This is a genomic window from Streptomyces cirratus (genome assembly GCF_014650775.1).
In the GTDB taxonomy this organism is placed as follows: Bacteria; Actinomycetota; Actinomycetes; order Streptomycetales; family Streptomycetaceae; genus Streptomyces; species Streptomyces cirratus.
The window spans coordinates 283,665-333,406 of record NZ_BMVP01000006.1 but is presented as its reverse complement, the minus strand read 5'-3'; the positions used below and the strand labels follow the sequence as shown (position 1 = coordinate 333,406).

The window sequence follows — 49,742 nt, the reverse complement described above, 5'->3', positions numbered from 1 at the left end:
CTGGTACTAATAGGCCGAGGGCTTGTCCTCAGTTGCTCGCGTCCACTGTGTTAGTTCTGAAGCAACGAACAGTTGCTGGTTTCTTGAGCTGGAACACAACTACAAAGTGTGCTTGTTCGCTCGAAACCGATAGGGTTTCGGTGGTCATAGCGTTAGGGAAACGCCCGGTTACATTCCGAACCCGGAAGCTAAGCCTTTCAGCGCCGATGGTACTGCAGGGGGGACCCTGTGGGAGAGTAGGACACCGCCGAACAATCTTTCAAAGGACCCTTGGTCCAGCGTTCAACGCTGGACCAAGGGTCCTTTTGTTTTTTCTACCTCTTTACGCCGAAGCGCGGCCATGGGTTGGTTGCGCGAGAATGACTAGCGGTACCCCGAAGACAGGAGTCACACCCATGTCCAACTCTCCCGACGATCGTCCGGAGCGCGAGCCTCGTCGCAACGACGGCGGTGACAGGGGCGGCTACCGCGGGGGCCGTGACGACCGTGGCGGTGACCGTGGTGGTTTCCGTCGCGACGACCGCGGTGGCCGTCCGACCGGTGGTGGCGGCGGTTTCCGCCGTGACGACCGTGGTGGGCGTCCCGCCGGCGGCGGTGACCGTCCCACTGGTGGTGGTTTCCAGCGTCGCGACGACCGTGGTGGCGACCGTCCGAGCTACCCCCGTCGTGACGACCGGGGCGACCGTCCCACTGGTGGTGGTTTCCAGCGTCGCGACGACCGTGGCGGTGACCGTCCGAGCTACCCCCGTCGTGACGACCGGGGCGACCGCCCCACTGGCGGTGGCTACCCGCGCCGCGATGACCGGGGTGGGGACCGTCCCTCGTTCCGTCGTGACGACCGTGGGGGCGACCGTCCCAGCTACCCCCGTCGTGACGACCGCGGTGACCGTCCCACTGGTGGTGGTTTCCAGCGTCGTGACGACCGCGGTGACCGTCCCGCCGGTGGTGGTTTCCAGCGTCGCGACGACCGTGGCGGTGACCGTCCGAGCTACCCCCGTCGCGATGACCGGGGCGACCGTCCCAGCTACCCGCGCCGTGACGATGACCGCGGTGGCTTCCGCGGCGGTCGTGATGACCGTGGCGGTGACCGTCCCAGCTACCCGCGCCGTGATGACCGTGGCGGTGACCGTCCGAGCTACCCGCGTCGCGATGACCGGGGCGACCGTCCGAGCTACCCGCGTCGTGACGACCGTGGTGACCGTCCCGCCGGTGGTGGTTTCCAGCGTCGCGACGACCGCGGCGGTGACCGTCCGAGCTACCCCCGTCGCGATGACCGGGGCGACCGTCCCAGCTACCCGCGCCGTGACGATGACCGCGGTGGCTTCCGCGGCGGTCGTGATGACCGTGGCGGTGACCGCCCGAGCTACCCGCGTCGCGATGACCGGGGCGACCGTCCCAGCTACCCGCGTCGCGACGACCGCGGTGACCGTCCCAGTTACCCGCGTCGTGACGACCGCGGTGACCGTCCCGCCGGTGGTGGTTTCCAGCGTCGCGACGACCGCGGCGGTGACCGTCCGAGCTACCCGCGTCGCGACGACCGTGGCGGTGACCGTCCGAGCTACCCGCGTCGTGACGACCGCGGTGACCGCCCCGCCGGTGGTGGTTTCCAGCGTCGCGACGACCGCGGAGGCGACCGCCCCAGCTACCCCCGTCGCGACGACCGCGGCGGTGACCGCGGCGGCGACCGTGGTGGGTTCCGTGGTGGCCGCGATGACCGCGGTGGCTACCGTGGCCGTGATGACCGTGGCGGGGACCGCGACTTCCGTGCCGACCGCGACCGCGACCCGGTCAAGCGGCTTCCGATCGACGAGGACATCACCGGTCACGAGATCGACGCCGACGTGCGTCAGGAGCTCCTGAGCCTGCCCAAGGGCCTGGCCGAGGAGGTCTCGCGCAACCTGGTCATGGTGGCCCGGCTGATCGACGAGGACCCCGAGCAGGCGTACGCGTACGCCCGTATCGCCCTGCGGCTGGCCTCGCGCGTCGCCGCCGTCCGTGAGGCCGCCGGCTTCGCCGCGTACGCCACGCAGAAGTACAGCGAGGCGCTCGCGGAGTTCCGCGCCGCCAAGCGCATGACCGGTTCCGTCGAGCTGTGGCCCGTCATGGCCGACTGCGAGCGCGGCCTCGGCCGTCCGGAGCGGGCGCTTGCCATGGCCGGTGAGCCCGAGGTGCAGAAGCTGGACAAGGCCGGTCAGGTCGAGATGCGGCTCGTGGCCGCCGGTGCCCGACGGGACATGGGCGAGCTGGACGCCGCCATCGTGACCCTGCAGAGCCCGGAGCTGGCGTCGAACTCCGTGCAGCCGTGGACGGCGCGTCTGCGGTACGCCTACGCCGACGCCCTGCTGGCGGCCGGTCGTGAGGACGAGGCCCGCGAGTGGTTCGCCAAGACGGCCGAGGCCGACAAGGACCAGGCGACGGACGCCTCCGACCGGCTCGCCGAGCTGGACGGGGTCGAGTTCGTGGACGCTTCCCTGCCGGACGACGAGGATGACGTCGAGGGCCTCGAAGCCGCCGACGACCTCGACCTCGACGAGGACGAGGACGAGGACGACGTCCAGGACGACGCCGAGGTGGCGGCCGCCGAGCGTGCCGCCGACCAGGCCGAGTACTACGACGAGGACGACGAGGAGTACGAACCCCTCGACACGGCCTCCGGCGACGAGGACCGGACCGAGGGCCGCGACAAGGCCTGACGGCTGAACTGAAAGGGCGGTACCCCCTTCCCGGGGGTACCGCCCTTTCGCATGTCCGCGGCCGCTCGGTGCCGGTCAGTCCAGGCTGCGCAGTACGAGGCCCGTCGCCGGCTTGGGGCCGAAGGACGTCGACTTGCGGGGCATGGTGACGCCCTGGCGGGCCAGGTCCCGGACCACGTCCTCCCGTACGGGGTGCAGCAGCACCGCCGTGCCGCCGTGGCGTTCGGCCATCTCCACGGTGGCGGCGGCGTCGTGGATGTAGGAGATGTGCTCCGGCTCGTCGGGGATCTGCCACAGGGTGTCGAGGAGGGCGGCGTGCAGGACCGTCGCGTCCAGTCGGCGCCAGGCCTCGGGGCGGTCGTGGCGGACGGTGCGCTCGACGAGGGCCGGGTCCGGATCGGTGACGAGGTGGAAGGTGCCGTCGCCGGTGAGCAGGAAGGCGTTGCCGCGTTCCGACGCGTCGGCGAGGACCTCGAGGGCGAGCGGGAGCGGGCCCTCGACCGGGCGGACCCGGAAGGATCCGCCGAGCGAGGCGAGCGCCTGCGACGTCGGCAGCCGGCGCAGCATCCGGTGGATGGCGCGGACCTGGAGCGGGTAGCGGACGGTGTCCACGAGCAGGACGAGGCCGAAGTCCCAGGGAGTGGGCGAGGGGTGTTCCTGCTGGAGGCGCAGGTACGTCGCCCAGCGGTGGTGTCCGTCGGCGATGAGGGCCTGGCGGTGGCCGAGGTCGGCGGTGACGGCGGCCAGGTCGGCGGGGTCGGTGATGGCCCACAGGCTGTGCCGGAACCCGTCCTCGGTGACGGTGGAGAGCAGCGGTTCCCGTCGGGCGGTCCGTTCGATGACGGCGGCCGCGCCCGTGGCGGGGTCGTCGCCGCGGTAGGTGAGGAGGAGGGGTTCGAGGTTGGCCGAGGTGGCGCGCATCAGGCCGGCGCGGTCGGTGACCACGTGCGGCATGACGTCCTCGTGGGGCAGGACGATCCCGTCCTCGGCGGTGGTCAGGGCCAGGGCGCCGATGACGCCGCGCTGGAGGACTCCGGGCTTGCGCTGCTCGTAGACGTACAGGGCGGGCTCGGGGTCGGCGCTGAGGACGCCTTCGGCGAGCCAGTGGCGCATGGTGCGCGCGGCCTGTTCGTTGCGGGCGGCGGGGGTGTCGGCCTGGGGGAGGATCAGGCGGACGATGTTGTGCGGATCGGCGGATTCGAGGTAGTCGACTCCGTCGGGACGTACGACCACGTCGTAGGGCGGTGAGGTGACGGCGGCCAGGCTGCCGACGCGCTCGGGGTCATAACGCAGTCCGTGGAAGGGGATCAGGCGCAGCCCTCGGTCCGCGATACCAGGTGTGGTCATTGGTGCATGGTAAGACGCGTCTCACGGTGCGGGATGATCGGGGGAGCGACTGAGCAGGGCAGAGCAGGGCACGTACGGACAGAAGCGATCGACGACCGAGTGGACCAGGGAGCGGACACGATGACCCGGCAGAGCAGGACCAGTCCCGCGGGCAGTGAGCGGAGTCTGCACCAGGCGTACGACACGGCCCTGCTGGACCTGGACGGGGTGGTGTACGCCGGCGGCCGGGCCATCGCGCACGCGGTGGAGTCGCTGGGGGCCGCCCGGGCGCATGGCATGCACCTGGCGTACGTCACCAACAACGCGTTGCGGACCCCGGACGCCGTCGCGGAGCACCTGTGCGAGCTGGGCATTCCGACGGAGGCGGGCGAGGTGATCACCTCGGCGCAGGCGGTGGCGCGGCTGATCGCCGATCAGGTGGCGCCGGGGTCGAAGGTGCTGGTGATCGGCGGGGAGGGGCTGCGGGTCGCGCTGCGGGAGCGCGGGCTGGTGCCGGTGGAGTCGGCCGACGAGGAGGACCTGGCGGCGGTCGTGCAGGGGTACGGGGGCCCGGACCTGGCGTGGGGGCGGTTCGCGGAGGCCTCGTACGCGGTCAGCCGCGGGGTGCCCTGGTACGCCTCGAACACGGACCTGACGATCCCGGGCGCGCGCGGGATCGCGCCGGGCAACGGGGCCGCCGTGGAGGTGGTACGGATCGCCACGGGTGCGGAGCCGCAGGTGGCGGGCAAGCCGCTGCCGCCGATGCACCGGGAGACGGTCCTTCGGACGGGGGCGCAGCGGCCGCTGGTGGTGGGGGACCGGCTGGACACCGACATCGAGGGGGCGTTCAACGGGGAGGTGGATTCGCTGCTGGTGCTGACCGGGGTGACGGACGCGGCGCAGCTGCTGCGGGCCGAGCCGAAGCACCGGCCGACGTACGTGGACCGGGATCTGCGGGGGCTGTTGACCGGGCAGCCGGAGGTGGTGGCGGCCGGGGACGGGTTCCGCTGCGGTGCGTGGACGGCAGTGGCGATGGACGGCGCACTCGCTGTGCGCGGGGAGGACGGTGACCCCTTGGACGGGCTTCGGGCGCTGTGTGCGGCGGCCTGGACGGCGGCGGGGGAGGGTTCTTCGGCGCTGGACGCGGGGAAGGCGCTGGCGCGGCTGGGGTTGTAGGCCGTACCCGGGCCCTGACCGGCGGCTTCCCAGTCGTGCAGGATAGGCTAACCTAACTTGCGTGTTGGTCGAGAGTCCCCCCGAAGTGAGCGCCGCGCCCGTCGTCGCCTCCCGTGCCCGCCAGGGCGCCCGTGCCGTCGGCCTGTTGGCCGCGCTCGCGGTGCTGGCCGCGGTCGCGGTGGCGAGCATCGCCGTGGGCGCCAGGCAGATGCCCCTCGACCAGGTCTGGCACGGCCTGTTCCACTACGCGGGCACCCCGGGCGACGTGGTGGTGCGCGACCTGCGGGTCCCGCGGACCCTGCTCGGCGTGCTGGTGGGTCTCGGCCTCGGACTGTCGGGCGCGGTGATGCAGGCGCTGACCCGCAACCCGCTCGCCGAACCCGGCATCCTCGGCGTCAACGCGGGCGCCGCGGCCGCCGTCGTCTCGGCGATCAGCTTCCTCGGCGCCTCCACGCTCGGCGAGTTCGTGTGGTGGGCCTTCCTCGGAGCGGGCGTCGTCTCGGTCGTCGTGTACGTGCTCGGCGGCAGCCGCAGCGCGACGCCGGTGCGCCTCGCGCTCGCCGGTACGGCGGCCAGTGCCGCCCTGGTCGGCTACATCAACTCCGTGCAGCTGATGGACAGCAAGGCCCTGGACAAGCTCCGCTTCTGGACGGTCGGTTCGCTGGCGTCGGCCAACATGGACACCGTCCGGCAAGTCGCCCCGTTCCTGCTGGTCGGTGCGGTGATGGCGTTTTCGCTCGGCCGGCCGCTCAACGCCATGGCGATGGGTGACGACACCGCTCGGGCGCTCGGCGCGAACCTGACGTGGACCCGGATCGGCGCGATGGCCGCCATCACCCTGCTGTGCGGGGCGGCGACCGCCGCCTGCGGGCCGATCACCTTCATCGGGCTGATGGTCCCGCACCTGGTGCGGCTGATCACCGGCCCGGACATGCGCTGGGTCCTGGCCTATTCCGCAGTGCTGTCCCCCGTACTGCTGCTGGGCGCCGACGTCATCGGACGGGTCGTCACCCGCCCGGCCGAGCTACAGGTCGGCATCGTCACCGCGCTCGTCGGCGGCCCGGTCTTCATCTACCTCGTCCGGCGCAAGAGGATGGCCCAGCTGTGACGCAGACGACGAACGCGAAGCCGGACGGGTCGACGGCGAGCCGGTCGCGGGTGCTGCGCGGGCCCGGCGGGACCGCGCTGCGGCTCGAGCCGCGCGCCCTGGTCGCCGGGCTGCTGCTGGCGGCCGTGGCGCTGGTCATGGCGATCGTGCTGATCGGCACCGGCGACTTCGAGATCGCGCCCTGGGACGTGGTGCGGACCCTGCTGGGCGAGGGCAGCCCCGCCGACGACTTCATCGTCAACGACCTGCGGCTGCCCAGGGTGCTGGTCGCCGTGCTCGTCGGGGCGGCGCTCGGGATGGCCGGCGCCGTCTTCCAGTCCGTGTCCCGCAACCCGCTGGGCTCCCCCGACCTGCTGGGGTTCAGCTACGGGTCGGCGGTCGGCGCGCTCGCCGTCATCACCCTCTTCCAGGGCGGCTCCGCCGCGGTTGCGGCGGGGGCGGTGGCCGGCGGCCTGCTGACGGGCGCCGCCGTGTACCTCGTCGCGTACAGGCAGGGCATCCACGGCTACCGGCTCGTGCTCGTCGGCATCGGGGCCAGCGCGATGCTCCTCGCCCTCATCCAGTACCTGCTGACCAAGGCGAAACTCGTCGACGCGACCCGGGCGATGGTCTGGCTGACCGGCTCGCTGGCCGGCCGGGACTGGTCGCAGGTGTGGCCGCTGCTGGCGACGTGCGCGGTGGTGTTCCCGCTCGTCCTCGGGCAGGGCAGGGCGCTGCGGATGATGGAGATGGGCGACGACGCCGCGTACGCCCTGGGCGTCGGCGTGGAGCGGACCCGGATGCTGCTGATGGCGGCGGCGATCGTACTGACCACGGCGGCCTCCGCCGCGGCCGGCCCGATCAGCTTCGTCGCGCTGGCCGCGCCCCAGCTGGCCCGGCGCCTGACCCGCTCCAGCGGGCCGAACCTGCTCGCCGGCGCGCTGATGGGCTCCGTGCTGCTGCTGGTGTCGGACTGGGCCTCGCAGCGGGCCTTCGGGGCGGACCAGCTGCCGGTGGGCGTGGTGACCGGGCTGGTCGGCGGGGTCTACCTGCTCTGGCTGCTCGTCAGCGAACGCAAGGCGGGACGTATATGAGCGACTCAAGGAGTGGGCAAGTGCAGCAGCGGCTGACCGCGCGGAACGTGACCCTCGGCTACGACCAGCGGGTCATCGCCGAGGACCTCTCGGTGGAGATCCCCGACAACTCCTTCACGGTGATCGTCGGCCCCAATGCCTGCGGCAAGTCCACGCTGCTGCGCGCCCTGTCGCGGATGCTGAAACCGTCGGCCGGGCAGGTCCTGCTGGACGGCCAGGCCATCGCCTCGATGCCGGCGAAGAAGGTGGCCAAGACCCTCGGGCTGCTCCCGCAGTCCTCGATCGCGCCCGACGGCATCACCGTCGCCGACCTCGTCTCGCGCGGCCGCTACCCGCACCAGGGGCTGCTGCGGCAGTGGTCGCAGCACGACGAGCAGGTCGTCGCCGAGTCGATGGCCGCGACCGGTGTCGCGGAGCTGTCCGGCCGGGCGGTGGACGAGCTGTCGGGCGGGCAGCGCCAGCGCGTGTGGATCGCGATGGCGCTGGCACAGCAGACCCCGCTGCTGCTGCTGGACGAGCCGACCACCTACCTGGACATCCAGCACCAGCTCGACGTCCTGGACCTGTGCGCCGAGCTGCACGAGAACCAGGGCCGGACGCTGGTCGCGGTGCTCCACGACCTCAACCACGCCGCCCGCTACGCCACGCACCTCATCGCGCTGCGCGGCGGGGTCGTCGTGGCCGAGGGTCCGCCCGCCGAGGTGGTCACCGCCGAGCTGGTGGAGGAGGTGTTCGGGCTGCGCTGCCAGATCATCCAAGACCCGGAGACCGGTACGCCCCTGGTGATCCCGGCCGCCCGCAAGGCCCGTACGGGGCTGGCCGCCTGAGCCGGGTGCCGGGGCTCAGAGCAGGCTTTTCAGGCGGAGCAGGTCACGGAAACCGGCCTCCAGCCTGACCCGGCCAGAGGCCCAGGCCCGGGCGAACCGCAGCTCGCCCGCGACCAGCGCGAGCAGGTCGTCGCCCGTCATCGCGAGCCGGATCTCCGCCTTGGCGGCGGGCGGCCCGGGGGTGAGGGCGTCGACCCGGATCCGGCCCCCGTCGAGGCGGCCGGTGAACGTCTGGTCCAGGTCGGTGATGTGGCAGCTGAGGGACCGGTCGAGCGCGACCGCGCCGCGGACGTCGCCCTCGGCGCCGGCCAGGTTGTCTGAGAGTCGGTCGAGCGCCTCGCGGCACTCCTCGGTGGTAGCCATCGTGATCCCGACCGTACCGCAGAGCCATGCGTGGTCGCGGCGCGCTTCGCGGTAGCGTCGGGGCATGACCGACCGAGCACCGCAAGCCGCCGCGGACGTACCCGGGGCCCCCGCCGAGCCCGCCGGGCCCGCGCCGCTGGGCGTCGTACGCACCCCCACCGGCCACGCCGGGGTGGACGGTCTCCTGGAGCGGCTGGCGGCCGTCGACCACCTCACGGCGGACGGACACGCCGAGGTGTACGAGGATGTGCACAGGGGGTTGCGCGACGCGCTGACCGCGCTGGACGCACCGCCCGTCCCCGGACCGTACGAAAACAGGAGCTGAACCGAACGTGGCAGGAGTGGCACGCCGCCGCCTGGACGCCGAACTGGTACGCCGCAGCATGGCCCGCTCGCGGGAGCACGCGGCCCAGCTGATCGCCGCGGGCCGGGTGACCGTGGGGGGCACCACCGCCACCAAGGCGGCCACCCAGGTCGAGACCAGCGCCGCCCTCGTCGTCCTCAAGGACGACAGCGACCCCGACTACGTCTCCCGGGGCGGCCACAAACTGGCCGGTGCCCTCGCGGCCTTCCGGCCGCAGGGCCTGGTGGTCGAGGGCCGCCGGGCGCTGGACGCCGGCGCCTCCACCGGCGGCTTCACGGACGTGCTGCTGCGCGCCGGGGTCGACCACGTCATGGCCGTGGACGTGGGCTACGGGCAGCTCGCCTGGTCCCTGCAGAGCGACGACCGGGTCACCGTCAAGGACCGCACCAACGTCCGGGAGCTGACCGTCGAGCTGCTCGACGGGGTTCCCGTGGACCTGGTCGTCGGTGACCTGTCCTTCATCTCCATCGGCCTGGTGCTGCCCGCGCTCGTACGGTGCTGCGCGCCCGGCGCGGACCTGGTGCTGATGGTCAAGCCGCAGTTCGAGGTCGGCAAGGACCGCCTCGGCAGCGGCGGAGTGGTGCGCAGCCCCGAGCTGCGCGCCGAAGCCGTACGGGACGTCGCGGCGCAGGCCTGGAAGCTGGGGCTGGGGGTGCTCGGGGTGACCGCGAGCCCGCTGCCCGGGCCGTCGGGCAACGTCGAGTACTTTCTGTGGCTGCGGGCGGGCGCACCGGCACTCGACCCGGGGGATGTCGATCGTGCAGTGGCGGAGGGGCCGCAGTGACCGATGCAGCGGGAACGTCAGAAGCGGGAACGTCAGGAACGGGGACGGCGGAAGCGGGGGCGCCGGGAGCGGGCACGACGGATTCGACCGCGGGGCGGACCGTCTTCCTCGTCGCGCACACGGGACGGCCGGCGGCCATCCGCAGCGCCGAACTCGTCGTGCAGGGGCTGCTCAAGTCGGGGCTGGGCGTACGGGTCCTCGCCGACGAGGCGGTGGACCTGCCGCTGGCGCCCGGAGTGGAGCTGGTCGCCGAGGCCACGCCCGAGGCCCTGGAGGGCTGCGAGCTGCTCATCGTGCTGGGCGGCGACGGAACCTTGCTGCGCGGTGCGGAGTTCGCGCGCGGCTCGGGGGTGCCGATGCTGGGCGTCAACCTGGGCCGGGTGGGGTTCCTCGCCGAGGCGGAGCGGGACGACCTGGACAAGGTCGTGGACCGGGTGGTGACGCGCGCGTACGAGGTCGAGGAGCGGATGACCCTCGACGTGCTGGTGCGGACCAACGGTGACGTGCTCCACCGGGACTGGGCGCTGAACGAGGCCGCCGTCCAGAAGGTGTCCCCGGAGCGGATGCTGGAGGTGGTCCTGGAGATCGACGGGCGCCCGGTGTCGGGTTTCGGCTGCGACGGGATCGTCTGCGCGACGCCGACGGGCTCGACGGCGTACGCGTTCTCGGCGGGCGGGCCGGTGGTGTGGCCGGAGGTGGAGGCGCTGCTGATGGTGCCGATCAGCGCGCACGCGCTGTTCGCGAAGCCACTGGTGACCTCGCCGAACTCGGTGCTGGCGGTGGAGGTGCAGCCCGGGACTCCGCACGGGGTGCTGTGGTGTGACGGACGGCGCACGCTGGAGCTGCCGTCCGGGGCGCGGGTGGAGGTGCGGCGCGGGACGGTGCCCGTGCGGCTCGCCCGGCTGCACCACGCGTCCTTCACCGACCGGCTGGTGGCGAAGTTCGCCCTGCCCGTCTCGGGGTGGCGCGGGGCGCCGCACTAGGACCCGCCGTGTCAGGACCTGCCGCGTCAGGACTTGCCGCGTCAGGACCTGCCCGGCGGCGTTATTAGCACGTCCGTTCGGGAAACTCCCGGAGGGTGACGTCGCATGGCACCGCTGAAACCTCGGTATCGTCGTCCCGTGCTTGAGGAGATGCGGATACGGTCGCTCGGGGTCATCGACGACGCGGTGGTCGAGCTGTCGCCCGGTTTCACCGCGGTGACCGGCGAGACCGGCGCGGGCAAGACGATGGTCGTCACCAGCCTCGGGCTGCTGCTCGGCGGTCGCGCCGACCCGGCCCTGGTACGGATCGGGTCCAAGGCGGCCGTGGTCGAGGGCCGCGTCGTGCTGCCGGCCGGCGCCTCCGCCGCCCTGCGGGCCGAGGAGGCGGGGGCGGAGCTCGACGACGGCGCCCTGCTGATCAGCCGGACCATCTCCGCCGAGGGACGCTCGCGCGCCCACGTCGGCGGCCGCTCCGTACCCGTCGGACTGCTCGCCGAACTCGCCGACGATCTCGTCGCCGTCCACGGACAGACCGACCAGCAGGGACTGCTGCGCCCGGCCCGCCAGCGCCAGGCGCTCGACCGGTACGCCGGGGACGCGGTCGCCGTCCCGCTGGAGAAGTACACCGGCGCCTACCGGCGGCTGCGCGCGGTCGCCGCCGAACTGGAGGAGATCACCACCCGGGCCCGGGAACGCGCCCAGGAGGCGGACCTGCTGCGGTTCGGACTGGACGAGATCGCGGCCGTCGAACCCCTGCCCGGCGAGGACGCCGAACTGGCGGCCGAGGCCGAGCGGCTGGGCCACGCCGAATCCCTCGCCTCGGCGGCGCAGGCCGCCCACGCCGCCCTCGCGGGCAATCCGGAGGACCCGGAGGGCATCGACGCCAACACGCTCGTCGCGGGCGCGCACCGGGCGCTGGAGTCCGTACGGGCCCACGACCCGGCGCTGGGCGCGCTCGCGGAGCGCATCGGGGAGCTGGGCATCCTGCTGGCCGACGTGGCCGGGGAACTCGCCGGGTACGCCGACGACCTCGACGCCGACCCGCTGAGGCTGGCCGCGGTGGAGGAACGCCGGGCGGCCCTCACCCAGCTCACCCGCAAGTACGGGGACTCCATCGACGCCGTCCTCCAGTGGGCCCAGCAGGGCTCCGCGCGGCTGCTGGAACTGGACGGCGACGACGGGCGGATCGCGGAGCTGACCGTGGAGCGGGACGGGCTGCGGTCCGAACTCTCGCAGCTGGCACAGGCGTTGACGGATGCCCGAGTGGAGGCGGCCTCGCGGTTCGCGTCCGACGTCACGGCCGAGCTGGCCTCGCTGGCGATGCCGCACGCCCGGGTCACCTTCGACATCCGCCAGAGCGAGGTCGCCGCCGACGGGGACGCGGTGGAGGTCGACGGCCGGCCCGTCGCGTACGGTCCCGCGGGCGCCGACGAGGTGGAGCTGCTGCTGGCCCCCCACCCGGGCGCGCAGCCCAGGCCGATCGCCAAGGGGGCCTCGGGCGGTGAGCTGTCGCGGGTCATGCTGGCGGTGGAGGTCGTCTTCGCCGGGTCGGACCCGGTGCCGACGTACCTCTTCGACGAGGTCGACGCGGGCGTCGGCGGCAAGGCGGCCGTGGAGGTCGGGCGCCGGCTCGCGAAGCTGGCCCGCTCGGCGCAGGTCGTCGTCGTCACCCACCTGCCCCAGGTGGCGGCCTTCGCTGACCGGCAACTGCTGGTGGAGAAGACCGTCGACGGATCGGTGACGCGCAGCGGGGTCACGGTGCTGGAGGGCGAGGACCGGGTCCGCGAACTGTCGCGGATGCTGGCCGGCCAGGAGGACTCCGAGACCGCGCGCGCACACGCCGAGGAGCTGCTGGCGGCGGCCCGCGCGGACGGTTAGACGTCCCGGGGGCGGCCCGGCTGTCGCCCGTGTGGGTGAGGCCGGGGGGTGCCCGGCGCCATCTCCCGCGGGATCCGCGCCCGTATGGGCACGGAACGCGCGTGCGGACTGGCATCCTGGGCGACGTCTCTGACTCCCTCACCCTGGAGCTTCGGCCCGTGAGCAGCTCCCCGGTTTCGTCACCCGTGCCCGCGCAGCCGTACGGGCGTGAACCGCTGCGTACCGTCCAAGTCCTGGGTGGTGCCGGGGCGGGGAGCTGTGCGCACGTGCGCTCCCTCGCGACGGGGCTCGCCGCGCGGGGCGTACGGGTCACGGTGTGCGCCCCCGCCGAGGCGGAAGGCGCGTACGACTTCACCGGCGCCGGGGCCGAGTTCACGCCCGACGCGGCGGCCGCTCTGCGGGCCGCCTGTGCGGGGGCCGACCTGGTGCACGCGCACGGGGTGCGGGCGGGGATGCGGGCCGCGCTGGCGCTGCGCGGATACCGGCCCGGACGGCGGGCACCGCTGGTGGTGACCTGGCACGGCGGCGCCCCCGAAGCGGCCGGCCCGCTCGGACAGATGAGCCGGCTGATGGAACGGCACGTGGCGCGGGCGGCGTCCGTGGTGCTGGGCGCCTCTTCCGACCAGGTCGACCTGGCACGGCTGCGCGGGGCGCGGGACGCCCGGCTGGCAGCGGTGGCCGTACCGGTGGCGGCGGGGCCGGAGCCGGCCGTGGAGCCGGAGAAGGTGCGGGCGGAACTGGGGGTGGTGGAGCGGCCGTTGGTGATCGCGGTCGGCAGCCTGGTGGCGCGGCGGGGGTACGGGCTGCTGCTGGAGGCGGCGCGGGAGTGGCGGGCGCTGGACCCCGTACCGCTGCTGGTGATCGCGGGGGAGGGGCCGCTGCGGGCGGAGCTGACCCGGCGCATCGAGGCGGAGGGCCTGCCGGTGCGGCTGCTGGGGCGGCGCCGGGACGCGGACCGGCTGCTGGCGGCGGCGGACGTGGCGGTGCTGCCGAGCCGCTGGGAGGGCAGGTCGCTGCTGGCGCAGGAGGCCCTGCGGGCGGGGGTGGCGCTGGTGGCCACGCGGGTGGGGGGCGTGCCGGAACTGGTCGGGGAGGCGGCGGTGCTGGTGCCGTACGGGGACGCGGGGGCGCTGGCGTCCGCGGTGACGGCCCTGCTCGCGGACCCCGCCCGCCGGGTGGCTCTCGCCGCGGCGGGGCGTGCGCAGGCGGCGACGTGGCCCTCGGAGGACGACACGGTGGCCCAGGTCCTGTCGGTCTACGACGAACTGACGGCCCGCCGCCGAGCCTGACCCGCCCTGCGGTGCCGGTGGTCAGGGCCCTGCGGGGCTGTCCCCTCCCCGCCCTTCCCCCGTTCCCTGGGCCTCCGCCCCAGCCCCCGCGCCTCAATCGCCGGCGGGGCTGGTGTCGCGGGCACGGCCCGGTCCCCGCGCTTCGAACGCCGGCGGGGCTGCTTGTGCCGGCCTCCGCCTCAATCGCCGGCGGGGCTGGTATTGCGGGCTCGGTCCGGTCCTGCGCCTCGAACGCGGGTGGGGCTGTTCATGCCGGCCTGCGCCTCAATCGCCGGTGGGGCTGGTATTGCGGGCTTGGCCCGGCCCCTGCGCCTCGAGCGCCGGTGGGGCTGTTCATGCCGGCCCGCGCCTCAATCGCCGGCGGGGCTGGTATCGCGTGCTCGGCCCGGTCCTGCGGCTCAAGCGCCGGTGGGGCTGGTATTGCGGGCTCGGCCCGGTCCCCGCGCTTCGAACGCCGGCGGGGCTGCTTGTGCCGGCCTGCGCCTCAATCGCCGGCGGGGCTGGTGTTGCGGGCTCGGTCCGGTCCTGCGCCTCGAACGCGGGTGGGGCTGTTCATGCCGGCCTGCGCCTCAATCGCCGGTGGGGCTGGTATTGCGGGCTCGGCCCGGCCCCCGCGCCTCGAACGCTCGTGGGGCTGGTGTTGTGGGCTCGGTCCGGTTCCCGCGCTTCGAACGCCGGCGGGGCTGCTTGTGCCGGCCTGCGCCTCAAGCGCCGGTGGGCTGGTGGTGGCGGGCGCCGGCAAATCCAGCCTCGCCGGCGTTTGAGGCGCGGGGTCTGGGGCGGAGCCCCAGGACGACGGCCGGTTCGTCCGCTGCGGGCCGCGGCCACCGGCGGCCGTGGCCCGCAACCCCGCCCCGGCTCCGCCGGACGGAGTCCGGCGCAGCGGCGCGAAGCCGGTAAGGCGCCCTCGCGCCGAGCCGTGCGAGCGGCGCGTCAAAAGGGGTGGCGCCCTCGCGCCGAGCCGTGCGGGCGGCGCGTCAAAAGGGGTGGCGCCCTCGCGCCGAGCCGTGCGAGCGGCGCGTCAGAAAGGGGCGGCGCCGAGCCGTGCGGCGGCGCGTCAGAAAGGGGCGGCGTGGCGGCGGGCGCGGAGGGCGAGGCTGAGGGAGAGGACCGTCTCGGGGTCGTCCAGGTCCGTGCCCAGGAGCTCCGAGATGCGGGCCAGGCGGTTGTACAGGGTCTGGCGGTTCAGGTGGAGCTCGCGGGCCGTCTCCGCCTTGCGGCCGGCGTGGGCCAGGTACGTCTCCAGCGTCGGCAGCAGAGGCGGCCGCGACGCGGCGTCGTGCACCCGTAGCGCGCCGATCGCGCGGTCCACGAACGCCGCCAGGTCGGGGTGCTCCCGCAGCCGCCACAGCAGCAGGTCGATGTCCAGGCGGCGCGCGTCATACCAGGGCCGGGCCGGCAGGCCATGGGCGGCCGTCGCCGTCTCCGCCGCGTGCCGCAGGCCCGCGGAGGCCGCCGCCCAGCTGCCGGAGACGCCGACCACCACCGCCGGCGGCGCCCCCGCCCGGTCCAGGCCGGCGCGCTCCACCCCCGCCCGCAGCGCGGCCGCCACCCGGTCCGCCACCGTCGTGCGCTCCGACTCCGAGCGCAGAGAGACCAGCAGGGGGACCCTTCCCTCCACCGGGCGGACCCCCAGGAGGACCGGGACGCCCACCGAGCTCAGCTCCTCCAGGACCGCCCGGGCCAGCACCGCCCAGTTCCCCGACGGGCCCAGGGCCGAGGACAGCCGCATCACCACCGGCAGCAGCGGCCCCGCCCCGGGCTTGAAGCCGAGCACGCGCGCCTGCGCCGGGGCGTCCTCCGCCGAGATGCGCCCCTCGGCCAGGTCCGTGAGGAAGTCGCCCCGGCCGCGCGCGGCCAGCTCGTCCTCCTGGCGGGCCTGCATCAGCACCACCGCCAGCACCCCCGCCGTCCGCTCCGCCGCCATCCGGTGCACCGGCAGCAGCGGCGACGAGACGCCCAGCAGCACGACCCGCGCGCGGACCGAGCCCGTGCCGTGGCCGCCGCCCGGGACGTCGATGACCACCGTGTTGGCGGACGGCTCGGCCTCCCGCTGGCCCCGCAGCCCCTCCCACACCTGGAGCGGGTCCGCCGCGGCGTCGCCGCCCGCGGGACCGGCCGCGTACAGCAGCTGCCCGTCGGGGGTCTCCAGGAAGACCGGGTTCGCCGTGAAGTCGGCCACGATGCGCAGCACCTGCGGGATCCCGCCACCGCCCAACAGGGCCTCCGTACACCGCCGGTGGACTTCCTCGGCGCGCTGGAGCAGCGCGTAGTGGCCGTTGACGATCTCGGTGTGGACCTCCTCCGTCACCGTGACGAAGGGGACTTCCCGGTGCAGCTGGACGAGCGGCAGGCCGGCCGCGCGGGCGGTCTCGACGATGGTCGCGGGCAGCCGGGTGAAGCGGGGTCCGAGCTCGACGACGAGCGCGGCGATGCCCCGGTCGGCGAGGCGCCGTACGAAGGCCCGCTGCTCGGCGGGCCGGGTGCCCAGCCCCAGCCCGGTGGTCAGCAGCAGCTCGCCGCCCTTGAGCAGCGACGCGATGTTGGGGACCTCGCCCGCGTGCACCCAGCGCACCGTGCGCCCCAGGCGGTCGGCGCAGGCCACCACCTCCGGCAGTCCGCTGCGCAGCCCCGGCAGTTCCAGCGCCCGCTGAACGGTGATGCCGCCCTGATTGTCCATATCGCGGGACGGTACCGCCCGTCGTGTTCCGCGCACATCACCGGGCGGTTGCGGAGCCCGATCTGTCCCCTTCCGGCCCGACAACTCGTATGACACGCAAGGAGATTATCGGACTGCCTGCCGATTGTGGTGTGCGTCACGCGACGACAGAGTGACGCCCCTCCCGCAGTGACTCCCTTCCCGACAGGAACGAGGACGGCATGAGCGCAGATGCCACCGGCACCCCGCCCGCGGCGGCCGCACCACCTCAGGTCCACCGGCTCAAAGCCAACTCCGTCGGCCTGGTCGGGGTGGTCTTCATGGCCGTCGCCACCGCCGCCCCGATCACCGCGATGACCGGCAACCTCCCCATCGCGGTCGGCTTCGGCAACGGCGTCGGAGCCCCTGCCGGATACCTCTTCGCGACCGCCGTGCTCACCGTCTTCGCCGTCGGGTACGTCGCCATGGCCAAGCGCATCACCGCCGCCGGCGCGTTCTACGGGTACATCTCCCACGGCCTCGGCCGGATCGCCGGCATGGCCTCCGGCATGCTCGCCGTGCTCGCCTACATCGTCTTCGAGGCCTCGATCGTCGGCGTGTTCTCCTACTTCGCGAAGACCACCGTCCACGACCAGCTCGGCGTCGAACTGCCCTGGGTGCTCTACGCCGCGGCGATGCTCGCCGTCACCGCCGTCGCCGCCCACTTCGACATCAACCTCACCGCCAAGGCCCTCGGGGTGATGCTGGTCGCAGAGATCGCCGTGCTCTTCGCCGTCGCCACCGCCGTCCTGATCGCGGGCGGCGGCCCCGACGGCATCCCCGTCGAGCCGGTCAACCCGAAGAACGCCTTCACGGGCACCTCCGCCGGGCTCGGCCTCTTCTTCGCCTTCTGGTCCTGGGTGGGCTTCGAATCCACCGCGATGTACGGGGAGGAATCCCGCGACCCGAAGCGCGTCATCCCCAAGGCGACCTTGATCTCGGTCGTCGGCGTCGGCCTCTTCTACATCTACGTCTCCTGGATGACCATCGCCGGCAACGGCCTGGCCGAGTCGGTGGAACTCTCGGCCTCCGCGAGCCCGCTCGACCTGTTCTTCGCCCCCACCGAGACCTTCATCGGCGGCTGGGCCGTGAACGCCTTCCAGTGGCTGCTGCTGACCGGCTCGTTCGCCTGCGGCATGGCCTTCCACCAGTGCGCCGCCCGCTATCTGTACGCCATCGGCCGCGAGGGCTTCCTGCACCCCGCTCTCGGCCGCACGCACGCCGAGCACGGTTCCCCGTACGTCTCCTCGGTCGTGCAGACCGCCATCGCCACTGCCCTGGTCGCGCTGTTCTGGGTCACCGGCCAGGACCCGTACATCCACCTCTACACCCTGCTCGCCATCCTCGGCACGATGGCGATCCTCATCGTCCAGACCCTGTGCTCCTTCGCCGTGATCGGCTACTTCCGGCGCAACCACCCCGAGGACCGGCACTGGTTCAAGACGTTCACGGCCCCCCTGGCCGGCGGGATCGCGATGGCCGCCGTGGTCGTCCTGCTGGTGGTCAACATGGAGACCGCCGCCGGGCTGGCCGCCGACTCCTTCTTCTTCACCCTCATCCCGTGGATCGTCGGCGTCGTCTTCTTCGGCGGCCTGGGACTGGGCCTGTGGCTCAAGCTCAAGGCCCCCGAGCGCTACGAGATCATCGGCCGCGTCGTGCTGGAGGACGCCGCCGAACGCGCCGAGGACCCCGCCCCGTCCGTCGCCGCGACCATCCTCCGCTGACCGGCAGAGCCGTCCACCCACAAGGAGCCCCCGCCATGGCCCGTACGCCGCAGATGCACGCGCTCCGCCGGCTCGCCGCCGAACACGCCGCGGCCCGCCGCCTCGGCCTGCCCGTCGACGACGTCAGCGGACTCGGCCGGCGTGAACTGCTCGGCCGTGCCGCCGCCCTCGGTCTCGGGACCGTCCTCGCCTCCTCGGCCGGCGCGTCCGCCGCCGAGTCCGCGCCCGCCCCCAAGGCGCCCGTCGCACCCCGCCCGCGTCGCCGTCGTCGGAGCGGGGATATCGGGACTGACCGCCGCGCTCACCCTCAAGGACGCGGGCGTCGGCTGCACGCTCTACGAGGCCAACCCCAGCAGGGTCGGCGGCCGCATGTACAGCCAGCGCACGCACTGGGCGTACGGCCAGACCTCCGAGATCGGCGCCGAACTGATCGACACCACCCCCGCGGGCACCGCCCTCGACGACATGACCCTGTACGAGTGGATCGAGACCCGCGTTCCCGGCGGCCACGGCTCGCGGCTCGGCAGCTTCATCGACGTCGCCTACAACGTCGAGTACGGGGCCGACACCGACCAGCAGTCCGCCCTCGCCCTGGTCCTGCTGATGGGCTACCAGACCAACCCGGGGCACTTCAACGTCTGGGGTCTGTCGAACGAGCGCTACGACATCACCGGCGGCAACGACCGGCTCCCGAACGCCATCGCCCAGGCCCTGCCCGCCGGTTCGCTGGTGATGGGCCGCGAGCTGACCGCCGTACGGGTCTCGGCCGACGGCACCCAGAGCCTGACCTTCGACGACGCGGGATCGGTGCGCACCGTCGTCGCCGACCACACGGTCCTGTGCCTGCCCCTGCCGTTGTTCCAGCGGATCGACCTGTCCGGGGCCGGCCTCGACCCGCTGATGAAGAACCTGCTGCGCGACGCCCGCATGGGGTACTGCACGAAGCTGAACATGCAGTTCACCGCCCGGCCCTGGCGCGGCACCGGCCCCTGGCCCGGGGTCTCGGCCGGCGAATGCTTCACCGACTCGCCCGTCCAGCAAGTCTGGGACACCACCAAGGTCCAGCCGGGCACGGGCGGCATCCTGCTCCAGTACGGCGGCGGCAGCCTCGCCGGGGCGCTCACCCCCGGCTCGCCCTTCGCCACCGAGTCCGACCGCTACGTACGCGACCTCGCGGGACGGGTACTGGCCGGCGTCGACGCCTTCTTCCCCGGCACCAAGGCCGCGTGGAACGGGCGGGCCCAGCTCTCGGCCTGGCACGAGAACCCGCACTCGCTGGGCGCGTACTCGTACTGGCCCACGGGCTACCTGCACCGGTACGCCAAGTACGAGGGCACCGCCCAGGGCCGGATCCACATCGGCGGCGAGCACTGCAGCTACGACTTCCAGGGATTCATGGAAGGCGGCGCCACCGAGGGCGAGCGGGCGGCACGGGAGGTGATCGCCGCCCTGACGTGACCCCTACAGCGGCTTGATGTTGTGGTTGAAGCGGAACACGTTGTCCGGGTCGTACCGCCGCTTCACCGCACCCAGCCGGGCCAGGTTCTCGGCGCCGAGCCCGGCGGCCACCCGCTCCGCGCCCTCGTCGCCGGTGAAGTTGAGGTACACCGCGCCGGTGCTCCACGGCCGGGCGTCGGCGCGGACGTCCTTGACCCACTGGCGGCACCGCTCGTCGTCGGCCGGGTCCTGCCAGATGCCGAAGGGGTGCACGGCCCAGGGCGCGTCGCGGTAGGGCACCGGCCACTCCTTGGGGCCGGAGGCGATCGCGCCGCCCTGCGGCATCACCAGGTGCTGGGTGCCCGTGGGTACCGGCATGGCCTCGCCCCGGGCGCAGAAGACGTCCACGAACTCGTCCGGCAGCCCGGTCAGGTACTCGGCCGACCAGTAGTTCCGCATGTCGGGCGGGTCGTCGAGCATGCATTGGAGATCGGCGTAGGGGATGCCCGTCACCATCTCCACCTCGTGCGGGATCGCCAGGAGCGGCTCGGCGAGCTTGCGGACCTCGTCCTCGGGGCCCGTGTACGTCACGAGCGCACCCGTCATCAGCTTCCCCACCAGGTGCGGCGGGACGAACTCCTCGGGCGGCCCGGTCAGGTAGAGGGCGGCGCCGCTCACCTCGGGGGGTCCGGCCGCGACGACCTCCCGGAACGCGCGGATGACGTCGGGGCCGTGCTCGGGCCGGTAGAGCAGGAACGCGATGGACATGGCCGGCAGGTCGTGCAGGCGCAGGGTCAGCGAGGTGGCGACGCCGAAGTTCCCGCCGCCGCCGTGCAGGGCCCAGAACAGTTCCGGGTTCTCTTCGGCGGTGGCCTCCACCACGTTTCCGTCCGCCGTGACCAGTTCCGCGCCCAGCAGGTTGTCCACGGCCAGCCCGAACGTGCGGTCCAGCCAGCCCGTTCCGCCGCCCAGGACGAAGCCGCCCACGCCGGTCGTGGAAGCCCGGCCGCCGGTGGTCGCCAGGTCGTACGGCTGGCAGGCCCGGTCCAGGTGACTCATCGTGGCCCCGCCCTCGACCCGTACGGCCTTCGCCGCCGGGTGGACGGTCACCTCGTGCATCCGGCGCAGGTCGATGACGACACCGCCGTCGTTGACGGCCATCCCGGCGACGCTGTGGCCGCCTCCGCGCACCGCGACGTGCAGGTCCAGGTCCCGCGCGAACCGCACGGCGGTCACGACGTCGGAAACGCTCTCGCACTGCGCGATGACGGCCGGCCTGCGGTCGATCATCGCGTTGAAGACGGTGCGGGCCTCGTCGTAACCCGGATCACCGGGGGCGAAGACCTCCCCGGCCAGATCCTCGCGCAGCGCGGCAAGTGCCGTGGCCGCCTTGGTGAAGGGTGCCATGACCCACCCCTCCTTCCGTGGAGGGCGAAGAAACCCTTCCAGCCTAGGCGGGGGCCGCCGTCCCGGCGCGCCGGAGCGCGCCGGGACCCGCGTCAGCCTCCGTAGGCCCCGCTGGCCGTCAGCCGCAGCGCCGTGTCGATCAGCGGGACGTGGCTGAACGCCTGGGGGAAGTTGCCCACCTGCCGCTGGAGCTTGGGGTCCCACTCCTCGGCCAGCAGCCCCAGGTCGTTGCGCAGCGACAGCAGCTTCTCGAAGAGCCGGCGCGCCTCGTCGACGCGGCCGATCATCGCGAGGTCGTCGGCCATCCAGAACGAGCAGGCCAGGAAGGCCCCCTCGTCGCCCTCCAGGCCGTCGACACCGGCGTCCTCGCCGGCCGTCGGGTAGCGCAGGATGAACCCGTCCGGGGTGGACAGCTCGCGCTGGATCGCCTCGATGGTGCCGATGACGCGCTTGTCGTCCGGCGGCAGGAAGCCCATCTGCGGGATCAGCAGCAGCGAGGCGTCCAGTTCCTTCGACCCGTAGGACTGGGTGAAGGTGTTGCGTTCCTTGTCGTAGCCCTTCTCGCAGACGTCGGCGTGGATCTCGTCGCGCAGCTCGCGCCAGCGCTCCAACGGGCCGTCCACGTCCCCGCTCTCGATGAGCTTGACCGTGCGGTCCACCGCGACCCACGCCATCACCTTCGAGTGCACGAAGTGGCGCCGCGGCCCGCGCACCTCCCAGATGCCCTCGTCCGGCTCGTTCCAGTGCGTCTCCAGGTAGCGGATCAGCTTGAGCTGGAGCACCGACGCGTAGTCGTTGCGGGCCAGGCCCGTCATGTGACCCAGGTGAAGGGCCTCGGTGACCTCGCCGTACACGTCGAGCTGGAGCTGGTGGGCGGCGCCGTTGCCGACGCGGACCGGGCGGGAGTTCTCGTAACCCGGCAGCCAGTCCAGCTCGGTCTCGCCGAGCTCCCGCTCGCCCGCGATCCCGTACATGATCTGCAGGTTCTCCGGGTCGCCGGCGACCGCGCGCAGCAGCCAGTCCCGCCAGGCGGAGGCCTCGTCGCGGTAGCCGGTGCGCAGCAGCGAGGACAGGGTGATCGCCGCGTCCCGCAGCCAGGTGTAGCGGTAGTCCCAGTTCCGCACGCCGCCGATCTCCTCCGGCAGGGAGGTGGTCGGCGCCGCGACGATCCCGCCCGTGGGGCCGTACGTCAGCGCCTTGAGGGTGATCAGGGAGCGGACCACCGCCTCCCGGTAGGGGCCGTGGTAGGTGCAGTGCTCGACCCAGTCCCGCCAGAAGTCGGTGGTGGCCTCGAGAGCCGCCTCGGCGTCCGGGTTGTCCGGGGCTCCCTTGTGGGAGGGCTGCCAGCTGATGGCGAAGGTCACCCGGTCACCCGGTCCGACGGTGAAGTCGGAGTACGTCGTCAGGTCCTTGCCGTAGGTCTGCGCGTCGGTGTCCAGCCAGACCGAGTCCGGGCCGGCGACGGCCACGGTGCGCCCGTCCACCTTGTGCACCCAGGGCACGATCCGGCCGTAGGAGAAGCGCATCCGCAGCGCGGAGCGCATGGGGACGCGGCCGCTGACCCCCTCGACGATGCGGATCAGCTGCGGGGCGTGGTCCTCACGGGGAGGCATGAAGTCGATGACGCGCACCGTCCCCCGCGGGGTGTCCCACTCCGATTCCAGCACCAGGGAGTCACCGCGATAGCGCCGGCGGTCGGCCCGGGGGGCCGGGGTGCCGGACGGGACCGCGGGTCCTACCCGCCAGAACCCGTGTTCCTCGGTGCCGAGAATGCTCGCGAAGACAGCATGGGAGTCGAAGCGTGGAAGGCATGCCCAGTCCACGGCTCCGTCCCGGCAGACCAAAGCCGCGGTCTGCATGTCGCCGATCAGTGCGTAATCCTCGATGCGCCCGGACACGTTGCATCTCCAGTCGAACAGCCACGTCCGCCCCTGAGGGCGCTTGCAATGCGCGGATGCGCGGTCTCTTGTGTGTAGGGATCCCCGCGTCGAGCCTAGATTGCCGGATGTGGCGTGGTTACACCGTAGGCCGGACTGCTCGGCGCGGTTGTGCAGCGATATTCGAGCAGGATATGACGGCAGACTAGTGATCCCCTTAAGCCCCGGGACAATGCGACTCGTCCGATCGGGTGACCAGGACGGATACCCGAGGTGGACGGCCCCCGACCCGGTCCCGTGAGGGCGCGGGAGCGTGGCCGGAGGCGGACGGGTCCGGGCGCTGATAGGCTGGTACCCCGTGGACCGGTGGTCTGCCTGTGCGAATCAGGAGCCCCGAAACCGCTGCTTCGGCGCCCCCAGAGACCCTTCGGATCTCCGCGGAACGGCGTCGGACGCACCTCACCTCGCGACCACGGGAGCCCCCTCTTGGCGATGCCGGCACGAAATTCGTCATCCTCGACGACCAAGCACATCTTCGTCACCGGGGGTGTCGCTTCGTCCCTCGGCAAGGGCCTGACGGCCTCCAGCCTGGGTGCGCTGCTCAAGGCGCGCGGTCTGCGGGTCACGATGCAAAAGCTCGACCCGTACCTGAACGTCGACCCGGGCACGATGAACCCCTTCCAGCACGGTGAGGTGTTCGTCACCAACGACGGCGCCGAGACCGACCTGGACATCGGTCACTACGAGCGTTTCCTCGACGTCGACCTCGACGGCTCGGCCAACGTCACCACCGGCCAGGTCTACTCGCAGGTCATCGCCAAGGAGCGGCGCGGCGAGTACCTCGGTGACACCGTGCAGGTCATCCCGCACATCACCAACGAGATCAAGCACCGCATCCGGCGGATGGCGACCGACGACGTCGACGTCGTCATCACCGAGGTCGGCGGCACCGTCGGCGACATCGAGTCGCTGCCGTTCCTGGAGACCGTGCGCCAGGTCCGCCACGAGGTCGGCCGCGACAACGTCTTCGTCGTGCACATCTCGCTGCTCCCCTACATCGGCCCGTCCGGCGAGCTCAAGACCAAGCCGACCCAGCACTCGGTCGCCGCGCTGCGCAACATCGGCATCCAGCCCGACGCGATCGTGCTGCGCGCCGACCGCGAGGTGCCGACCTCCATCAAGCGCAAGATCTCGCTGATGTGCGACGTCGACGAGGCCGCGGTCGTCGCCGCGATCGACGCCAAGTCGATCTACGACATCCCCAAGGTGCTGCACACCGAGGGCCTGGACGCCTACGTCGTCCGCAAGCTCGACCTGCCCTTCCGCGACGTCGACTGGACGGTGTGGGAGGACCTGCTGGACCGGGTCCACAACCCCGACCACGAGGTCAAGGTCGCGCTCGTCGGCAAGTACATCGACCTGCCCGACGCCTACCTGTCGGTGACCGAGGCGCTGCGCGCAGGCGGCTTCGCCAACAGGGCCCGCGTCCAGATCAAGTGGGTCACCTCCGACGACTGCAAGACGCCGGAGGACGCCGCCGCGCAGCTGGGCGACGTCGACGCGGTCTGCGTGCCCGGCGGCTTCGGCGACCGCGGCGTCAACGGCAAGGTCGGCGCGATCACCTACGCCCGCGAGAACAAGATCCCGCTGCTGGGCCTGTGCCTGGGTCTGCAGTGCGTGGTCATCGAGGCCGCGCGCAACCTGGCGGGCATCGAGGAGGCGAACTCCACCGAGTTCGACGCCTCCACCCCGCACCCGGTCATCTCCACGATGGAGGAGCAGCTGGCCTTCGTCGAGGGCGCGGGCGACCTCGGCGGCACCATGCGCCTGGGCATGTACCCGGCGAAGCTCGCCGAGGGTTCGATCGTGCGCGAGGTCTACGGCGACCAGGCGTACGTGGACGAGCGCCACCGCCACCGCTACGAGGTGAACAACGCCTACCGCGGCGAGCTGGAGAAGAAGGCCGGCCTGGTCTTCTCGGGCACCTCCCCGGACAACAAGCTCGTCGAGTACGTCGAGTACCCGCGCGAGGTCCACCCCTACCTGGTGGCCACCCAGGCCCACCCGGAGCTCCGCTCCCGCCCGACCCGGCCGCACCCGCTCTTCGCGGGCCTGGTCAAGGCCGCGGTGGAGCGCCAGCAGTCGGCGAAGTGATCGCGTAAGCGCATAACGTAGGCAGCCGGGGCACGGATCGTGCCCCGGCTGCCTACGTTTTTCTGGAAGGTATGGGGCAATGGGCAAAGACGAGGCCACCGACATCGCCGCCGACATCGCGGACACCCCGGAGACGTGGGAGGTCGTCGCCTCCCGAACCCCGTTCCAGGGCGCGAAGACGGCGGTGCGCTCGGAACAGGTGCGGATGCCCGACCGGGCCGTCGTGCGCCGCGACTACCAGGTGCACCCCGGCTCCGTGTGCGTGCTCGCGCTCGACGAGGAACAGCGCGTCCTGATCATCAACCAGTACCGGCACCCGGTGCGGCACAAGCTGTGGGAGCTGCCGGCCGGCCTGCTGGACGTGCCCGGCGAGAACCCGCTGCACGCGGCCCAGCGGGAGCTCTACGAGGAGGCGCACGTCCAGGCCCGGGACTGGCGGGTGCTGGTCGACTTCTTCGCCACCCCCGGCGGCTCGGACGAGGCGATCCGGATCTTCCTCGCGCGGGACCTCGCACCCGCCCGGGGGGAGCGCTTCGCGGTGTCCGAGGAGGAGGCCGACATGAAGCTGGCCCGGGTCCCGCTGGAGGAGCTGGTACGCGGCGTGCTCGCGGGCGAACTCGGCAACCCCGGCCTGGTGACCGGGGTCCTCGCGGTGTCCGCGGCCCTCGCCCGCGAAGGCGGCACCGAAGCCCTGCGCCCGGCCCTCGCCCCCTGGCCGGCCCGCCCCTACGAGGCGTGAGAGGCCGTAGGAAGCCGCAGGAAGCGGCCGTTGGGCCGGACGGACTGCTGATGTGACGATCGGCTGATCCGATCGGGCGATCTACCAGCCGCGCTCCACACGGACCGTCGCTCTGCGTGAACTACGCTCGGCAACCCTAAGGCAGGGAGAGGAGCGGATCCGTGACGGATTTCGTCGGGCGGCGGCGTGAGCTCAAGGAGCTGCGCGAGGACATCGCGCGGACCGGACTCGACACCCTCTCGGGCCGCAAGGCCAAGGCCCCCCGCGCGAGGGTCCTCCTCATCGCCGGGCGTCCGGGTTCGGGACGCACGGCGCTGGCCGAGGAACTCGTACGGGAGGTCCGCGATGACTACCCCGACGCGGTGCTCCGCGTACGGCTCACCCTGCCCGGCGGAGGGGCCGTCGCCACCGAGCGGGCGGTGCGGACCCTGCTGGAGGGGCTGGGGCGGCCCACCCCGCCCGGCGCCGGCGAGGACGACCTCAGCTCGGCCCTGCGCGCGGCGCTCAAGGGCAAGCGGGCCGTGCTGCTCGTGGACGACGCCGCCGATCCGCACCAGGTCGACGCGCTGCTGCCCGACACCCCCGAATGCCTGGTCGTGGTCACCGCCGAGGGGCCCCTCACCGGGATTCCGGATGTCCGCCCCTGCACCCTCGGCGGGCTCGACACCCCGTCGGCGGTGAAGATGCTCGCCGGGGGCATCCGGGACACCCGGATCACGGTCGACCCGCTCGCCGCCGAGGCCCTCGCCCAGGAGTGCGGGGGGCAGCCCGCCGCGCTCTGCCTGGCCGGTGGCTGGCTCGCCGCCCACCCCCAGGCCTCCGTCGCCGATCTGGCCAAGCAGCTCCACGACATGCCGCCCGGCACCGACGGGCCGCTCGGCCGTGCCTTCCGGCTCGTCTACGAGTCCCTGCCGCAGCCCGCCCAGCGCACCCTGCGGCTGCTTCCGCTCGCGCCCGCCGGGATCGTCGACTCGCACACCGCGTCCGCCCTCGCGGGCTGCTCCGTCGCCGCCGCCCAGTCGGTCCTGGAGGACTTCGCCGGGCTGGGTCTCGTACGGCACGCGCAGGACGGGCTGTTCCTGTTGCCCGGTTGCCTCGCGCCCCTGTTGCGGGCGCTGCTGGAGGCCAAGGAGCGGCCGGCCGAGGTGCAGCTGGCCCGGGCCCGGATGCTGGAGCGGACCGTGCGGCTGCTGGTCTCCTGCCGGGCCATGGCCGCGGACGACGAGGAACACGTACGGGAGCGCCTGGACGGGCTGCCCCGGGCGCTGCGCTTCCCCGACCGGCGGGCGGCGGCCACCTGGCTGGACACCCGGCTGCCCGCCCTGACCGCCTCGGCCTCCCTCGCGGTGGCGGACGGGGAGCTGGACACCCTGGCCCGCAGGCTGGTCGCCGCCCTCGTACGGGCCCTGGCCGAGCACCGGGGCACCACCGCCGCCGCACCCGAGCTGTACGGGCTGCACCGCCTGGTCCTGGACGTCGCCGAGCGCTGCGGCCTGGCCCGGGAGCGGGCCGCAGCGCTGCTGAACCTGGCCGATCTGGACGCCGAGACGGGCCGTACGCACGAGGCACTGGAGCGCTACCGGGCGGCGCTGGACGCCGGAAAGGCGGCGAACGATCCCTACGCGACGGGCCGCGCGATGGAATCCGTAGGCGGTGCGTACCAGGAGCTGGCCGACTGGCACCGGGCCTGCGACTGGTTCGGCCGGGCCCTGTCCCAGGCACTCGCCCGGGGGGAGCGCGCGGACGAGGCGAGGCTGTACGGGCGCCTCGGCAACGTACACATGTACGCCGGCCGGTACGGGGACGCCCTGCGCAGCTGGCGCGCGGCCGCCGCGGGGTACCGGAAACTGGCCGATGTCCCGGGCCAGGCAAAGGCGTTGAGCGAGATGGCGCGTATTCAGGAGTACGCCGGCAGGCCCGCCGAATCCCTGCACACCTGCCGTCAGGCCGTCGAGCTGGCGCGCAGGGCCGGGGACCTGCGGCTGCAAGCCGCGCTCCAGGTGCGACTGGCCGACACGCTCGACCGGCTGGGCGACCCGGCGGCCGCGCGACTGCACCGGTCGGCAGCCGACAGATTGCTGGGAGATGACCCCGCAGCCTGCGAAATCCGCAGTGATTCCGACTGAGATTATTTGTTTGCAAGGCTAGACAGCGACTCATCCTTCATTAGACTGGCTTCACCACGTCATCTCGTGGTGCATCCCGTTGCGCGTTCTTGTGGGCGGGTATGTATGGAAGTGCCCCGAAATATCCCCTGAGCCAAGGACCGTGATCGACGATGAAGGTCGGCATCCCCCGCGAGGTCAAGAACAACGAGTTCCGCGTGGCCATCACCCCCGCCGGTGTCCACGAGCTCGTCCGTAACGGCCACCAGGTCTTCGTCGAGCAGAACGCCGGTGTCGGCTCCTCGATCACGGACGCCGAGTACGTCGCCGCGGGTGCCGAGATCCTCGGCACCGCCGACGAGGTCTGGCAGACCGCCGACCTGCTGCTGAAGGTCAAGGAGCCGGTCGCGGAGGAGTACCACCGTCTCCGCAAGGACCAGACCCTCTTCACCTACCTGCACCTGGCGGCCTCCCGCGAGTGCACGGACGCCCTGCTGGAGTCCGGCACCACCGCCATCGCGTACGAGACGGTCGAGCTCGCGGGCCGCGCGCTCCCGCTGCTCGCCCCGATGTCCGAGGTCGCGGGCCGCCTGGCCCCGCAGGTCGGCGCCTACCACCTGATGCGCTCGGCCGGCGGCCGCGGCGTGCTCCCCGGCGGCGTCCCCGGCACCCACGCCGGCGAGTGCGTGGTCATCGGCGGCGGCGTCTCCGGCTGGAACGCCGCGCAGATCGCCATCGGCATGGGCTTCCACGTGACCCTGCTCGACAAGGACATCAACAAGCTCCGCGAGGCCGACAAGATCTTCGGCACGAAGATCAAGACGATCGTCTCCAACGCCTACGAGCTGGAGAAGGCCGTCATCGAGGCCGACCTGGTCATCGGCGCGGTCCTGATCCCGGGTGCGAAGGCCCCCAAGCTGGTCACCAACGAGCTCGTCGCCAAGATGAAGCCCGGAAGTGTCCTTGTCGACATTGCGATCGACCAGGGCGGCTGCTTCGAGGACTCCCGTCCGACCACCCACGCCGAGCCGACCTTCCAGGTCCACAACTCGGTCTTCTACTGCGTCGCCAACATGCCGGGCGCCGTGCCGAACACCTCCACCTACGCCCTGACGAACGCGACCCTGCCGTACATCGTGCAGCTCGCGAACCTCGGCTGGGTCGAGGCGCTGCGCCGTGACCCGGCGCTCGCGCTGGGCCTCAACACCCATGACGGCAAGGTCGTTTACGGTCCGGTCGCCGAGGCCCACGGCCTCGAGGTCCTGCCGCTGAACACGCTGCTCGGCTGAACCGTCAACGACTGACGTCAATCTCACGTCTCCGGCCGGACCTTGCCCGCAAGGTCCGGCCGGAGGTGTTTGAGCGGTGCGCGGGGAGCCCGTTCAACTCGCCTCGAACGTAACCCTTTAACCCTTTCGCACACCCGCGAAACTTCGTAGTGACAGCTCGTACGCCCTTGACAGAGTGGTGTTCGCTTGCCGACACAACGCGGCGGGTCCGGCGGATTGTGTTGCCGCTGAGTGGTGACACGCCATAGAGTCGCCAACCGTCGGCATGGTGCCACGCTGACCTATCGATAAGTGTCCTGGTCACGTCCGAGGAGGTAAGACGACTTGTGAATGAGTCGACATTTGCTCCTGGGGGTGGTCGAGCAGGAACGCCAGAGCGGGGCCGAGGTCCCGCCGGGGCCGGGCCTGTCGGCTCCGTCGCAGTCCGCACCTTCGCAAACCACCAGCACATGACGACGCCCCAAAAGAGCATGGACGGCCTAGACGTGAACTCCAGGGCCGGCGACCCGAGCGGCGAACAGCCCGTGGGACTCGCCGACTACGACCAGGTGCCCGAAGGGCACTTCTACGACCCCGACGCGGAGTACGAGCCCGACCCCGAGTACGCGGCCACTCTCGCCCCCGACGCTGCCCGCCAGCGCCGCGAGCGGATCGGCCCGACCGGACGGCCGCTGCCGTACTTCCCGATCCCGGGCCCGCTGACCGACCACGGTCCCGCGACGATCATCGCGATGTGCAACCAGAAGGGCGGCGTGGGCAAGACCACGTCGACCATCAACCTGGGCGCCGCGCTCGCCGAGTACGGGCGACGGGTGCTGCTCGTCGACTTCGACCCGCAGGGCGCGCTGTCCGTGGGCCTCGGCGTCAACCCGATGGAACTCGACCTGACGGTCTACAACCTGCTCATGGAGCGGGGCATGTCGGCCGACGAGGTGCTGCTCAAGACGGCCGTTCCCAACATGGACCTGCTGCCGAGCAACATCGACCTGTCCGCAGCCGAAGTGCAGTTGGTCAGCGAGGTCGCGCGCGAGTCCACGCTCCAGCGGGCGCTCAAGCCGCTTATGCAGGACTACGACTACATCGTGATCGACTGTCAGCCCTCGCTCGGTCTGCTGACCGTGAACGCCCTGACGGCGGCTCACAAGGTCATCGTCCCGCTGGAGTGCGAGTTCTTCGCACTGCGCGGGGTGGCGCTGCTGACCGAGACCATCGAGAAGGTGCAGGAGCGGCTCAACCCCGAGCTGGAGCTGGACGGCATCCTCGCCACGATGTACGACTCCCGTACGGTGCACAGCCGTGAGGTGCTGGCTCGCGTCGTCGAGGCGTTCGACGACCACGTCTACCACACGGTCATCGGCCGCACGGTGCGCTTCCCGGAGACCACGGTCGCCGGTGAGCCGATCACCACGTACGCCTCCAACTCCGTCGGCGCCGCCGCCTACCGCCAGCTGGCCAGGGAGGTGCTCGCCCGGTGTCCCGCCGAGTGAGTCTGCCCGGAGCCGACGAACTGTTCCGTACGACCGGGGGGACGGCACTGCAGTCGTCCTCGCCGAGGCGGGGCGCGGAGGAGCCTTCGCCTCCCCCTTCCGCCCCGGCTGCGCAGGAGCCGGCGGTGGGCGCGCAGCGGCGGCCGCAGGAAGGTTCTGCCACCGCCGCCGGGGCGTCCTCGCCCCGGTCCGGCAAGGGGCAGGGCCGGGGCGCGAACCGGCGCCCGAGCGGGCGTGAGCGGCACGACGAGAAGATCACGGTCTACGTCTCCGCGGAGGAGCTGATGGACCTGGAGCACGCGCGGCTGGTGCTGCGCGGGGAGCACGGCCTGGCGGTCGACCGCGGCCGCATCGTCCGCGAGGCGGTGGCGGTGGTCCTGGCCGACCTGGAGTCCCGCGGCGACGCCAGCATCCTGGTCCGCCGCCTCCGCGGCCGCTGACCTCCCACGGCCCCGGCCCTTCACCCGGGTCGCGAGCCGCCGGGCGGCGCGGGGTGAGCCCTGCCGGACCGAGCGGCAACCCCTGAGCCCCCGCACGTCCGCCGCACGCCGGCCGTCTTGCGGCCCGCGCCGGGCGCCAGTCCCACGACGGGGTCCACCTGCGCGACACCGCACGCCCACGGCCGTGGCGGTTGCGCCGCCCGCCCTGGCCTCCGGCCGGTGATGCCGTTCGGTCTGCCCGACACCGCACGTCCACGGGCCCGCGCCGGCCACCGGGGCAGGGCGCGCCGGTTGCGTCCGCCGAGACGGCCGTCCAGGCCACCGGGCCGCGATGCTGCCCCGTCTGCGCGGCGCGCCGTGCGTCTTCGGGCCGACCCCGCCGGTCAGGCAGCGGTCGGGGCGGCGGGGGACGGGTGGGGGCGGACCCGGCGCCACGCGGTGTACGGCGCTGTGTCGGCCGGGCGGGAGGGGGTGGGGCGGTGGTTAGGCTGCTGGCACGGCCATACCCCTACCGCCACGAACCTGGACCCCGATGCCCTCTCCCGCCGAATCCGGCCGCCCGACCCGTCGCCACCTGGGACGCGGCCCGGGCTCCGCTGCCCCGGCGGCCGGGCAGGTGGGCGGTCCGCAGGGCCCCGAGGCGGCGGATCCGGTGGTCCGGGCTGCGGGGTCCGAGGGGGACGGCCGGCGGCCCCCGGACGGGCAGGGGGCACCGGAGGACGGGGGATCCGGGTCGCAGGGCCGGGCTGCCGGGTCTCGCGACGGCCGGCCGGCCGGTGGACAGCCGGCCGAGGGACAGCCGGCCGGGGGGCGGTTCACCCTGAGGCTGGCGAACTTCGAGGGGCCATTCGATCTGCTGCTCCAGCTGATCTCCCGGCACAAGCTCGACGTCACCGAAGTCGCCCTCTCCCAAGTTACCGACGAGTTCATGGCGTACATCCGGGCCATGGGCCCCGACTGGGACCTCGACCAGACCAGCGAGTTCCTCGTCGTCGCCGCGACCCTGCTCGACCTCAAGGCCGCCCGCCTGCTCCCCGCCGCCGAGATCGAGGACGAGGCCGACCTCGCCCTGCTCGAAGCCCGGGACCTGCTCTTCGCCCGGCTGCTCCAGTACCGGGCGTACAAACAGGTCGCCGCGCTCTTCCAGGACTGGGCCCGCGACGAGGGCCGGCGGTACCCCCGTACCGTGGGACTGGAGCCCCACCACGCCGAGCTGCTGCCCGCGGTCGTCATCAGCATCGGCACCGACGGCTTCGCCCGGCTCGCCGTCCAGGCCATGCGGCCGCGCGCCGAGCCCCAGGTCTACGTCGAGCACATCCACGCCCCGCTCGTCAGCGTCCGCGAGCAGGCCGGCCTGGTCGTCGCCCTGCTCAAGGCCCGCGGCGAGGCCACCTTCCAGGAGCTCACCGAGGGCGCCCCCGACACCCTCACCGTCGTCGCGCGCTTCCTGGCCCTGCTGGAGCTCTACCGCGAGAAGGCGGTGGTCCTCGACCAGGAGCAGGCCCTCGGGGCGCTCACGGTGCGCTGGAGCGGCGGGGACGGGGACGGCATGCCGAGGGTGACGGACGAGTTCGACCAGATCGTGGAGGCGAAGGAATGACCGAGGTGGCCGAGGGGGCCGACGTGGTGGCCGACGTGGCCGGGCTCGCGCTCAAGGGCGCCCTGGAGGCCGTCCTCATGGTCGTGGACGAGCCCGCGACCGAGGAACACCTCGCCAAGGTGCTGGAGCGCCGGCCGCGCGAGGTGGCGGACGCGCTGCGCGAGCTCGCCGACGAGTACACCGTCCAGCGGCGCGGATTCGAGCTGCGCCCCGTCGCCGGGGGCTGGCGCTTCTACAGCCGGGCCGAGTACGCCCCGGCGGTCGAGGCCTTCGTACTGGACGGTCAGCAGGCCCGTCTCACCCAGGCGGCCCTGGAGACCCTGGCCATCGTCGCGTACCGCCAGCCGGTGAGCCGTTCGCGGGTCTCGGCGGTCCGCGGGGTCAACTGCGACGGGGTCATGCGGACCCTGCTCCAGCGCGGTCTGGTGGCCGAGGCGGGGACGGAACCCGAAACAGGTGCGATCCTGTACAGGACGACGAACTACTTTCTGGAGCGGATGGGCCTGCGCGGCCTGGACGAGCTCCCGGAGCTCGCGCCCTTCCTCCCCGAGGCGGACGCGATCGAAGCCGAGACGCAAGAGGGTGTTCCGTCGTTCGATCCGGATGCACCGGATACCGATGAAGACGACAAGACGACGGAACTTTGATGCGAAGCAGCGGTAACGGCAACGGCGGCGGCAACAGGAACAGCGGCGGCGGTGGTGGCGGGCGCGGGAACTCCCGCGGCGCCGGCTCCGGCGCGGGCGGTGGCTACCGCGGTGGCAGCTCCGGAGGCTCCGGCGGCGGTGGCTACCGCGGTGGCGGCTCCGGCGCGGGCGGTGGCGGTGGCTACCGGGGCGGCGGCTCGGGCTCGGGTTCGGGCGCGGGCGGTTTCCGCGACCGTGACCGTGACCGCGACCAGGCGCCCCAGCGTCCGCGCAACCCCCGCCCCGAGGAGCGGCGCTACGACGTCGGCCCCGAGGGCGAGCGGTCGGGCCGCAGCGGCCCCAAGGCGGGCGGCGGCGGTGCCCGCGGCGCCTCCGACGGCGGCCGGGGCGGTTCGGGCGGTGCCCGCGGCGCGGCCGCGCGCGGTGGCGCCAAGGGCGGCCCCAAGACCTCCAAGACGCCCGGCATCGGCGGGGCTGGCGGCCCGCGTCGTGGTCCCGGCAGCCGCAGCGGCCAGTCGCGCCCCCGCGAGCTGGACGCGCGGATCGAGGAGCGCGTGCGCGACCGGTACGCCGACAAGCCCGTGATCAAGACCCCGAAGACCTTTCCGGGAGCCGAGGAGGAGGGGGAGCGCCTGCAGAAGGTGCTCGCCCGCGCCGGCATGGGCTCGCGCCGCGCCTGCGAGGAGCTGATCGAGCAGGCCCGCGTCGAGGTCAACGGCGAGATCGTGCTGGAGCAGGGCAAGCGCGTGCAGCCGAAGGACGAGATCAAGGTGGACGGCCTGACCGTCGCCACCCAGTCGTACCTGTTCTTCGCGCTGAACAAGCCCGCCGGTGTCGTGTCCACCATGGAGGACCCGGACGGCCGCCAGTGCCTCGGCGACTACGTCACCAACCGCGAGACGCGGCTGTTCCACGTCGGCCGGCTCGACACCGAGACCGAGGGCATCATCCTGCTCACCAACCACGGTGAGCTGGCCCACCGCCTCACGCACCCCAAGTACGGCGTGCAGAAGACGTACGTCGCCTCCATCACGGGCGCCCTGCCCCGGGACATCGGCAAGCGCCTCAAGGACGGCATCGAGCTGGAGGACGGCTATGCCCGCGCCGACAACTTCCGCGTGCTCGACCAGGTCGGCAAGAACTACCTCGTCGAGGTGACCCTCCACGAGGGCCGCAAGCACATCGTCCGCCGCATGCTGGCGGAGGCCGGCTTCCCGGTCGACAAGCTCGTGCGCACGTCGTTCGGGCCGATCGAGCTGGGCGACCAGAAGTCGGGCTGGCTGCGCCGCCTGACCAACACCGAGGTCGGCATGCTGATGCGCGAGGTCGGTCTGTAGTCCGTCCCGTTACGAGGTCCTGCGCGCAGAGCCTCGCCGAGAACCCGCGGTGCCTTCGGGCGCCGCGGGTTCTTGCGTTCCCCTTCCGTTCGCGGCGTGCCGTGTTTATAGTCATTGTGACTATAAAGGGAGGGGGGCAGTCATGGGCTGGAACACGAGCTGGACCGAGGTCCTCGGATCGGCCACGGGCGCCTTGTGCGTCTGGCTGGTGGCCCGGCAGCACATCGCCAACTGGCCGATCGGCATTGCCAACAACGTCTTCTTCATCGTGCTGTTCGCCCGGACCGGCCTCTATGCCGACGCCGGACTGCAGATCGTCTTCATCGCCCTCGCCGCGTACGGCTGGTGGTCCTGGACCCACGGGGGTGGACCAGGAACCGCCCGGGCCCTGCCGGTGCGCCGCACCACGCGCGCCGAATGGGCCGCGCTCGCCGCGGCGGGGGCGGTGGGGGTGCTCGGTCTGACCCTGCTGCTCGGCAGGGTCACCGACTCCACCGTCCCGTTCTGGGACGCGCTGACCACCGCACTGTCCCTCATGGCCACCTACGGGCAGTGCCGCAAGCTCCTGGAGTCCTGGTGGCTGTGGATCGCCGCCGACCTCGTCTACATCCCCCTGTACGTCTACAAGGGGCTCTACCTGACCTCCGTCCTCTACGGCGGCTTCCTGCTCCTGTGCGTGGCCGGGCTGGCGGGCTGGCGCCGCGAGCTGCCGGGCCGCGGCACCCGCGGGGCCGTGGAGGCGACGGTATGAGTGCCACGAGCGGTACGGCCGGCGGGAAGCGGTACGGGCACGGGCTGGTGCTGGGCAAGTTCTATCCGCCGCACGCCGGCCACCACCACCTGGTGCGCACCGCCCAGGACCAGTGCGAGCGGCTGACCGTCCTGGTCTGCGCGGCCTCCGTCGAGTCGGTGCCGCTGGCGGACCGGGTCGCGTGGCTGCGCGAGGAACACCCGGGTGCGCAGGTGGTGGGCGCGGTCGACGACGTCCCGGTGGACCTGCACGACCCCGCGGTCTGGGAGGCGCACATGGCGATCTTCCGGGCCGCGGTGCCCCGGCGCGTGGACGCCGTCTTCACCTCGGAGGCGTACGGGGGCGAACTCGCGCGGCGGTTCGGCGCGCAGGAGGTCCTCGTGGACCGGGAGCGGACGCTGTTCCCGGTGTCGGGTAAGGCCGTACGCGCCGACCCGGCCGGCTGCTGGGAGTTCCTCGGCCCCGGCGTCCGGGCCGCCCTGACCCGGCGGGTCGTCGTCCTGGGCGCCGAGTCCACGGGCACCACGACCCTGTCCCGGGACCTCGCGGCCCACTACCGGCGGCGCGGCGGGGTGTGGTCGAAGACCGGCTGGGTCGCCGAGTACGGGCGCCGCTACAGCGAGGAGAAACTCGCGGCGGCGCGGGCCGTGGACCCGGACGCCTCCTGGGCTGACGTGTCCTTCGCGTCCCGGGAGTTCCCGGTGATCGCCCGCCGCCAGGACGCGCAGGAGGAGCACGCCGCTCGGCTGGGCTCGCCGGTGCTGTTCTGCGACACCGACTCCTTCGCCACCGGGATCTGGCACGAGCGGTACCTGGGGACCCGCAGCGAGGAGACCGAGAAGATCGCCGCCCTGACCCGGCGGGACCTGTACCTGCTGACGGACGACGCGGACGTGCCGTTCGAGGACGACGGCCTGCGCGACGGAGAACACCTGCGGCCCTGGATGACCGGCAGGTTCCGGGAGGAACTGGAGCGGACCGGCAGACGTTTCCTGGTCGTGCGCGGCGATCGCGAGGCGCGGCTGGCGGCGGCCGTGACTGCGGTCGACGAACTGCTGGCCGAGGGCTGGTACTTCGCGGACCCGCTGCCAGAGAACGTCCGGCTGCCCGGCACGGGGGAGGCGTGAACACGGCCTACGACCCCCGCGCCTTCGAGCCGTTCGCCGTGACCGTCGACCTCGCTGTGTTCACCGTACGGGCCGGCGCCCTGCACGTCCTGCTGATCCGGCGCGGCCAGGAACCGTACGCGGGTGCCTGGGCGCTCCCCGGCGGTTTCATACTGCCCCGGGAGTCGGCCGAGACGGCCGCGCGCCGGGAACTCGCCGAGGAGACGGGCCTGTCACCCGCCCTGGTGGCAGCCCTGCACCTCGAACAGCTGCGCACCTACAGCGAACCCGGCCGGGACCCCCGGATGCGGGTGGTGTCGGTGGCGTTCACCGCGCTGGTCCCCGACATGCCCGAGCCCGCGGCGGAGGGCGGCGGTGACGCCGACCGGGCGCGGTGGGTGCCCGTGGACGGGGCGGCCGGCCTGGCGTTCGACCACGCGGTGATCCTCTCCGACGCCCGCTCCCGGGTCGGCTCGAAGCTGGAGTACACCTGCCTGGCCACCGCGTTCTGCCCGCCCGAGTTCACCCTCGGCGAGCTCCAGGCCGTCTACGAGACCGTCTGGGACACCGCCCTGGACCGCCCCAACTTCCGCCGCAAGGTCCTGGCCACGCCCGGCTTCGTCGAGGCGGTTCCCGGAGCCGCCCGGCTGACCGGTGGCCGGGGCAAACCGGCCGCGCTCTACCGCCCCGGGCCGGCGACGGTCCTGCACCCGCCCTTGCTCCGCCCCACGGAAGGACACCCGCGATGACGCAGACGACCACCGCGACGCAGGCCAAGGCCCCCTCGGCCAAGCGCGCCGCGACCGGCGCCCTGATGGGCCTGGCCCTGGGCGACGCCCTGGGCTTCCCGACGGAGTTCCACGACGTGCCGTCGATCCTCGCCAAGACCGGCCCCTGGCGCGAGATGCGGCTGCCCCGCCCGGCGCTCATCACGGACGACACCCAGATGACACTGGCGCTGGCGCGCGGCATCCGGACGGCGACGGAGCGCGGCCCGATCGGCCCGCTGCGGCTGACGCGTCCGGTCCGGGAGGAGTTCGTCGACTGGTACCACTCCCCGGAGAACGACCGGGCCCCCGGCAACACCTGCCTGCGGGCCTGCCGGCTGCTGGACGAGCCGCAGCGGGACTGGCGCGAGGCCAGCCAGACCGGCTCAAAGGGCTGCGGGGCGAACATGCGGGTGGCGCCGGTGGGCCTGGTGCCCGGCTGGACGCAGGAGGAGCGGGCGGGAGCGGCCCAGTTGCAGTCGGCCCTCACGCACGGCCACCCGACGGCGCTCGCGGCCTCCGACCTGACGGCGTACGCCGTCCACCTGCTGGCGCGGGGTACGGAGCCCACGGGACTCGTCGGCCTGCTCCGCTCCTACGCCCTGGACCACCGCACCCGCTACCACGAGCGCTGGCTCGGCGACCTGTGGATGCGCACGGGGTCGGACGCCACCCCGGAGTCCTTCGTCGCGCGCGGCTGGGACGAGTGCCTCACCGCCCTGAACCACCTCGCCACGGCCCTGCGCGAGCCGTCCCCGGAGACGGACCCCTGTCTCACCACCGGCGACGGCTGGATCGCCGAGGAGGCCCTCGCCACCGCCCTCCAGTGCTTCCTCCTCTTCCCGGAGGCCCCCCTGACGGCCCTGCGCCGCGCGGCCTGCACCAAGGGCGACTCGGACTCGATCGCCTGCCTCACCGGCGCCTTCGCCGGCGCGCACCTGGGCGCCGGCGCCTGGCCCGCGGACTGGCAGAGCCGGATCGAACACCGCGACGAACTCCTGGGGTTCGGCTCCCTCTGGGACGCCTGACTGCGTTCATGACACCGGGCAGCAGCACATGGCCAGTCCCGGCCCCGGTGCCGTGGTCGCGTCAGCCCGGCACGGTCAGTGAGTGACATCGCTGCCGGAGCCGATCCCCTGGTAGTCGGGGGTGAGCGCTGCGGCGATGTCCTCCTCGTCCTCGTAGGTCCGGCGGACCGCCGCCTCCAGCAGACGCAGCTGCCGGTCCAAAGGCTCCTGGCGTCCGCGTGGTGCCAGGCTCTTGAGGTCATCGATCAAGGCGCACACGCGCCGGGTGACCTGCGGGGTGGAGCAGCCCGCGAGCCGGATCTCGTCCAGTGCCAGGCGGACGTAACCGTCCCAGGTGAGACTTCGGGTGATCACCCGGACCGCGCCGTCCTCGTCGCAGTGGCGGCCCGAGGGGAAGGACCGGCACGCGAGCTGGCGCAGGCAGTCGTGCACCCGGTCGATCGACTGGACGGCGGTGGTGGGGTCGTTGAAGGGCTGGGCGATGCTGCGCTCGGCGATGTCGACCAGCTTGCGGATGCCGTAGGCGCAGTCGTCCTCGTGCGTGCGTTCGTCGCCGAGGTGGACCGCGTGGCGAAGTGCGCTCTGGTCGAGACGGCCGATCTCGCCGCGCACGCGGAAGAGCGGGCTGCCGGCGTGGACGAAGTCCCCCATCATCGGGACGGTCTCCAGCACGCAGTCGGCACGAGCGGCCAGCCGCACCAGCCGGACGAGGTCGAGACGGACGAGGATCCCCGGTGCGCCGGCGTTCGCCACGATGTGCCGCACGCCCGTCGCGGACGTCGGCGGCGCGTCGACGGTCTTCGGGCGCGGCGGCCCCGGCCGTTCCTGCGGCTCGACCGGATACAGGCGGTCGATCTCACGGTGGGTGTGGTCGCCGACCAGGTCGATGAGGCCGGCCGCCCGCAGCGAGCGGCTGGAGTGGTGGACGTACAGGACGAGACCGACGACGCTGGCCAGGACGAGTACGTACGCCGTGAGGACGGTCAGGCCGGGAACCCCGTCCGGACTCGCCCGGGTGTTGCGCATCGCCACGATGGCGAAGGCGAACGTGGCCGTGAACAGTCCCATGGCCCACTGGCTGACGCGGTCGTGCAGCAGGGCGGCCACGATCCGGGGCGAGAACTGCCCCATCGCGAGCTGCACCGTCACGGTGGTGATCGTGAGCACGAGGGGGATCAGGGTCGTCATCGTGGCGGCGACCGAGCTGAGGATCGAGTCGGCGGTCGAGGAGGTGCCCACCAGGCCGTTGTCCAAGAGGTGGTAGCCGCTGGCGCGGTCGATGGCCAGGGTGCCCAGGCACAACCCCACACCCGCGAACAGACAGGCCACCGGGATGACCCACATGCGCGAGCGCAGATAGGCGACGGCCCGCCCCGCCAGGCGTGCGGCGAGCATGTTCGGGTCCGGCATGCCGACTCCTCTGCCCGGGCGCCCCGCACGACGCGGAGAGGCCTTCCCGGAGTGGCTTCGTCAACCGCCCAATGTGGCTGTCCTTGTGCGGGTACCCGTAGCGGGGTGTCCCATTCGCGCGGTGGCCGAGGCGTGGCGGGCTCGGTGCAGGAAGTCGGATACGCGGGCGTGGTCCGGTTCGGCGGGGAGCGGCGTTTTGAGCAGGGCGGAGTCGCAGTCCCGGGTGAGGCGGGACATCCAGGCGTCCGTTTCCGCCCAGGCCAGTTCGCCGCGCCTGACCGCGAGGAGGCGGTCGCGGTGCGGGGTCACGTCGATCGTCAGGCGGCCCGTGCGCAGCAGGTCGCGGCAGGACAGGAGCAGGCGCAGCAGGTGCATGGCGTGCTTCCAGCGCGGGGCGCCGTGCGTGCGGACGTCCGAGAGGAGCTTGCGGTGCTGGCCGGCGGCGTAGCGGGTGAAGCTCGTGTGGGCCTGGCGCGAGAGGAAGGCCGGACGCAGAGAGATGAGCTCCTCGCCGAGCGGGGTGAGCCGTTCCACCAGGGGCGAGTGCAGGCACTCCAGGACGTTCGGATTGGCCCGCAGGGCGAGGTCGCAGAAACGTTCCAGCTCCCAGGAGAACTCCTCGTCCCGGGGCCCCGCGACATGGCTCGGCGGCTTCTCAAAGCGCCAGAACAGCGGCGTCGGGGCGAGGTAGACACCGCGCCGGTCGGTGTCGCTCGCCTCCGTCGCCAGGCCGAACGCCCGGGAGCCCATGACGCACGCGTAGACCGTGTGGTCGCGTACCAGGGCGAGGTGTTCTGCGGGCGCGGGCTCGTTCATCCCCGGAGCGTAGGCGGGGACGTGCCCCTACGCGAGGGAGATTTCGCCGTTCGGGGCCACGTTGATCTGCTGCTCCGGCAGCGGCCGGGTCGCCGGGCCGTGGGCCACCGCCCCGTCGGCGATCTTGAACTTGCTGCCGTGGCAAAGGCAGTCGATGGTGCCGTCCGCCACGGTGCCCACGAGGCAGCCCTGGTGCGTGCACACCGCCGAGAAGCAGCGGAACGAGCCCGCCGTGGGCTGGGTGACCACCAGCTTCTCGGCCTTGAGGATCGTCCCGCCGCCCACCGGGACGGACGAGGACGCGAGGAGCGGCTTGCCGGCGCCCCCGGAGGAGGGCGTGGGAGTGGCGGCGGGCTTGGGTGCCTCGGCGCTGGCGGACCCGGCCGCCGGCTTGTCGTTGCCGCCGCAGCCGGCCAGGGCGCCGCCCGCCAGGGCCACCGCCCCTGCCGCCAGGACCGTGCGCCGCGCGGTGGGTGTGGGCTCGCTCATGGGACGTTCTCCTCGCTTCGTGGCCGCTGGGCGAGCAGCATCCTGGCGTGCGACGGCTCCCGGGGAAAGCCCGCCGCGCCATGCTGTCCGACCTTGCCTCAGTTTCCCGGCCGCCATGGGGCCAGTGAGGCGGGACGGCCTGGTGTGCGTACGACCTCCCACACGTGGCCCACGGCGTCCCGGTTCAGCGGACCGTGGACGTGCGGGTAGAGGCCGCCGGAATCACCCTCACGGCGGACCTCCGGGAGCAGCGCCCCCTCGTCGAGTTCCACGGCCAGCAGGGTGCCGGGCGTCTCCCGGTAGTGGGACTCGACGATCGCCAGCGCGGTCGCACGGTCCGCCGAGCAGTGCACGAACCCCTCCGAGGCGAGCGAGGGCGGGGCGTACGGGAGATCGGGCGCGGCGGTCCAGTCGGCGAGCGGGACGATGTGGAAGATCATGCCGCCCGTTCTACCGCAGCGGGCGACGGGCCACGGCCCGACGGGGCTGGCTACCCTGAGTCAGGCCCGCAGTCACGCGATCACCCTGGAGCGCCCCGTGAGAACCGCCGTCGTCATCGGAACCGGACTGATCGGCACCTCCGCGGCGCTCGCCCTGACCGCCCGGGGGATCACCGTCCACCTGGTCGACCACGATCCGGCGCAGGCCCGTACGGCCGCCGCCCTGGGCGCGGGTACCGACGAGCCCCTCGAAGGCACGGTCGACCTCGCGATCGTGGCCGTACCCCCCGCCCACGTCGCGGCGGCACTGGCCGACGCGATCGGGCGCGGCCTCGCCCGGGCCTACGTGGACGTCGCGAGCGTCAAGGGCGGCCCGCGCCGGGAGCTCGCGGCACTCGGCGCGGACGTGTCGGCGTACATCGGCACGCACCCGATGGCCGGCAAGGAACGCTCGGGTCCGCTCGCGGCGACGGCGGACCTGTTCGAGGGCCGGCCGTGGGTGCTCACGCCCGCCCGGGACACCGACCACGAGGTGCTGAACCTGGCGCTGGAACTGGTGGCCCTGTGCCGTGCCGTCCCGGTGGTGATGGACGCGGACGCGCACGACCGGGCGGTGGCGCTCGTCTCGCACACCCCGCAGCTGGTGTCGAGCATGGTCGCGGCCCGGCTGGAGGAGGCGGACGAGACGGCGGTCCGGCTGTGCGGGCAGGGCATCCGGGACGTGACGCGCATCGCGGCCTCCGACCCGGGGATGTGGGTGGAGATCCTGTCAGCCAACCCGGGGCCGGTGGCCGACGTACTGGCCGGGATCGCCGCCGACCTGGAGGAGACGGTGGAGGCCCTGCGCGGACTCCAGTCCGGCGACGAGGCGAAGCGGCGGGGCGGGGCGGCCGGCATCGAGGACGTACTGAGGCGGGGCAACGCCGGCCGGGTCCGGGTCCCGGGCAAGCACGGGGCGGCGCCCATGGCGTACGAGACGGTCGGGGTGTTCATCAGCGACAGCCCCGGCGAGCTGGCGCGGATCTTCGCGGACGCCGGCCGGGCCGGGGTCAACATCGAGGACGTCCGGATCGAGCACGCGACCGGCCAGCAGGCGGGCCTCGTGCAGCTGATGGTGGAGCCGCGGGCCGTGGCCGCCCTGGAGGCCGAGCTGCGCGAGCGCGGCTGGGCCCTGCGCCAGCAGTAGCGCACGGGCCGCGCGGGGACCGTGGGGCGCCGCCCGGGAGGCCGGGCTCCGGACGGGGCGGTGGGGGCGCTGGAAATGCCCGGTAACCTGGGGGAGGGGCGCTCTTTGGCGCGCCCGGACACGTACGCGCAACCAGGAAGGTGCCCGCACCGTGGAAACCGCAGCTCCGGCCGCCGTGATCGTCGCCATCGACGGTCCCTCCGGCACGGGCAAGTCCAGCACGTCCAAGGCCGTGGCCGCGAAGCTCGGCCTGCGTTACCTGGACACCGGTGCCCAGTACCGGGCCATCACCTGGTGGATGATCACCAACGGGATCGACACCGACGACCCCCAGGCGATAGCGCTCGCGGCCGGCAAGCCCGCCATCGTGTCCGGCACGGACCCGGGCGCGCCCACCATCACCGTCGACGGCCTCGACGCCTCCGGCCCGATCCGCACCCAGGAAGTCACCTCCAAGGTCAGCGCGGTCAGCGCCGTGCCCGAGGTGCGCGCCCTGATCACCGACCTCCAGCGTTCCATCGCCGCCGAGGCCGCCCAGGACGCCGAGGGCATCGTGGTCGAGGGCCGGGACATCGGGACCACCGTCCTGCCCGACGCCGACCTCAAGGTGTTCCTCACCGCCTCCGCCGAGGCCCGCGCCGCCCGCCGCAACGGCGAGCTGCGCGGCAAGGAGGCCACCGACCTCGCGGCGACCAAGGAAGCCCTGGTCAAGCGGGACGCGGCCGACTCCGGGCGCAAGACCTCCCCGCTGGCCAAGGCCGCCGACGCCGTCGAGGTGGACACCACCGAACTGACGCTGGAGCAGGTCATCGAGTGCGTGGTCACCCTGGTGGAAGAGAAGCGGACGGTACGCAGGTGAGCGATACGCCCTCCCTCAAGGGTGCGGCGATCGGGCGGCGGATCGGCATCGGCCTGATGTACGGGCTGTGGAAGCCGCGCGTACTGGGCGCCTGGCGGGTGCCCGCCACGGGCCCCGTGATCCTCGCCGTGAATCACTCCCACAACATAGACGGCCCCATGGTCATGGGCACCGCGCCGCGGCCGCTGCACTTCCTGATCAAGAAGGAAGCGTACGTCGGCCCCCTCGGCCCCTTCCTGGACGGGATCGGGCAGGTGAAGGTGGACCGCAGCGGAACCGACCGGACCGCCGTCGGCCGCGCGCTCGGCGTCCTGGACAACGGCGGCGCGCTCGGGATCTTCCCCGAGGGCACCCGCGGCGACGGCGACTTCGCCTCGCTCCGCGCCGGCCTCGCCTACTTCGCCGTGCGCAGCGGCGCGCCCATCGTGCCCGTCGCCGTCCTCGGCAGCACCGAGAGCCGCGGCAGGCTGGTGAAGGGGCTGCCGGCGTTCAAGAGCCGGGTGGACGTCGTCTTCGGCTCCGCCTTCGACGCCGGGGACGGCACCGGCCGCCGCACGCGCACCGCGCTGGACGGCGCCACCCTACGCATCCAGGACCGGCTGACCGCCCACCTGGCCGACGCCAAGCGCCTCACCGGGCGCTGAGCGAGACTTGACCTAGTAGTGGAACCGCGCTGCGCGGTTGCCACCGATCACCACGGACGACGAGGAACGGACTTCATGAACGACCAGCACGACCACGGAGCACTTGGCGACGCCGAGTACGCGGAGTTCATGGAGCTCGCCGCGGAGGAAGGCTTCGACCTCGAAGACGTCGAAGGCGCGATCGAGGAGGCCGGCCACGGCCCGCTCCCCGTCCTCGCCGTCGTCGGCCGTCCCAACGTCGGCAAGTCGACCCTGGTGAACCGCATCATCGGCCGTCGCGAGGCGGTCGTCGAGGACAAGCCCGGCGTCACCCGCGACCGCGTCACCTACGAGGCCGAATGGGCCGGCCGCCGGTTCAAGGTCGTCGACACCGGCGGCTGGGAGCAGGACGTCCTCGGCATCGACGCGGCCGTCGCCGCCCAGGCCGAGTACGCCATCGAGACCGCCGACGCGGTCGTCTTCGTCGTGGACGCCAAGGTCGGCGCCACCGACAGCGACGAGGCCGTCGTCAAGCTGCTGCGCCGGGCCGGCAAGCCCGTCGTGCTGTGCGCCAACAAGGTCGACGGCCTCAGCGGCGAATCCGACGCCGCTTCCCTGTGGTCCCTCGGCCTCGGCCTGCCGCACCCGGTGTCCTCCCTCCACGGCCGCGGCACCGGCGACATGCTCGACGCAGTGCTCGACGCGCTGCCCGAGGCGCCCGCCCAGACCTTCGGCAACGCGCCCCTCGGCGGGCCGCGCCGCATCGCGCTGATCGGCCGCCCCAACGTCGGCAAGTCCTCCCTCCTGAACAAGGTCGCGAAGGAGGACCGCGTCGTCGTCAACGAGCTGGCCGGCACCACCCGCGACCCGGTCGACGAGCTGATCCAGCTCGGCGGCGTCACCTGGAAGTTCGTCGACACCGCCGGCATCCGCAAGAAGGTCCACCTCCAGCAGGGCGCCGACTACTACGCCTCCCTGCGCACGGCCGCCGCCGTCGAGAAGGCGGAGGTCGCGGTCATCCTGATCGACTCGACCGAGACCATCAGCGTCCAGGACCAGCGCATCATCACGATGGCCGTCGAGGCCGGCCGTGCCATCGTGATCGCTTACAACAAGTGGGACGAGCTCGACGAGGAGCGCCGCTACTACCTCGAGCGCGAGATCGAGACCGAGATGCAGCAGGTCTCCTGGGCGCCCCGGGTGAACGTCTCGGCGCTCACCGGCCGCCACATGGAGAAGCTGGTCCCGGCGATCGAGACCGCCCTCGCCGGCTGGGAGACGCGCGTCCCCACCGGCCGGCTGAACGCCTTCCTCGGCGAGGTCGTCGCCGCGCACCCGCACCCGATCCGAGGCGGCAAGCAGCCCCGCATCCTGTTCGGCACCCAGGCGGGCAGCAAGCCGCCGCGGTTCGTCCTCTTCGCCTCCGGCTTCCTGGAGCACGGCTACCGGCGCTTCATCGAGCGCCGCCTGCGCGAGGAGTTCGGCTTCGAGGGCACCCCGATCCACATCTCGGTCCGGGTGCGCGAGAAGCGCGGCGCGCAGTACAAGAAGAAGAAGTAGGCGTACGCGGTGACGTACCGCCGGGGTCAGTAGCCCCGGCGCGGAGCGGGCGGCAGGGCCGCCGGGATGTGGTGCATCCCGGTCTGGTGCTGCCGCCCGCTGCCGTCGGCCTCGTATCCGTCGCCCGTGCTCCCCGCGTACGCGTACGCGGGCTGCGGCAGCTGCTGGGGGGCCGGGGAGTACGCGGGCTGCCAGGCGTCCGCCGGCTGCCAGGAGGAGCGGGCCCAGCCGCCGCCGTACGAGCTGCCGCCGTTGCCGGAGACGCCGGTGTGCGAGAGGCCGGTGTGCGAGAAGCCGGTGGTGGTGGCGCCGTAGGAGAACGAGGTGAAGCCCAGGTGCTCCTCGCCCGTGCGGTCGCCCGGGAGCGCACGGAACGCTCGTAGGTACTCCGAGTACAGCAGGTCGTAGATCGGGGTGTGCGAGGCGGCCGGAGCGGCGTCCCGGTCCCGTGAGGTGCGCATCGGGGGGATGCTGCTCGGATAGGACGGGGCGCGGGAGGGGTCGTATGAATGCACGTATCAGCCAACGAACCCGAAGCCCTGCGGATGCGGCCTGACCGGGGCGAAAACGCAGCTCGCCGCCGGGTCCCGGCACGCGCACGGCTGCCCGGCCCCTCGGGAAAGGGGCCGGGCAGCCGCCGGGACCGGGAGGGACGCGGGCGTCAGGCGCCGGGCGTACCGGCCAGGGGCATCGACGCGGCGACCAGCTGGCCGTCGGCCGCGGCCTTGTCGAGGGCGTCGCGGAGCAGGTCCTCGCGGGGCTGCTGGCCGATGGAGCCGACCGGGGCGGCGTAGACGAGGACCCGCTGGGTCTTGTTGACGGCGGCCCTCCAGCCGTCGGTGACGGAGAGCGCCTGGTGCGCCTGCCACCAGTGGATCGGGCTGCCGCCCTGCGGGCCGGGCTGGAGCACCGCGTGCAGCTGGCCGGCGGCGAGCAGCACCGACCAGCCGTGCAGCGGGGAGGGCAGCTCGCTGGTGTCGGTGACGGGGATGAAGCCCTGCTCGATGAGGAGCGGCAGGAAGTCGTCGCCGGGGCCGGTCGAGCCGGGACGGGCGATCGGCGCGGTCGGCTCGACCACCAGCGCGGGGTGCAGCTCGCCGCCGATCAGGACCAGGCCGCTGGTGATGCCGAGGACGGCCTGGCCACCGGGCGCGGTCTGCGGGGCCTCGCCGGGCGCGGGAGCGGGCACGGAGGGCGACGGCGCCGGGCTGTCGCCCGTGATGGAGCGGACGGCGCCCTGGAGCTGCTCCTCGGAGACCGAAACCACCTGCGAGGGGATGCAGTTGGCGTGCGCGAAGGCGAGTACCGCGGTCTCCTCGCCGACGAACAGCACCGTGCTGGTGGGTTCGCGCTCGGGGTCCCCGGGGGTGCGGCAGGAGGTGCAGTCGTAACTGCCCGGCGCGTCGTCGCCGACGAGCAGCCTGTCGGCTTCTTCGTCACCGATCTCGGCACGTACCTCATCACTGACGTCGAGCATGCGCGGCACGGGGTGGCTCCTCGGACTAGGCGAGCGGGCGCCGGGGGGGTCCCGGCTCGCCGGGCACAACGCCGCAGTGGTGTGCGGGGTCACGCCGTTTGAGGGAACGGAATCGAACCGGCCACCCGGGAGGGTGAACCGCCCCGCGGGTGCTTCTGATTCGTGGCAACTGTGGGCCGGTTGGGTCCAGTTGGTGGTCGAAGCTGTCCGTTTCGGGGGGTGGGTGCGGGTCGGCCGTCCGGGTGGGGTGCGGAGGTGCGCCGCGTGGCGGGGCGGGACGGCACGGGGGCGTGCGTAGCGTGACCCGATGCGCAACCTCCGGACCTGGTGGGCCGCGGCGGCGACCGGCAGCGCCGCCGCGCTGGTGTTCGTGCTCCCCTCCCGTGGGGTCGCGGCCGCGCCGCCGCCGGCGCCCGGGCCCGCGGTGGCGGTGGCGCAGCCCGGTTCGCCCGGTCCCCCCGGGGTGATCGGGCGGGGGCCGGGGGACTGCGGGCCGGGCGGGACATGGCCCTGGGACTGCGTGGCCGACTGCGAGAGCAGCGGGCGGTGGTCGGTCAACACGGGCAACGGGTTCTACGGGGGGCTGCAGTTCCGGCAGTCGACCTGGGAGGAGTACGGGGGGCTCGTCTTCGCGCCGAGGGCCGATCTGGCGCGGCGTGAGCAGCAGATCCGGGTGGGGGAGGACGTGCTGGGCACCCAGGGGTGGGAGGCGTGGCCGGTGTGCGCGAAGCGGTACGGGCTGGCGGGGCGGATGCACGTGGTGCGGGAGGGTGAGTCGCTGGACTCGATCGCGCGGCGCCGGGGGGTGGTGGGGGGCTGGAGGGCGCTGTACGAGGCGAACCGGGGGGTGATCGGGGGGAGGCCGGAGGCGCTGGCGGTGGGGGTGATGCTGGTGTTGCCGGCGGCTCCGTCGACTGCTCCACCGGTTGCTCCGTCGACTGCTCCGCCGGTTGCTCCGCCGGTGGCTTCGCCGGGCGGGGCGGCTTCGGCGGGGCCGGCTCCGCGCCTCAAACGCCGGCGGGGCTGAGGTACCGGGGCTCCGCCCCGGACCCCGCGCCTCAAACGCCGGCGGGGCTGGAGAGGGCGGCGGTAATGAACGGGGTCGGCGGGGGTGGGGAGGGCGGCGGGTGGGCGGGAGAATTCGGGGATGCTTGATACTTCCGCGCGGTTGTTGCGTTTGTTGTCGCTGTTGCAGGCTCACCGGGAGTGGACCGGGGCCGCCTTGGGGGAGCGGCTCGGGGTGACGCCGCGGACCGTTCGACGGGACGTGGAGCGGCTGCGGGAGCTCGGGTACCCCGTCAACGCAACTCCCGGCACCGGTGGCGGGTACCAGCTCGGGGCCGGGGCGGAGCTGCCGCCGCTGCTGCTCGACGACGACGAGGCGGTCGCGGTGGCCGTCGGCCTGCGCACCGCCGCCGGGAACGGCGTCGAGGGGATCGGGGAGGCCTCCGTACGGGCCCTGGCCAAGCTGGAGCAGGTGCTGCCGTCCCGGCTGCGCCGAAGGGTCTCCGCGCTCAACGAGTTCACCGTTCCCATGCTGAGGGGGCCCCAGGGCCCCACCGTCGACCCCGCCGTCCTCACCGGGCTCGCCGCCGTCTGCCGGGACGGCGAGCGGCTGCGCTTCGGCTACCGCGACCACGACGGCACCGTCACCCGCCGCACCGTGGAACCCCACCGGCTGGTGTGTACCGAGCGGCGCTGGTACCTCGTCGCCTGGGACCTCGACCGGGAGGACTGGCGGACCTTCCGGGCCGACCGGATCGAACCCCGGCCCCCGCACGGCCCCCGCTTCACCCCCCGCCCGCCCCCGGCCGAGGACCTCGCCGCGTACGTCTCCCAGGGCGTGTCCCAGCGCGCGTACGCCGCCCGGGCCCTGGTACGGCTCAAGGTGCCGGCGGAGGAAGCCGCCCGGACCGTCGGGCCGAGCGACGGGGTCCTGGAGCCGGTCGACGAGCGGAGCTGTCTGCTGCGCACCGGGGCGGTGAACCTCGACGTCGTGGTGATTCACCTCATGATGCTCGGCTGTGAGTTCGAGGTGGTCGAGCCCGTGGAGCTGAACGAACGGATCCGGCGCCTGCGGGACCTTCTCGACCGGTCCGTGAAGGAGAAGTGAGGAGAAGTGAGAGGAACTGAGGGGAAGTGAGGAGAAGCGCGCGTGGAATTGCCGCGGTAATTCCGAAGATCCCGGCCGGACATGAGGGAATCACCTTCCGGCCCCCGCATTTCCCGGTGGGGAACTGTCGACAATCCGTGACACAAGCGTGACCCGGTACGGAGGAACGTCCTGGCGCCGGGGTGACGGGCTGGGTATATGAACGACAACGGCGGGCCGGTTCGGTGAACCGGCCCGCCGTTGCGGTGCCGTGGTGCGGGGTGGTCGTGCGTACCGTCCCGCGAGGGGTCGGGCGGCTCAGCCGCCCGCGAC

42 protein-coding genes, 1 rRNA gene and 2 pseudogenes (1 of these 45 only partly in view) are annotated in these 49,742 nt (G+C 72.9%); 33 read left to right on the top strand and 12 right to left on the bottom strand.

Annotated elements, in window-relative coordinates; genetic code table 11:
* The first annotated feature begins 136 nt into the window (after positions 1-136).
* The 3 genes and pseudogenes from rrf (at position 137) to IE207_RS18865 (ending at position 2,693) form a co-directional block, all read left to right on the top strand.
* Positions 137-253: ribosomal RNA gene (gene rrf, locus IE207_RS18875) — 5S ribosomal RNA — on the top strand.
* A gap of 184 nt (positions 254-437) precedes the next feature.
* Positions 438-1,625 (top strand): annotated as a pseudogene (locus IE207_RS33220) (hypothetical protein); the annotation flags it as partial.
* 216 nt (positions 1,626-1,841) lie between these two features.
* The gene (locus tag IE207_RS18865) at positions 1,842-2,693 is read left to right on the top strand and encodes a tetratricopeptide repeat protein (RefSeq protein WP_190185394.1); all 852 of its coding nucleotides are present in this window, start codon (positions 1,842-1,844) and stop codon (positions 2,691-2,693) included.
* Between the two features lie 75 nt (positions 2,694-2,768).
* Here IE207_RS18865 and IE207_RS18860 read toward each other — a convergent pair whose 3' ends face one another.
* Positions 2,769-4,040, bottom strand: a complete 1,272-nt coding sequence (locus IE207_RS18860; protein ID WP_190185393.1) for a DUF1015 family protein — start codon at positions 4,038-4,040, stop codon at positions 2,769-2,771.
* Between the two features lie 120 nt (positions 4,041-4,160).
* Between IE207_RS18860 and IE207_RS18855 the strand changes: the two genes are divergently transcribed.
* The 4 genes from IE207_RS18855 to IE207_RS18840 all read left to right on the top strand — a co-directional run bounded on the left by IE207_RS18855 (position 4,161) and on the right by IE207_RS18840 (position 8,203).
* Complete coding sequence (locus tag IE207_RS18855) at positions 4,161-5,195, top strand: HAD-IIA family hydrolase (protein ID WP_190185392.1); 1,035 nt, start codon at positions 4,161-4,163, stop codon at positions 5,193-5,195.
* Between the two features lie 61 nt (positions 5,196-5,256).
* Complete coding sequence (locus IE207_RS18850) at positions 5,257-6,303, top strand: FecCD family ABC transporter permease (protein ID WP_190185391.1); 1,047 nt, start codon at positions 5,257-5,259, stop codon at positions 6,301-6,303.
* Positions 6,300-7,376, top strand: a complete 1,077-nt coding sequence (locus tag IE207_RS18845; RefSeq protein ID WP_190185390.1) for a FecCD family ABC transporter permease — start codon at positions 6,300-6,302, stop codon at positions 7,374-7,376. Before IE207_RS18850 ends, IE207_RS18845 begins: the two co-directional genes overlap by 4 nt.
* Complete coding sequence (locus tag IE207_RS18840) at positions 7,373-8,203, top strand: ABC transporter ATP-binding protein (RefSeq protein ID WP_190185389.1); 831 nt, start codon at positions 7,373-7,375, stop codon at positions 8,201-8,203. Before IE207_RS18845 ends, IE207_RS18840 begins: the two co-directional genes overlap by 4 nt.
* A gap of 15 nt (positions 8,204-8,218) precedes the next feature.
* Here the strand turns inward: IE207_RS18840 and IE207_RS18835 are convergent, their stop codons facing one another.
* Entirely contained in the window at positions 8,219-8,566 is a 348-nt protein-coding gene (locus IE207_RS18835; RefSeq protein WP_190185388.1) for an SCP2 sterol-binding domain-containing protein, read from the bottom strand.
* A gap of 64 nt (positions 8,567-8,630) precedes the next feature.
* Here IE207_RS18835 and IE207_RS18830 point away from each other — a divergent pair, with 64 nt between their 5' ends.
* The 5 genes from IE207_RS18830 (at position 8,631) to IE207_RS18810 (ending at position 13,864) form a co-directional block, all read left to right on the top strand.
* Positions 8,631-8,891, top strand: coding sequence for a hypothetical protein (locus IE207_RS18830; RefSeq protein ID WP_190185387.1), 261 nt, complete (start codon positions 8,631-8,633; stop codon positions 8,889-8,891).
* Positions 8,892-8,898: 7 nt separating this feature from the next.
* A complete protein-coding gene (locus IE207_RS18825; RefSeq protein WP_190185386.1) occupies positions 8,899-9,714 on the top strand; it encodes a TlyA family RNA methyltransferase in 816 nt (271 codons plus the stop codon).
* Positions 9,711-10,697: an NAD kinase gene (locus tag IE207_RS18820; protein WP_268250190.1), complete on the top strand. Its 987-nt coding sequence runs from the start codon at positions 9,711-9,713 to the stop codon at positions 10,695-10,697. The genes IE207_RS18825 and IE207_RS18820 overlap by 4 nt, the downstream gene beginning before the upstream one ends.
* A gap of 105 nt (positions 10,698-10,802) precedes the next feature.
* Positions 10,803-12,575 carry a DNA repair protein RecN gene (recN, locus tag IE207_RS18815; protein WP_190185385.1) on the top strand — a complete coding sequence of 591 codons (1,773 nt, stop codon included), beginning with the start codon at positions 10,803-10,805 and terminating at the stop codon, positions 12,573-12,575.
* 158 nt (positions 12,576-12,733) lie between these two features.
* Positions 12,734-13,864, top strand: a complete 1,131-nt coding sequence (locus tag IE207_RS18810) for a glycosyltransferase family 4 protein (RefSeq protein ID WP_190185431.1) — start codon at positions 12,734-12,736, stop codon at positions 13,862-13,864.
* A gap of 1,057 nt (positions 13,865-14,921) precedes the next feature.
* Here IE207_RS18810 and IE207_RS18805 read toward each other — a convergent pair.
* Positions 14,922-16,544: a PucR family transcriptional regulator gene (locus tag IE207_RS18805; protein WP_190185384.1), complete on the bottom strand. Its 1,623-nt coding sequence runs from the start codon at positions 16,542-16,544 to the stop codon at positions 14,922-14,924.
* Positions 16,545-16,744: 200 nt separating this feature from the next.
* Between IE207_RS18805 and IE207_RS18800 the strand changes: the two genes are divergently transcribed.
* Together IE207_RS18800 and IE207_RS18795 are read left to right on the top strand one after the other, a co-directional pair.
* Positions 16,745-18,286: an APC family permease gene (locus tag IE207_RS18800; RefSeq protein ID WP_190185383.1), complete on the top strand. Its 1,542-nt coding sequence runs from the start codon at positions 16,745-16,747 to the stop codon at positions 18,284-18,286.
* A 141-nt stretch (positions 18,287-18,427) separates the two neighbouring features.
* Positions 18,428-19,744, top strand: a complete 1,317-nt coding sequence (locus IE207_RS18795) for a flavin monoamine oxidase family protein (RefSeq protein WP_308433624.1) — start codon at positions 18,428-18,430, stop codon at positions 19,742-19,744.
* 3 nt (positions 19,745-19,747) lie between these two features.
* Here the strand turns inward: IE207_RS18795 and IE207_RS18790 are convergent, their stop codons facing one another.
* Both IE207_RS18790 and IE207_RS18785 read right to left on the bottom strand, forming a co-directional pair.
* A complete protein-coding gene (locus IE207_RS18790; protein ID WP_190185382.1) occupies positions 19,748-21,130 on the bottom strand; it encodes an FAD-binding oxidoreductase in 1,383 nt (460 codons plus the stop codon).
* Between the two features lie 92 nt (positions 21,131-21,222).
* Complete coding sequence (locus IE207_RS18785) at positions 21,223-23,028, bottom strand: glycoside hydrolase family 15 protein (protein WP_190185381.1); 1,806 nt, start codon at positions 23,026-23,028, stop codon at positions 21,223-21,225.
* 471 nt (positions 23,029-23,499) lie between these two features.
* On the opposite strand from IE207_RS18785, the gene pyrG reads away from it, so the two are divergent.
* The 13 genes from pyrG to IE207_RS18720 all read left to right on the top strand — a co-directional run bounded on the left by pyrG (position 23,500) and on the right by IE207_RS18720 (position 38,457).
* Entirely contained in the window at positions 23,500-25,161 is a 1,662-nt protein-coding gene (pyrG, locus tag IE207_RS18780) for a CTP synthase (RefSeq protein ID WP_190185380.1), read from the top strand.
* A gap of 79 nt (positions 25,162-25,240) precedes the next feature.
* Positions 25,241-25,900 (top strand): NUDIX domain-containing protein, encoded by a 660-nt coding sequence (locus IE207_RS18775; RefSeq protein WP_190185379.1) that lies wholly within the window; start codon positions 25,241-25,243, stop codon positions 25,898-25,900.
* Between the two features lie 161 nt (positions 25,901-26,061).
* A complete protein-coding gene (locus tag IE207_RS18770) occupies positions 26,062-28,026 on the top strand; it encodes a tetratricopeptide repeat protein (RefSeq protein WP_190185378.1) in 1,965 nt (654 codons plus the stop codon).
* A gap of 152 nt (positions 28,027-28,178) precedes the next feature.
* Complete coding sequence (ald, locus tag IE207_RS18765; RefSeq protein WP_190185377.1) at positions 28,179-29,294, top strand: alanine dehydrogenase; 1,116 nt, start codon at positions 28,179-28,181, stop codon at positions 29,292-29,294.
* A gap of 326 nt (positions 29,295-29,620) precedes the next feature.
* On the top strand, positions 29,621-30,781 hold the full coding sequence (locus IE207_RS18760; protein WP_373304730.1) for a ParA family protein: 1,161 nt from the start codon (positions 29,621-29,623) through the stop codon (positions 30,779-30,781).
* Positions 30,766-31,221, top strand: a complete 456-nt coding sequence (locus IE207_RS18755; RefSeq protein ID WP_190185376.1) for a hypothetical protein — start codon at positions 30,766-30,768, stop codon at positions 31,219-31,221. The genes IE207_RS18760 and IE207_RS18755 overlap by 16 nt, the downstream gene beginning before the upstream one ends.
* A 532-nt stretch (positions 31,222-31,753) precedes the next feature.
* The gene (locus IE207_RS18750) at positions 31,754-32,821 is read left to right on the top strand and encodes a segregation and condensation protein A (protein ID WP_190185375.1); all 1,068 of its coding nucleotides are present in this window, start codon (positions 31,754-31,756) and stop codon (positions 32,819-32,821) included.
* Entirely contained in the window at positions 32,818-33,468 is a 651-nt protein-coding gene (gene scpB, locus IE207_RS18745) for an SMC-Scp complex subunit ScpB (RefSeq protein ID WP_190185374.1), read from the top strand. Before IE207_RS18750 ends, scpB begins: the two co-directional genes overlap by 4 nt.
* Positions 33,468-34,805, top strand: a complete 1,338-nt coding sequence (locus IE207_RS18740) for a pseudouridine synthase (RefSeq protein WP_190185373.1) — start codon at positions 33,468-33,470, stop codon at positions 34,803-34,805. The genes scpB and IE207_RS18740 overlap by 1 nt, the downstream gene beginning before the upstream one ends.
* Positions 34,806-34,947: 142 nt before the next feature.
* Positions 34,948-35,556: a nicotinamide riboside transporter PnuC gene (gene pnuC / locus IE207_RS18735; RefSeq protein ID WP_190185372.1), complete on the top strand. Its 609-nt coding sequence runs from the start codon at positions 34,948-34,950 to the stop codon at positions 35,554-35,556.
* Positions 35,553-36,683, top strand: coding sequence for an AAA family ATPase (locus IE207_RS18730; protein ID WP_190185371.1), 1,131 nt, complete (start codon positions 35,553-35,555; stop codon positions 36,681-36,683). Before pnuC ends, IE207_RS18730 begins: the two co-directional genes overlap by 4 nt.
* Positions 36,680-37,411, top strand: coding sequence for an NUDIX hydrolase (locus IE207_RS18725; protein ID WP_190185370.1), 732 nt, complete (start codon positions 36,680-36,682; stop codon positions 37,409-37,411). Before IE207_RS18730 ends, IE207_RS18725 begins: the two co-directional genes overlap by 4 nt.
* Complete coding sequence (locus tag IE207_RS18720; protein WP_190185369.1) at positions 37,408-38,457, top strand: ADP-ribosylglycohydrolase family protein; 1,050 nt, start codon at positions 37,408-37,410, stop codon at positions 38,455-38,457. The genes IE207_RS18725 and IE207_RS18720 overlap by 4 nt, the downstream gene beginning before the upstream one ends.
* A gap of 75 nt (positions 38,458-38,532) precedes the next feature.
* Here IE207_RS18720 and IE207_RS18715 read toward each other — a convergent pair whose 3' ends face one another.
* The 4 genes from IE207_RS18715 to IE207_RS18700 form a co-directional block, all read right to left on the bottom strand.
* Positions 38,533-39,867: a DUF2254 domain-containing protein gene (locus IE207_RS18715; RefSeq protein ID WP_229873808.1), complete on the bottom strand. Its 1,335-nt coding sequence runs from the start codon at positions 39,865-39,867 to the stop codon at positions 38,533-38,535.
* A 60-nt stretch (positions 39,868-39,927) separates the two neighbouring features.
* A complete protein-coding gene (locus tag IE207_RS18710) occupies positions 39,928-40,683 on the bottom strand; it encodes a nucleotidyltransferase domain-containing protein (RefSeq protein ID WP_190185368.1) in 756 nt (251 codons plus the stop codon).
* Between the two features lie 27 nt (positions 40,684-40,710).
* Positions 40,711-41,172, bottom strand: coding sequence for a Rieske (2Fe-2S) protein (locus IE207_RS18705; protein ID WP_190185367.1), 462 nt, complete (start codon positions 41,170-41,172; stop codon positions 40,711-40,713).
* A gap of 98 nt (positions 41,173-41,270) precedes the next feature.
* Entirely contained in the window at positions 41,271-41,612 is a 342-nt protein-coding gene (locus IE207_RS18700; RefSeq protein WP_190185366.1) for a DUF952 domain-containing protein, read from the bottom strand.
* Between the two features lie 97 nt (positions 41,613-41,709).
* Here IE207_RS18700 and IE207_RS18695 point away from each other — a divergent pair, with 97 nt between their 5' ends.
* The 4 genes from IE207_RS18695 (at position 41,710) to der (ending at position 45,840) form a co-directional block, all read left to right on the top strand.
* The gene (locus IE207_RS18695) at positions 41,710-42,798 is read left to right on the top strand and encodes a prephenate dehydrogenase (RefSeq protein WP_190185365.1); all 1,089 of its coding nucleotides are present in this window, start codon (positions 41,710-41,712) and stop codon (positions 42,796-42,798) included.
* Between the two features lie 151 nt (positions 42,799-42,949).
* A complete protein-coding gene (cmk, locus tag IE207_RS18690; protein WP_190185364.1) occupies positions 42,950-43,657 on the top strand; it encodes a (d)CMP kinase in 708 nt (235 codons plus the stop codon).
* A gap of 56 nt (positions 43,658-43,713) precedes the next feature.
* The gene (locus tag IE207_RS18685; protein WP_190185427.1) at positions 43,714-44,301 is read left to right on the top strand and encodes a lysophospholipid acyltransferase family protein; all 588 of its coding nucleotides are present in this window, start codon (positions 43,714-43,716) and stop codon (positions 44,299-44,301) included.
* 75 nt (positions 44,302-44,376) lie between these two features.
* Positions 44,377-45,840: a ribosome biogenesis GTPase Der gene (der, locus tag IE207_RS18680; protein WP_190185363.1), complete on the top strand. Its 1,464-nt coding sequence runs from the start codon at positions 44,377-44,379 to the stop codon at positions 45,838-45,840.
* A gap of 26 nt (positions 45,841-45,866) precedes the next feature.
* Here der and IE207_RS18675 read toward each other — a convergent pair whose 3' ends face one another.
* Positions 45,867-46,301 (bottom strand): hypothetical protein, encoded by a 435-nt coding sequence (locus IE207_RS18675; protein ID WP_229873807.1) that lies wholly within the window; start codon positions 46,299-46,301, stop codon positions 45,867-45,869.
* A 200-nt stretch (positions 46,302-46,501) separates the two neighbouring features.
* Positions 46,502-47,326, bottom strand: coding sequence for a DUF8842 C-terminal domain-containing protein (locus tag IE207_RS18670; protein WP_190185361.1), 825 nt, complete (start codon positions 47,324-47,326; stop codon positions 46,502-46,504).
* A gap of 298 nt (positions 47,327-47,624) precedes the next feature.
* On the opposite strand from IE207_RS18670, the gene IE207_RS18665 reads away from it, so the two are divergent.
* Both IE207_RS18665 and IE207_RS18660 read left to right on the top strand, forming a co-directional pair.
* Entirely contained in the window at positions 47,625-48,344 is a 720-nt protein-coding gene (locus IE207_RS18665) for a LysM peptidoglycan-binding domain-containing protein (protein ID WP_190185360.1), read from the top strand.
* Between the two features lie 120 nt (positions 48,345-48,464).
* Positions 48,465-49,418: pseudogene (locus IE207_RS18660) on the top strand (helix-turn-helix transcriptional regulator); the annotation flags it as partial.
* A gap of 309 nt (positions 49,419-49,727) precedes the next feature.
* On the opposite strand, the gene IE207_RS18655 reads toward IE207_RS18660, so the two are convergent.
* Positions 49,728-49,742 carry the 3' portion of a phosphatase PAP2 family protein gene (locus IE207_RS18655; RefSeq protein WP_190185358.1) on the bottom strand. The gene runs 1,008 nt beyond the window's last position, so 15 of the gene's 1,023 nt are visible here — the last part of the coding sequence; its start codon lies off the right edge, out of view; its stop codon occupies positions 49,728-49,730.

Bases quoted from the DNA above. Each gene is read 5' to 3' on its own strand.
- IE207_RS18800 (WP_190185383.1), top strand. From the start codon at position 16,745: ATGAGCGCAGATGCCACCGGCACCCCGCCCGCGGCGGCCGCACCACCT.
- IE207_RS18720 (WP_190185369.1), top strand. From the start codon at position 37,408: ATGACGCAGACGACCACCGCGACGCAGGCCAAGGCCCCCTCGGCCAAG.
- IE207_RS18860 (WP_190185393.1), bottom strand. From the start codon at position 4,040: ATGACCACACCTGGTATCGCGGACCGAGGGCTGCGCCTGATCCCCTTC.
- IE207_RS18665 (WP_190185360.1), top strand. From the start codon at position 47,625: ATGCGCAACCTCCGGACCTGGTGGGCCGCGGCGGCGACCGGCAGCGCC.
- IE207_RS18715 (WP_229873808.1), bottom strand. From the start codon at position 39,867: ATGCCGGACCCGAACATGCTCGCCGCACGCCTGGCGGGGCGGGCCGTC.
- IE207_RS18700 (WP_190185366.1), bottom strand. From the start codon at position 41,612: ATGATCTTCCACATCGTCCCGCTCGCCGACTGGACCGCCGCGCCCGAT.
- IE207_RS18835 (WP_190185388.1), bottom strand. From the start codon at position 8,566: ATGGCTACCACCGAGGAGTGCCGCGAGGCGCTCGACCGACTCTCAGAC.
- der (WP_190185363.1), top strand. From the start codon at position 44,377: ATGAACGACCAGCACGACCACGGAGCACTTGGCGACGCCGAGTACGCG.
- IE207_RS18840 (WP_190185389.1), top strand. From the start codon at position 7,373: ATGAGCGACTCAAGGAGTGGGCAAGTGCAGCAGCGGCTGACCGCGCGG.
- IE207_RS18775 (WP_190185379.1), top strand. From the start codon at position 25,241: ATGGGCAAAGACGAGGCCACCGACATCGCCGCCGACATCGCGGACACC.
- recN (WP_190185385.1), top strand. From the start codon at position 10,803: ATGGCACCGCTGAAACCTCGGTATCGTCGTCCCGTGCTTGAGGAGATG.
- IE207_RS18705 (WP_190185367.1), bottom strand. From the start codon at position 41,172: ATGAGCGAGCCCACACCCACCGCGCGGCGCACGGTCCTGGCGGCAGGG.
- IE207_RS18710 (WP_190185368.1), bottom strand. From the start codon at position 40,683: ATGAACGAGCCCGCGCCCGCAGAACACCTCGCCCTGGTACGCGACCAC.
- pyrG (WP_190185380.1), top strand. From the start codon at position 23,500: ATGCCGGCACGAAATTCGTCATCCTCGACGACCAAGCACATCTTCGTC.
- IE207_RS18740 (WP_190185373.1), top strand. From the start codon at position 33,468: ATGCGAAGCAGCGGTAACGGCAACGGCGGCGGCAACAGGAACAGCGGC.
- IE207_RS18790 (WP_190185382.1), bottom strand. From the start codon at position 21,130: ATGGCACCCTTCACCAAGGCGGCCACGGCACTTGCCGCGCTGCGCGAG.
- IE207_RS18855 (WP_190185392.1), top strand. From the start codon at position 4,161: ATGACCCGGCAGAGCAGGACCAGTCCCGCGGGCAGTGAGCGGAGTCTG.
- IE207_RS18750 (WP_190185375.1), top strand. From the start codon at position 31,754: ATGCCCTCTCCCGCCGAATCCGGCCGCCCGACCCGTCGCCACCTGGGA.
- IE207_RS18805 (WP_190185384.1), bottom strand. From the start codon at position 16,544: ATGGACAATCAGGGCGGCATCACCGTTCAGCGGGCGCTGGAACTGCCG.
- ald (WP_190185377.1), top strand. From the start codon at position 28,179: ATGAAGGTCGGCATCCCCCGCGAGGTCAAGAACAACGAGTTCCGCGTG.
- IE207_RS18675 (WP_229873807.1), bottom strand. From the start codon at position 46,301: ATGCGCACCTCACGGGACCGGGACGCCGCTCCGGCCGCCTCGCACACC.
- IE207_RS18730 (WP_190185371.1), top strand. From the start codon at position 35,553: ATGAGTGCCACGAGCGGTACGGCCGGCGGGAAGCGGTACGGGCACGGG.
- scpB (WP_190185374.1), top strand. From the start codon at position 32,818: ATGACCGAGGTGGCCGAGGGGGCCGACGTGGTGGCCGACGTGGCCGGG.
- pnuC (WP_190185372.1), top strand. From the start codon at position 34,948: ATGGGCTGGAACACGAGCTGGACCGAGGTCCTCGGATCGGCCACGGGC.
- IE207_RS18830 (WP_190185387.1), top strand. From the start codon at position 8,631: ATGACCGACCGAGCACCGCAAGCCGCCGCGGACGTACCCGGGGCCCCC.
- IE207_RS18685 (WP_190185427.1), top strand. From the start codon at position 43,714: ATGTACGGGCTGTGGAAGCCGCGCGTACTGGGCGCCTGGCGGGTGCCC.